General features: G+C 72.2%; 50 protein-coding genes, 2 tRNA genes and 1 pseudogene (1 of these 53 only partly in view). 30 read left to right on the top strand and 23 right to left on the bottom strand.

Features of this window, described 5'->3' with window-relative positions:
- Positions 1–322 carry the end of a YdcF family protein gene (locus tag ACZ56V_RS14640; protein ID WP_468942358.1) on the top strand. It extends 344 nt beyond the left edge of the window, so the window shows 322 of its 666 coding nt (coding positions 345–666); the start codon falls outside the window, past its left edge; it ends in the stop codon at positions 320–322.
- Positions 323–837: 515 nt separating this feature from the next.
- Here the strand turns inward: ACZ56V_RS14640 and ACZ56V_RS14635 are convergent.
- The 3 genes from ACZ56V_RS14635 to ACZ56V_RS14625 form a co-directional block, all read right to left on the bottom strand.
- Positions 838–1248, bottom strand: coding sequence for a carboxymuconolactone decarboxylase family protein (locus ACZ56V_RS14635; protein WP_003975062.1), 411 nt, complete (start codon positions 1246–1248; stop codon positions 838–840).
- Positions 1249–1680: 432 nt separating this feature from the next.
- The gene (locus tag ACZ56V_RS14630) at positions 1681–6054 is read right to left on the bottom strand and encodes an NACHT and WD repeat domain-containing protein (protein ID WP_468942355.1); all 4374 of its coding nucleotides are present in this window, start codon (positions 6052–6054) and stop codon (positions 1681–1683) included.
- A 363-nt stretch (positions 6055–6417) separates the two neighbouring features.
- A complete protein-coding gene (locus ACZ56V_RS14625) occupies positions 6418–6960 on the bottom strand; it encodes a hypothetical protein (RefSeq protein WP_468942352.1) in 543 nt (180 codons plus the stop codon).
- Between the two features lie 184 nt (positions 6961–7144).
- On the opposite strand from ACZ56V_RS14625, the gene ACZ56V_RS14620 reads away from it, so the two are divergent.
- Positions 7145–7351, top strand: a complete 207-nt coding sequence (locus ACZ56V_RS14620; protein ID WP_104633810.1) for a ferredoxin — start codon at positions 7145–7147, stop codon at positions 7349–7351.
- A gap of 68 nt (positions 7352–7419) precedes the next feature.
- Positions 7420–8292, top strand: a pseudogene (locus ACZ56V_RS14615) (FkbM family methyltransferase); the annotation flags it as partial.
- A 23-nt stretch (positions 8293–8315) separates the two neighbouring features.
- Here the strand turns inward: ACZ56V_RS14615 and ACZ56V_RS14610 are convergent.
- From ACZ56V_RS14610 to ACZ56V_RS14600, 3 genes are all read right to left on the bottom strand, one after another.
- Positions 8316–9134: a glycosyltransferase family 2 protein gene (locus ACZ56V_RS14610; protein WP_398911429.1), complete on the bottom strand. Its 819-nt coding sequence runs from the start codon at positions 9132–9134 to the stop codon at positions 8316–8318.
- Positions 9131–9919, bottom strand: coding sequence for a GntR family transcriptional regulator (locus ACZ56V_RS14605; protein WP_398911431.1), 789 nt, complete (start codon positions 9917–9919; stop codon positions 9131–9133). The genes ACZ56V_RS14610 and ACZ56V_RS14605 overlap by 4 nt, the downstream gene beginning before the upstream one ends.
- Positions 9920–10110: 191 nt before the next feature.
- On the bottom strand, positions 10111–10497 hold the full coding sequence (locus tag ACZ56V_RS14600; RefSeq protein ID WP_468942347.1) for a DUF6344 domain-containing protein: 387 nt from the start codon (positions 10495–10497) through the stop codon (positions 10111–10113).
- 337 nt (positions 10498–10834) lie between these two features.
- Here ACZ56V_RS14600 and ACZ56V_RS14595 point away from each other — a divergent pair, with 337 nt between their 5' ends.
- Both ACZ56V_RS14595 and ACZ56V_RS14590 read left to right on the top strand, forming a co-directional pair.
- The gene (locus ACZ56V_RS14595; protein ID WP_003999697.1) at positions 10835–10963 is read left to right on the top strand and encodes a DLW-39 family protein; all 129 of its coding nucleotides are present in this window, start codon (positions 10835–10837) and stop codon (positions 10961–10963) included.
- A 129-nt stretch (positions 10964–11092) separates the two neighbouring features.
- The gene (locus tag ACZ56V_RS14590) at positions 11093–12466 is read left to right on the top strand and encodes a hypothetical protein (RefSeq protein ID WP_468942344.1); all 1374 of its coding nucleotides are present in this window, start codon (positions 11093–11095) and stop codon (positions 12464–12466) included.
- A 208-nt stretch (positions 12467–12674) separates the two neighbouring features.
- Here ACZ56V_RS14590 and ACZ56V_RS14585 read toward each other — a convergent pair whose 3' ends face one another.
- Positions 12675–14420: a serine/threonine-protein kinase gene (locus ACZ56V_RS14585; RefSeq protein ID WP_468942342.1), complete on the bottom strand. Its 1746-nt coding sequence runs from the start codon at positions 14418–14420 to the stop codon at positions 12675–12677.
- Positions 14421–14506: 86 nt separating this feature from the next.
- Complete coding sequence (locus ACZ56V_RS14580; RefSeq protein WP_356369868.1) at positions 14507–15055, bottom strand: helix-turn-helix domain-containing protein; 549 nt, start codon at positions 15053–15055, stop codon at positions 14507–14509.
- A 180-nt stretch (positions 15056–15235) separates the two neighbouring features.
- Here ACZ56V_RS14580 and ACZ56V_RS14575 point away from each other — a divergent pair.
- Positions 15236–15308 (top strand) — tRNA-Ala (locus ACZ56V_RS14575).
- A gap of 397 nt (positions 15309–15705) precedes the next feature.
- On the top strand, positions 15706–16482 hold the full coding sequence (locus tag ACZ56V_RS14570) for an isoprenyl transferase (protein ID WP_398911441.1): 777 nt from the start codon (positions 15706–15708) through the stop codon (positions 16480–16482).
- A 101-nt stretch (positions 16483–16583) separates the two neighbouring features.
- Here ACZ56V_RS14570 and ACZ56V_RS14565 read toward each other — a convergent pair whose 3' ends face one another.
- On the bottom strand, positions 16584–17285 hold the full coding sequence (locus tag ACZ56V_RS14565) for a DUF5324 family protein (RefSeq protein ID WP_104636365.1): 702 nt from the start codon (positions 17283–17285) through the stop codon (positions 16584–16586).
- A gap of 319 nt (positions 17286–17604) precedes the next feature.
- Between ACZ56V_RS14565 and ACZ56V_RS14560 the strand changes: the two genes are divergently transcribed.
- Both ACZ56V_RS14560 and ACZ56V_RS14555 read left to right on the top strand, forming a co-directional pair.
- Entirely contained in the window at positions 17605–18138 is a 534-nt protein-coding gene (locus ACZ56V_RS14560) for a peptidylprolyl isomerase (RefSeq protein ID WP_398911443.1), read from the top strand.
- A 103-nt stretch (positions 18139–18241) separates the two neighbouring features.
- Complete coding sequence (locus ACZ56V_RS14555; RefSeq protein ID WP_468942337.1) at positions 18242–19135, top strand: rhomboid family intramembrane serine protease; 894 nt, start codon at positions 18242–18244, stop codon at positions 19133–19135.
- A gap of 264 nt (positions 19136–19399) precedes the next feature.
- Here the strand turns inward: ACZ56V_RS14555 and crgA are convergent, their stop codons facing one another.
- The gene (gene crgA, locus ACZ56V_RS14550) at positions 19400–19654 is read right to left on the bottom strand and encodes a cell division protein CrgA (RefSeq protein ID WP_052836723.1); all 255 of its coding nucleotides are present in this window, start codon (positions 19652–19654) and stop codon (positions 19400–19402) included.
- A gap of 152 nt (positions 19655–19806) precedes the next feature.
- On the opposite strand from crgA, the gene ACZ56V_RS14545 reads away from it, so the two are divergent.
- Genes ACZ56V_RS14545 through ACZ56V_RS14525 form a run of 5 tightly spaced genes read left to right on the top strand, consistent with a single transcriptional unit; the run spans position 19807 to position 23288 of the window.
- On the top strand, positions 19807–20586 hold the full coding sequence (locus ACZ56V_RS14545) for a DUF881 domain-containing protein (protein ID WP_398911447.1): 780 nt from the start codon (positions 19807–19809) through the stop codon (positions 20584–20586).
- A gap of 45 nt (positions 20587–20631) precedes the next feature.
- Positions 20632–20829, top strand: a complete 198-nt coding sequence (locus ACZ56V_RS14540; protein WP_174256084.1) for a hypothetical protein — start codon at positions 20632–20634, stop codon at positions 20827–20829.
- Complete coding sequence (locus tag ACZ56V_RS14535) at positions 20826–21464, top strand: aminodeoxychorismate/anthranilate synthase component II (RefSeq protein ID WP_398911449.1); 639 nt, start codon at positions 20826–20828, stop codon at positions 21462–21464. Before ACZ56V_RS14540 ends, ACZ56V_RS14535 begins: the two co-directional genes overlap by 4 nt.
- Positions 21461–22495, top strand: a complete 1035-nt coding sequence (locus ACZ56V_RS14530) for a class E sortase (protein ID WP_356369886.1) — start codon at positions 21461–21463, stop codon at positions 22493–22495. The genes ACZ56V_RS14535 and ACZ56V_RS14530 overlap by 4 nt, the downstream gene beginning before the upstream one ends.
- Positions 22496–22508: 13 nt before the next feature.
- The gene (locus tag ACZ56V_RS14525; protein WP_398911451.1) at positions 22509–23288 is read left to right on the top strand and encodes a class E sortase; all 780 of its coding nucleotides are present in this window, start codon (positions 22509–22511) and stop codon (positions 23286–23288) included.
- Positions 23289–23381: 93 nt separating this feature from the next.
- Here the strand turns inward: ACZ56V_RS14525 and ACZ56V_RS14520 are convergent, their stop codons facing one another.
- The 8 genes from ACZ56V_RS14520 to fhaA form a co-directional block, all read right to left on the bottom strand.
- Positions 23382–23720 carry a restriction endonuclease gene (locus ACZ56V_RS14520; RefSeq protein ID WP_468942330.1) on the bottom strand — a complete coding sequence of 113 codons (339 nt, stop codon included), beginning with the start codon at positions 23718–23720 and terminating at the stop codon, positions 23382–23384.
- Complete coding sequence (locus ACZ56V_RS14515) at positions 23626–24429, bottom strand: restriction endonuclease (RefSeq protein ID WP_468942327.1); 804 nt, start codon at positions 24427–24429, stop codon at positions 23626–23628. The genes ACZ56V_RS14520 and ACZ56V_RS14515 overlap by 95 nt, the downstream gene beginning before the upstream one ends.
- Positions 24430–24584: 155 nt before the next feature.
- Positions 24585–26606, bottom strand: coding sequence for a Stk1 family PASTA domain-containing Ser/Thr kinase (gene pknB, locus ACZ56V_RS14510; RefSeq protein ID WP_467378776.1), 2022 nt, complete (start codon positions 26604–26606; stop codon positions 24585–24587).
- Between the two features lie 190 nt (positions 26607–26796).
- Positions 26797–28269 carry a peptidoglycan D,D-transpeptidase FtsI family protein gene (locus ACZ56V_RS14505; protein ID WP_468942322.1) on the bottom strand — a complete coding sequence of 491 codons (1473 nt, stop codon included), beginning with the start codon at positions 28267–28269 and terminating at the stop codon, positions 26797–26799.
- Positions 28266–29702, bottom strand: a complete 1437-nt coding sequence (locus ACZ56V_RS14500; RefSeq protein WP_104636375.1) for an FtsW/RodA/SpoVE family cell cycle protein — start codon at positions 29700–29702, stop codon at positions 28266–28268. Before ACZ56V_RS14500 ends, ACZ56V_RS14505 begins: the two co-directional genes overlap by 4 nt.
- 27 nt (positions 29703–29729) lie before the next feature.
- The gene (locus ACZ56V_RS14495; protein ID WP_104636379.1) at positions 29730–31277 is read right to left on the bottom strand and encodes a Stp1/IreP family PP2C-type Ser/Thr phosphatase; all 1548 of its coding nucleotides are present in this window, start codon (positions 31275–31277) and stop codon (positions 29730–29732) included.
- 141 nt (positions 31278–31418) lie between these two features.
- Positions 31419–31937 carry an antibiotic biosynthesis regulator FhaB gene (fhaB, locus tag ACZ56V_RS14490; protein WP_003975090.1) on the bottom strand — a complete coding sequence of 173 codons (519 nt, stop codon included), beginning with the start codon at positions 31935–31937 and terminating at the stop codon, positions 31419–31421.
- A 10-nt stretch (positions 31938–31947) separates the two neighbouring features.
- On the bottom strand, positions 31948–32817 hold the full coding sequence (gene fhaA / locus ACZ56V_RS14485; RefSeq protein ID WP_398911459.1) for an antibiotic biosynthesis regulator FhaA: 870 nt from the start codon (positions 32815–32817) through the stop codon (positions 31948–31950).
- Positions 32818–33341: 524 nt separating this feature from the next.
- On the opposite strand from fhaA, the gene ACZ56V_RS14480 reads away from it, so the two are divergent.
- Positions 33342–33428 (top strand) — tRNA-Leu (locus ACZ56V_RS14480).
- An 86-nt stretch (positions 33429–33514) separates the two neighbouring features.
- On the opposite strand, the gene ACZ56V_RS14475 is transcribed toward ACZ56V_RS14480, so the two are convergent.
- Positions 33515–34405 carry a carbohydrate-binding protein gene (locus ACZ56V_RS14475; protein WP_467378778.1) on the bottom strand — a complete coding sequence of 297 codons (891 nt, stop codon included), beginning with the start codon at positions 34403–34405 and terminating at the stop codon, positions 33515–33517.
- 385 nt (positions 34406–34790) lie between these two features.
- On the opposite strand from ACZ56V_RS14475, the gene ACZ56V_RS14470 reads away from it, so the two are divergent.
- The 6 genes from ACZ56V_RS14470 (at position 34791) to ACZ56V_RS14445 (ending at position 40878) form a co-directional block, all read left to right on the top strand.
- Positions 34791–36305, top strand: coding sequence for a DUF2252 domain-containing protein (locus ACZ56V_RS14470; protein WP_398911462.1), 1515 nt, complete (start codon positions 34791–34793; stop codon positions 36303–36305).
- A 57-nt stretch (positions 36306–36362) separates the two neighbouring features.
- Positions 36363–37178: a hypothetical protein gene (locus ACZ56V_RS14465; protein WP_468942312.1), complete on the top strand. Its 816-nt coding sequence runs from the start codon at positions 36363–36365 to the stop codon at positions 37176–37178.
- 52 nt (positions 37179–37230) lie between these two features.
- Positions 37231–37560, top strand: coding sequence for a rhodanese-like domain-containing protein (locus ACZ56V_RS14460; RefSeq protein WP_468942671.1), 330 nt, complete (start codon positions 37231–37233; stop codon positions 37558–37560).
- A gap of 176 nt (positions 37561–37736) precedes the next feature.
- Complete coding sequence (locus ACZ56V_RS14455; protein WP_468942309.1) at positions 37737–38813, top strand: DUF5819 family protein; 1077 nt, start codon at positions 37737–37739, stop codon at positions 38811–38813.
- Positions 38810–40105, top strand: coding sequence for an HTTM domain-containing protein (locus ACZ56V_RS14450; protein WP_398911466.1), 1296 nt, complete (start codon positions 38810–38812; stop codon positions 40103–40105). The genes ACZ56V_RS14455 and ACZ56V_RS14450 overlap by 4 nt, the downstream gene beginning before the upstream one ends.
- Positions 40102–40878, top strand: coding sequence for a TrmH family RNA methyltransferase (locus ACZ56V_RS14445; RefSeq protein ID WP_398911468.1), 777 nt, complete (start codon positions 40102–40104; stop codon positions 40876–40878). The genes ACZ56V_RS14450 and ACZ56V_RS14445 overlap by 4 nt, the downstream gene beginning before the upstream one ends.
- 10 nt (positions 40879–40888) lie before the next feature.
- On the opposite strand, the gene paaN is transcribed toward ACZ56V_RS14445, so the two are convergent.
- A complete protein-coding gene (gene paaN / locus ACZ56V_RS14440; protein WP_398911470.1) occupies positions 40889–42580 on the bottom strand; it encodes a phenylacetic acid degradation protein PaaN in 1692 nt (563 codons plus the stop codon).
- Positions 42581–42753: 173 nt separating this feature from the next.
- On the opposite strand from paaN, the gene ACZ56V_RS14435 reads away from it, so the two are divergent.
- Entirely contained in the window at positions 42754–44268 is a 1515-nt protein-coding gene (locus ACZ56V_RS14435; RefSeq protein ID WP_467378785.1) for a 3-hydroxyacyl-CoA dehydrogenase, read from the top strand.
- Complete coding sequence (locus ACZ56V_RS14430) at positions 44265–44876, top strand: TetR/AcrR family transcriptional regulator (RefSeq protein WP_398911474.1); 612 nt, start codon at positions 44265–44267, stop codon at positions 44874–44876. Before ACZ56V_RS14435 ends, ACZ56V_RS14430 begins: the two co-directional genes overlap by 4 nt.
- Positions 44877–44924: 48 nt before the next feature.
- On the opposite strand, the gene ACZ56V_RS14425 is transcribed toward ACZ56V_RS14430, so the two are convergent.
- A complete protein-coding gene (locus tag ACZ56V_RS14425; protein ID WP_356372124.1) occupies positions 44925–45425 on the bottom strand; it encodes an Lrp/AsnC family transcriptional regulator in 501 nt (166 codons plus the stop codon).
- Positions 45426–45615: 190 nt separating this feature from the next.
- Between ACZ56V_RS14425 and pdhA the strand changes: the two genes are divergently transcribed.
- The 6 genes from pdhA to ACZ56V_RS14395 all read left to right on the top strand — a co-directional run bounded on the left by pdhA (position 45616) and on the right by ACZ56V_RS14395 (position 52740).
- Positions 45616–46776, top strand: coding sequence for a pyruvate dehydrogenase (acetyl-transferring) E1 component subunit alpha (gene pdhA, locus ACZ56V_RS14420; RefSeq protein ID WP_468942304.1), 1161 nt, complete (start codon positions 45616–45618; stop codon positions 46774–46776).
- Positions 46773–47777 (top strand): alpha-ketoacid dehydrogenase subunit beta, encoded by a 1005-nt coding sequence (locus tag ACZ56V_RS14415; RefSeq protein WP_356372126.1) that lies wholly within the window; start codon positions 46773–46775, stop codon positions 47775–47777. The genes pdhA and ACZ56V_RS14415 overlap by 4 nt, the downstream gene beginning before the upstream one ends.
- Positions 47777–49195 (top strand): dihydrolipoamide acetyltransferase family protein, encoded by a 1419-nt coding sequence (locus ACZ56V_RS14410; protein ID WP_398911481.1) that lies wholly within the window; start codon positions 47777–47779, stop codon positions 49193–49195. The genes ACZ56V_RS14415 and ACZ56V_RS14410 overlap by 1 nt, the downstream gene beginning before the upstream one ends.
- Positions 49196–49298: 103 nt before the next feature.
- Positions 49299–50285: an NTP transferase domain-containing protein gene (locus ACZ56V_RS14405; RefSeq protein WP_467378790.1), complete on the top strand. Its 987-nt coding sequence runs from the start codon at positions 49299–49301 to the stop codon at positions 50283–50285.
- On the top strand, positions 50285–51646 hold the full coding sequence (locus ACZ56V_RS14400) for a molybdopterin molybdotransferase MoeA (protein ID WP_468942299.1): 1362 nt from the start codon (positions 50285–50287) through the stop codon (positions 51644–51646). The genes ACZ56V_RS14405 and ACZ56V_RS14400 overlap by 1 nt, the downstream gene beginning before the upstream one ends.
- Positions 51643–52740: a potassium channel family protein gene (locus ACZ56V_RS14395; RefSeq protein ID WP_398911487.1), complete on the top strand. Its 1098-nt coding sequence runs from the start codon at positions 51643–51645 to the stop codon at positions 52738–52740. Before ACZ56V_RS14400 ends, ACZ56V_RS14395 begins: the two co-directional genes overlap by 4 nt.
- Before the next feature lie 15 nt (positions 52741–52755).
- Here the strand turns inward: ACZ56V_RS14395 and ACZ56V_RS14390 are convergent, their stop codons facing one another.
- Positions 52756–53604, bottom strand: coding sequence for an ABC transporter permease (locus ACZ56V_RS14390; RefSeq protein ID WP_398911489.1), 849 nt, complete (start codon positions 53602–53604; stop codon positions 52756–52758).
- On the bottom strand, positions 53601–54623 hold the full coding sequence (locus ACZ56V_RS14385) for an ATP-binding cassette domain-containing protein (protein WP_398911491.1): 1023 nt from the start codon (positions 54621–54623) through the stop codon (positions 53601–53603). Before ACZ56V_RS14385 ends, ACZ56V_RS14390 begins: the two co-directional genes overlap by 4 nt.
- Before the next feature lie 142 nt (positions 54624–54765).
- Between ACZ56V_RS14385 and ACZ56V_RS14380 the strand changes: the two genes are divergently transcribed.
- Positions 54766–55746 (top strand): NAD(P)H-quinone oxidoreductase, encoded by a 981-nt coding sequence (locus ACZ56V_RS14380; protein ID WP_468942293.1) that lies wholly within the window; start codon positions 54766–54768, stop codon positions 55744–55746.
- Positions 55747–55957 lie beyond the last annotated feature (211 nt).

Genomic DNA, 55957 nt, shown 5'->3' with positions numbered 1-55957 from the left:
CGTGGATGTGTCGTCGGTCTTGCTGATCAGCAAGCCGTACGAGGAGCGGCGGGCATACGCCACGGCCCGCAAGTTGTGGCCCGAGGTCGAGATCATCAGTGCCTCCAGCCCGATGACGCTGAACGAGTACGTCGACTCCGTCGGCGATGCCCGCATGGTGATCGACATGCTCGTGGGCGCGCTACAGCGTCTCCTGGTCTACCCGGAACAGGGCTACCTGATCAGCCAGCCCGTACCTGCCGACGTGGTCGAGGCGTACGAGCGCCTTTGTCGATCCGGGTTCACGAGCCGACTCCTGACCACCGAGGCACCTTCGGCCTGACCGGGCGACAGCGAGAGCTGTTACAGATTTCTCTACCTCATCGAGAGCTGTTACAGATTTCTCTACCTCATCAAGCCCCGGCTGCGCTCCGCTCCGCCGGGCGCGCTTCCCGGCTCCGCTCCGGGCGCCGCTCCTGCCTTCGGCCCGCTCCGCCCGCGCTGCGCCGACGCGCGCCCACAGGTGGATAGGGCCGGTAGCCATGAGTCGATCACCGCATAGAGCGGCCCGCGGTCAAGGCAATGCCTCCGGCGGGGGATCGGCCGGCACCGGGATGGAGGGGGCGCCGCCGCCGACTGCAGGTCCGCAGTGGCGTGCGCGGGGAGCTCCCATCCCGTCCACCGTCGACCCAGGCAGAGCCGAGCAGACGCGGCCCATGGCGTCCAGGTCGTTCGTACAGTGGCGCGCTCCACCTGGACGCCATGAACCACGCCTGCTCCACGGTGTGTGGGTCGACGGCGGACGGGATGGGAGCCGGGGAGGGTTGTGGTTCAGCGGACGCGGCTGACGTCGGCGCTTCAGTTCTCAGACGAGTCTGCTTCGGCGTGTTCGGCAAAGACCTCGCGTGCCACGGCGTAGCTGTCAAACGCGCGAGCGACACCCGCGTAGACGGCCATCTGGATGAAGGCTTCGACGATCTCCTCTTTGGTCACGCCATTGTGCAGAGCGATACGCAGCTGGCCCCGGAGCGGCTCGAGGATGCCCAGGCTCGCCGTAATGGTGACCGAGATGAGTGCGCGGGTGCGGAGGTCGAGATGCTCGCTGCGAGTCCATGCGTCATTGAAGGCGTGTTCGGTCGCGATCCGTGTGAAGTCGTAGGCGTTGTCAGGTTCCGTCGGCCTAGGATCGACATACGGCGCCAGGCTGAAACCAAGGATCTTCTCGGCGTTGTTCAGAGCGCGCGTGTAGTCAGCGTCGTGTTCCGTCATGGCGCCATTCTGCGTGCCGCCGACCCAAGGGCATTGGACCGGCATGACGCTCGAATTAGTCCACTATGTTGGGTTTGTCAAGAGCGCCCCTTTTCGCTGACACCAGTACCTGACACCAACAAGGCTGGACAGCAACAGACACCGCCGAACCTCGACGGACAGCTAGTCAAGGCGGGAGACGAGTTGGCCGACGTTCAGGGGCGCCATGATCGATCTGATAAGGATGAGGCCACAGGTTCAAATCCTGTTAGCCCCACCAGTCGCGTTTGCCGCGGTGGACCAGGAGAGTTCAAGAAAAGACCCGACCGCTGGCGACGGGGGATGCGCCAGCGGTCGGGCTGTGGCCAAGGCTAACAAGGCCGGGTGTCCAGTGGGTGCCGACTGGTCGGTCGGGTGCCGGGGATGTGACAGGGATCACGCATGTGGGTGGCTTCACCGGTCGCACGGCGGTTCGTAGTCCAGGCGCGGCAGGTACTCGTGCCACTTCTCCTCGGTCAGCACCCCCCGGGTGGCCGAGCAGATGCGGTCGATGGCGTCGTCCACGCCCAGGCTCCACAGCCGGACGGTGTCCGTGCCGCTGGAGACTCCGAGCATGTGGTGCTTGGGGCTGAAGGACAGGAAGTTGCCCGTCTTGGCGTTTGGGCTCATCGCCTGGCCGATGGGGGCGGCCTCGGCGGGGTCGGTGACGCCCCAGAGCCGGACCGTGTTGTCGTTGGCGCCGCTGGCCAGGGTGGAGCCGTCCCGGCTGAACGTCAGCGACACCACCGAGTCGGTGTGTCCGGCGAGCGTGCTCTCGGCGCCGGACGCCCCGCCCGGCCCGGTGACGTCCCAGAGCCGGACCGTGCCGTCGTCGCTGCCGCTGGCCAGGGTGCGGCCGTCGGGACTGTAGGCGAGGACGTTGACGGGCCCGAGGTGCCCGGTACGGGCCGCACCGAGGCGGGTGGTGTGCGCGGGGTCGGTGACGTCCCAGAGGCGTACGGCGTCGTCCGCGCCGCCGCTGGCGAGGGTGCGGCCGTCCGGGCTGAACGCGAGCGTGTTGACGTATCCCGTGTGACCCGCGAGCGGCTGGCCCAGACGGCGGGGGTGGGACGGGTCCTCGGTGTTCCACAACTGGATGGTGCGGTCGTCGTGGGCCGTGGCCAGGGTGCGGCCGTCGGGGCTGAACGCCAGCGTGTCGGGGCCCGCGTACCGGGTGCGCAGTGCCACCGGCGGTCCGTGGGCCTGGGGCCGGGCCGGGTCCGTGACGTCCCACAACTGCAGCGCGCGGCCCCCCACGAGCACCGCGAGCGTCCTGCCGTCCGGGGAGAACACCAGTGACCGTATGTCCCCCTCCCCGGGCTTGAAGGCGGCGCTCATCGACACGGGCCGGGCGGGGTCCGTGACGTCCCACAGCCGGACCCGGCCGTCGCGGGCCGCCGTGGCCAGTACCTGCCCGTCCGGACGGAAGGCTCCGATACGGCCGATCATGTCCGAGGTCGGCAGCGACCACAGGCGGACCTTGCTGTCCCCGCTGCCGGTGGCGAGGGTGTGGCCGTCGGGGCTGAAGCCGAGGGCGTACATCTCACCGCTGCCGCCGGCGAGGGGAACACCGACCTGCGAGGGGTAGGCCGGGTCGCTGACGTTCCACAGGCTCGCCGTACTGTCCGCGCTGCTCGTGGCGAGCGTGTCGCCGTCGGGGCTGAACGCCACCGCCCAGACGGGCCCGCTGTGACCGGTGAGCGGTGCGCCGACGGACTTCGCCCCGGCGGGATCGGTGACGTCCCACAGCCGTACGGTGTCGTCCGCGCTGCCGCTGGCCAGGGTGCGGCCGTCGGGGCTGAAGGCCACGGAGTGCACCAGGCCGCTGTGGCCGGCCAGCGGCGCGCCGACCGGCTCGGGGCGGCGCGGGTCGGCCACGTCCCACAGCCGGACCTTCTCGTCGTCGCCGCCGGCCGCGAGCGTGTGTCCGTCGGGGCTGAACGCCACCGAGCGCACCGCCGCGGTGGGGCCGCTCAGGGTGTCGAGCGCCTCGGGCCGGCGCGGGTCGGCGACGTTCCACAGGCGGACCGCGTGGTCGTCGTGGGCCGAGGCCAGGGTGTGGCCGTCCGGGCTGAAGGCGACCAGGTAGACGGTGCCGCCGTGGCCGGTCAGGGGGGCGCCGAGCGGGCGCGGACGGCTCGGGTCCCGCACGTCCCACAGCCGGATCGTGCCGTCGTCCGCGGCGCTGGCGAGGGTGCGGCCGTCCGGGCTGAAGACCGCGGTGCTCACCCAGCTGGTGTGTCCGGTCAGGGGCTTTCCCAGCTGCTTCGGACGGCCGGGGTCCGAGACGTCCCAGAGCCGGACGGTCCGGTCGTAGCTGGCCGTCGCCAGGGTCCGTCCGTCGGGGCTGAACGAGGTGAGGTAGACGGCGCCCGTGTGCCCGAGGAGCGGGGTGGCCAGGGGCGCGTTCACGATCGAGATCAGCCGGTTCCTGACGTCCTCGTCGTCCGGCCGCAGGCGGTGCGCCGCCAGGTCGAGCTGGGCCGACAGGGACGGGTCCGTGTCCTCGACCCGGTCCGCTTCGGCGACCACCTGCTCGAACACGGCGTCGTTGCGCTGCTGCCAGGCGAGCACCGCCGAACCGACGGCCACCAGGGCCAGGACGACCAGCGCGGACACCGCGGCACGCCTGATCATGACGGTGCGCCTGCGCAGCCGGACCGCGGCGGCCAGGAACTCCACCGCGCTGCGGGTCAGGAAGGTGTCGCCGGCCGACTTCGCCCAGCCGCCGGCCTGCGCCAGCCGGGAGCCCCGGTAGAGCAGCGCGCTGTCGCGGTCCGACTCCTCCCAGGCCAGGCCGTCCTCCTCCAGCCGCTGGCGCAGCAGGTTTCCGGCGCGGTCCTCGTCGATCCAGTCGCGCAGCCGGGGCCAGGCGTGCAGCAGCGCCTCGTGGGTGATCTCCACGGTGTCCGAGTCGAGCGTCACCAGCCGGGCCCGTACCAGCGCCTCCAGTGACTCCTCGGTCTTGTCGGGGTCCACCGACTCCTCGGCCAGCCGGCGCCGCGTGCTGCGCCTGCGGGTGGCCTGGGTGTCCTCGCTCAGCCGGACCAGCCTGAGCAGCAGCAGCCGCGCGGCCGTGCGGGCCGCCGGGTCCAGACCGGACCAGGCCCGCTCGGCGGTCGCGGCCACCGCGCCCTGGATGCCGCCGGCCGCGCGGTATCCGGCCAGGGTCAGCCGGCCCGCCTTGCGCCGCTGCCAGGTCGCGAGCAGGGCGTGGGAGAGGAGCGGCAGCACGCCCGCGTCGTGTGCTCCGCGCGGGCTGTCGGTGCTCACCTCGCGGATGATCAGCTCGGCGAGTCCAGGTTCGAGCTCCATGCCGACGGCCCTGGCGGGAGCGGTCACCGCCTCGCGCAGTTCCGCGGTGGTCAGCGGCCCGAGCACCATGTGCCGGTGCTGCAGCGCGTCGGCCAGCTCGGGGTACCGCAGGCAGCGGTCGTAGAAGTCGGCGCGTACGCCCAGGGTCACCAGCACCGGTGGCGGGTCCCCGTCGGCGCCGGGCGTGCAGGCGGCCTGGAGCAGCCGGATGAAGACGCGCCGGTCCGCCTCGTCGGCGCAGAGGGTGAAGAGCTCCTCGAACTGGTCCACGATGACGACCGGACGGGCACTTTCCGGGGCATCCGGGCGTGCCCGGGTGTCTCGGTTGTGCTGGTCGTTCCGGTTGCTCTGGTCGTCTCGGGCGTCTGGGACATCTCGGTTGTCCGGGTTTGTCGGGCTCGCCTGTCCCTCGGAGCCGTCCGCGCCGTTCCGACCGCCCGGATCTGCCGGGCCGACCGGGCCTGCCTCGCCTGTCCGGCCCCCCAGGTCTGCCCGGACGTCCTGGCCTCCCAGGCCCGCCTGGCCCGTCTGTCCTGCCGGGCTGCCCCGGCTGCCCCGGTTTCCTTCCGGCCCGCCCGTCCTGTCCGGCCCGTCCCTTCCCTCCCGCCCGGGAGGCCCTTCCGCGGTGGCCGCCCAGGCCGCGACGGCTGCCCTCGCCGCGTCCTCCGCCCGTGGGTCGCCCGTGGGGTGGGTCTCGGGGGAGCCCGGCTCCGGGGTCGCCGTCTCCTGGGCCGCCGCTTCCCTTATGGCGCCGACGACCGGCGCGAGCTGCGGTATCAGGCGGGTCAGCTCGCCGAGCGGGTCGGCCCCCGGCACGAGCTGGAGCACCCGCCTGGGCGGACCGTCGCAGGCGTCCGGCGTGCCGGTCCGCAGGGCGGGCACCAGACCGGCGTTGAGCAGCGAGGACTTCCCCGCTCCTGAGGCGCCCACGAGCATGACCAGGCCGCCGGTGTCCCGCGTCGCGTGGAGCTGGGCGACCAGAGCCCGCGTGCTCCGCTCCCGCCCGAAGAACCAGTCGGCGTCCTGCCTGCGGTAGGCGGCCAGTCCCCGGTAGGGACAGATCCCGCCGGGGGCCGTCGGAGCCTCGGCCGGGGGCTGCTCCGCGGCCGCGGCCGGCGCGGGGCGTTCACCGGTCGGGTCGGCCACCGCCCGCTCCCACAGGCGTTGCCACTGGGCCAGGTCGTACAGGCCGGCGGAGACCGGTACCGGCCGGGTGCGCCGCGCCTGCGGTATGAGGACGTGCAGGACGGCCGCCAGGGCGGGGAACTGGGCGGGCACGTTCTTGGCCCGCCGCCAGTCACTGATCCGCTGGGCGGAGACCCGCACGGGCCGCCCCCGTTCGTCGACCCGCTGGAGCCGGACGACGGCCTCGGACACACGTTTGAGGGGAGGGTTGCCCGCCTCCCTGTACAGCAGTGCGAGGCGTTCTGCGAAGGCCGTGCGTGCCCCTGAGTCGAAACTCAAGGTCTCCACTCCTTACTTCCCCCGCACCTGGACGTCCGGACCGGAAAACTCACTCTATACGGCTGACCTGCGGCTACAGCGGTCCGATGGCTCCGGAACCTCCTCTGCGGCGACCACGGGTGGCAGGATCGCGTCGCAGTGGCGAGGCGGCCCCGCGGCACCCGGACAGGTCAGCGGCTCAGCACTCGGAGAGCCACCCCGTGAGGCCGCATGTTCTCGGTCAGCTTTCGGTGGCCCGTCCCCCGACCCGGCCGGTACCACCCGCGAGAAAACGGCGCCGGCATGGTCTGGCACCGGTCCCCACGAGGGGAGGGACCGGAGCCAAACCATGCCGACGCGCACCGGTGGACGATGCGGCCGCCGCCGTCGCCGTCAGTCCTCGGCGGCCGGCCGGCGTGCGGGCGGGACCAGCAGATCGCGCTCCGGGTGCTTCTCGCCGGTGACCCTGCCCCGGATGCCCAGATCGGCCCTGGCGTCCTCGTGGAAGGCGTTGATGGCGCGGAACGCCGCCCGGTGCCGCTCCCGCCACTCCTCCAGACTGCCGTCGATCCGGCCGGTCGCCTGCCAGTCGATCTCGGCGAGCACCACGTTCAGCTCGTGCCCGGACTCGATGGCCTCGTCCCCGCCGAGCAGCATGACCCGCTCGAAGGCCGACCCCCAGCGCCGGCTCGCCTCCGCCAGGTCGTCGCGCAGTTCCTCCTCGCTCCGGTGGCTCTCGCGCAGCCCCTCCCGCGCCTCGTACAGCGGCACGGACGCGGCGATCCGCATCTTGGCGGCGTCCACGTACTCCCCGTAGGCGTCGACCTTCTTGTCGTCCCACCGCGTGAGCAGCTGGTGGCGGTTTCTGCTCCGCTCCATCAGGTAGTTCGTGACGTGTGTGGTCAGCGCGCCGAGCAGTACGGCCGCGATCGTCACGAGTTGCTCGCCGGTCCCCACACCGTCCCCCAGTCACCACTCCGCACTGCGTGCGAGTGTCGGATGATCTTATGAGGACCGGCGTGAGTCGGCCAACAGGCGGGCGGTCGGGGCGGATTCAGCGTGCCGGTCCGTGGGCAGGCAGGTCGTGAAGGCCCCGCAACCGACCGCCGCTGGAGTGCGCATGAGGATCTCCGTCGACCCCGAGCAGTGCTACGGCTCCGGAGACTGCGTCCACCGGGCCCCTGCCGTCTTCACCCGGGTGGACGGCCTCGGTGCTGTCATACCCGGCCGGGAACACGACGTCGACGCCCCCCGGGTTCGGGAGGCGGCCGAGGGATGTCCGTCCGCGGCGATCACCATCACGCGCACGGAAACGGAAGGGGTCTGACGCTGAGTACCCGGGGCGGGCCGGGTGCCGCCGTCACCGAGGCACTGGTGGGCCTTGCCGCCCGGTACGTGCGAAACGGCCCGGGCACCGTCGGGAAGGCGGCCCTCGCCACGCGCTGGCTGAACCCGCGGCTGCGCGAGCATCCCCGCCGGGCCGTCGTCGAAACGCGCGGCGGCGAGCTGTTCGCCGTGGACACGCAGGACCTCATCCAGCGGTACCTGTACCTGTTCGGCGCCTGGGAGCCGCATCTGACGGCCTGGTTGCGGCACCGGCTGCGGCCGGGGGACGGCTTCGTCGACGTGGGGGCCAACATCGGCGCCTTCAGCGTCCTGGCGGCCCGGCTCGTCGGTGACGGGGGCCGGGTCGTCGCGATCGAGGCGTCGCCGGATCTCCACCGCCGCCTGGTACGGAACGTCCGGCTCAACGCCCTCGGCAACGTCCGTGCGCTCAACGCCGCCGTCTCGGACCGCGCCAGGACGCTGACCTTCGCACTCGCCAGCTCACGGAACACGGGGGCGAACAGCATCGTTCCGTACGACGGCCCGGTGGAGTCCAGCTTCCGGGCACGGGCCCGGCCGCTGCCGGAGCTCCTCGACGCGGCGGAGATCGCGACCGCCCGGGTGATCAAGATCGACGTCGAGGGTGCCGAGGGGAGCGTCGTGCGCGGTCTCGCGCCGGTGCTGGGGGCCCTGCGGCCCGACGCGGAGATCACGGTCGAGGTGTCGCCCGAGCGCATGGCCCGGCTCGGGGACCGTGCCGAGGACCTGCTGGCGGTGATGCGGGACGCCGGGTTCCACGTCTACCGGCTGGCCAACGACTACGCGCCCGGGAGCTACCCCGCGGCGCTGAGCGGTGCCCCCCGGGCGCCGGTCCGCCTGCGCGGGCCGGTGACCGAGGAGAGCGACCTGGTCTTCTCGCGGGTCGACGCGGAACGGCTGCCCTACCGGGCGCGCCCGCGTCCGTTTCAGGTGCGCCCGCGCGATCCCCCGGAGCCGTCGGAGTCATCGGCGCCTTCCGGCAGGCGCCACCCGAAGGACGTCAGGGCGCGCGCCCGGGCCTCCACCACCGCCATCCGGGCTTCGCGTTCGACGGGGTCGGCATGGGCCGCCTGGCCGGTCTCCTGGCCCTCCCACTTGCGGTAGAGGAGGCCGACGTCCGCCGAGAACCAGCCCCGGCTCACGCCGTTCAGCGCCAGCAGCAGGCCGGTGTCCTCGGACGCGGGCAGGGCCATCCAGCCGCCGAGGGCGAGCAGCAGGTCGCGCCGGACGAGGAGGGTCGCCGGGTGGACCTGGGCGCGGAAGCCGTTCGCCTTCCAGAAGTCGAGCACCGCCCCGCGCTCGATCGGCCCGTGCGCCGGGTCGCCGGGGAAGCCGGCCGTCGAACCGTCGGGCAGCAGGTCCAGGACCCGCGAGGTCGCCCACCCGAGCGACGGGTCGGCCTCCAGGGCGGCCAGGTCGCGGGCCAGGGCGCCCGGGGTGAGCCGGTCGTCGGCGTCCAGGATCTTCACGTACCCGCCGTCGGCGTGGGCCAGGGCCATCGTGCGCGCCACCCCGGGCCCGCCCTGCCGGCCGGGGCGCCCCTGGTGGAAGACGACCCGCGGGTCGTCGGGCACGTGGGGCCGGACGTCCCGGGTGCGGCCGTCCTCCTGGATCACCCAGCGCCACTCCCAGCCGGCGGGCATCTCCTGGGCGCACAGCGAGGCGTAGGCCTCGGGCAGGAAGGGGGCGGAGGGGCCGTGGACGGCCGTGACGACGGTGACGTGCTGGTTCACGGCGGCACTCACCACCTTTCCAGACGGGTCGTGAAGAGCAGTTCGGTGCGGTCGCCGGGCAGTGTGACGTCGGAGACGTCGACCACCCGGCCGTCGGTGTCGTACGAGGTCTTGCGGAGCAGGATCACCGACGTGCCCGGCGGCAGGTCCAGGGCCGCGGCCTCCTCCGGTGTCGGCGGGCGGGCGGTCAGGCGCTCCTCCACGCGGTCCAGTTCTATGCCCACGGTGCGGAGCTGGTGCTGGGTGCCGCCCGGCCAGGGCTCGTTGGCCTCGTCCAGGAGGTCGGGGTTGGCCGCGATCATGTCGCGGACGAGGTAGGAGGTCACCAGGTTGAACGGGGCGGGCTCGGCCGAGTACCGCGTCCGGTAGACGCGTCGCAGGAGCACGGTGCCCTCCGGGACGCCGAAGGCCTCGGCCAGTTCCGCGGACGCCTCCCGCTCGCGGTACTCCGCGTGGAAGACGAGGTCGTCGGCCCGCAGACCGGTGTCGCGCTCCGTGGCGCCCGTCTCGGCCCGCGTGGCCAGCGGGTGCCGGGCCCGGTCCTTCTCCCACTGGTGCCGGCGGTTGTCCCGCACCGCCGGGGTGCGGGGCCGGCGGACGAAGGTGCCGAGGCCGTGGCGCTTGTCGATCAGGCCCTCGTCGCTCAGCAGCCGGAGCGCGTTCTGCACGGTCGGCACGCTGCGCCGGTAGTGGTGGGCGAGGTCGGCCTCCGAGGGCAGCCGGTCGCCGGGGCGCCGCTCACCCGCGCGGATGGAGCGGCGCAGATCGTCCGCGATCACTTCGTACGCCTTGGGCATGGCCGCAGGCTACAACTCCTCAAGAGGACTTGAAGAGTTGGGGGCGAGAAGTGGACGGGATTGACCGGGTATCAACCTCTTTCCGCACACACGACGGCGGCCCGGCTGCTCTGTCGAGCTGCCGGGCCGTTTCTCGCGTGTGGTGCGTACGCAGATCGCCGTTACGTCGGGGTCGGGGCGGTGCGGGCCGCTCAGCGCTGGAGCGGGATGGTGTGCTGGGCCGGGGGCTCGGCGGCGGTGTCGTCGCAGCGAAGGCCGGTGGCCGTGGCGGTGGTGGCGGCCGCGGCGGTGGCTAGGGCGCCGGCGAGCGGGCGGTGGCGGCAACTGGGTGCCGTGCCGTGGGCCTCGGCGCGGATGCGCTGCTTCATCGTGGGGGGCAGGGAACCGGTTCGGGACCAGGACCAGGGAACCGCGGCCGCGGGAGCCGCCTCGGGGGAGGCGCTCTCGGTGTTGCTGTGCGTTCCGGTCTGCGGTACGGCCGCGGCGGCCGTCGTCGTGATGAGTCCGAGCGCCGTGCACAGCGCGAGGAAGGCGGTGACGATGGTGGTCCAGAGCGTCAGGACCTTGTTCCGGGCCATGGCCCCTCACTTTCGGGTTGGGCGATTTGCGTACTTTCCTCATGATGTGTATGAGCGCCGCGAAGTGGTGGACCGACGCCCGTGGCGCGTCGATGTTCAGATGAACACCACTCGGATGGCCGCAAAGGGCCGGAAAAGGTGCCCAGACCGGAGAGATGCGGGCAAAGTCACCGCACGTGAGGGTGTGATCACCCTCCGATCAGAATGGGTTCGTCCGCTTCTAAAGGGTTCCGGCGACGGGCAGTTGACCGCCGACGCAGGTCACCGATCGGTATCGGCCGGTGTGTATAGTCGGGCGCCAGAGGTCCCCTACGTCAAGGAAAGACGAGGTCGCGCGGTGAAGAAGCTTCTCCTGGTCGCACTGGCCGCCATCGGCGGGCTCCTCGTGTACCGCCAGATCCAGGCGGATCGCGCCGAGCAGGATCTGTGGACGGAGGCGACTGACTCCGTGCCCACGGGTTCGTGAGAACGACCGACATCCGGTCCTGAGCAGACCCCGGCCGTCATACGGTCGGGGTTTTGTGTTGCCCCGAGGGGGCACGGTCCGCTGGGGGCGGGCGGCGACGGAGCCGGTGAGCGCGAGGGGTGGCGGGTCATGGGACGCTGGTGTACGGCTCGGCGGCGCGCCGGAACGGGGCGGGCGCGGCCGTCGGTGACCGCGCGACCGGCGGTGTCCGGGCGGGTGGCCGTGGTGGCCGCCGTACTCGTACTGGCCACGACCGCCGCCCTGCCCGGAGCCGCCGCCCTCGCGGCCGGTGGGCCCGGCTCCGCCCGTGGGACCGGCTCGGCCGGTGCGACCGACGGGTACGACTTCGCCGGCGACGCCGTGCGCATAGCGGGCGCGCCTGCCACCGCGGGCGCCGAACCGCTGGAGGCCGGCTCCACGTACCGCAGCACCCTGCCGCGGAACGGTGTCCTCTATTACCGCCTCGAACTCGACGACGCCTCCGACGCCTACGTCTCCGTCACCGCCGTACCCGGCGCCGACGGCGAGGTCACCGCCGTCGACGGCATCCGGGTCTCCGTGCAGGACGCCGACGGCGGCTCGTGCTCCGTGCAGAGCGCGACCTTCGGCGCCGCCCGCAGCCCCCGCCCGGTCACCGCCTGGGGCATGCGCGAGATCGACCCCGGCGCCAACCGGTGCCAGGACCCCGGCACCTACTACGTCGGCGTCGAGCGGACCCGGCCCCAGGACTCCCCGCAGGACGACTGGGACCTGGAGCTCACCGCCGCCACCGAACCCCGCCCGCGCCAGACCGGTGCCACCGGGGCACCCGAGACCTGGGACTCCGCCTCGCCCCAGCCGCTCCCCGGCGAGCCGGAACACCGGCCGGGCGGCAACGGCTTCGCCGACGCCACCCTCGTCGGGCAGGGCGTCTGGCGCGACGACATCCGGCCCGGGGAGACCCTCTACTACAAGGTGCCGGTCGACTGGGGCCGCCAGGTGTACGCCACCGCGGAACTCGCCGGTTCCGGGGACGCCTCCGGCTATGCCACCGGGGCCCTGCGACTGGCCCTGCACAACCCCGTGCGCGGCGAGGTCGACGACGCCGCCAAGGGCTACACCGGGCGCCGGACCACCGTCGGCCTCGCCCCCCTGCCGCCCGTCGCGTACCCCAACCGGTACGCCACCGCCGGACAGGTCGGCGCACTGCGGTTCGCCGGTGACTACTACGTCGTGATCCACCTCGCGGCCCAGGTGGCCGACGACTTCGGCCAGGGCCCGTTCGGCGTGACGCTGCGCCTGCGGCTCGGGGGAACGGCGGGCACCGGACCCGACTACGTGGGGGAGTCCCGGCCGAAGGGCCTCTTCGAGGTCTCCGCGCGGGACCGGGCGGCCGCGCCCGTGAGCGCCGCCGCGGACGACGATCTCGCCATGAAGGCGGTCGCCGTCGGCGGGATCGGCACCGGCAGCCTGCTGCTCCTCGGCCTGGCCGTGTGGACGGCGACGGCCCGGCGCCGGGCCTAGGGGGTGTCGTTTGGATCTTGCCGGGGTCGCGGGGTCTGGCACGCACATCTGCGGCGTTGTCGTCGGTTGCCAACGCTCCGCGTTGTCGCCCTCCTCCGCCTTGCAGCTGCACGCACCAGACCCCGCTCGGGTCGGCCACAAGGCACCGTCGCCCGGAGCCGGCCTGATCCAAACGACACCCCCTAGGCCCCCTTCCGGCGCGCCCGACTCAGATCCGGGTCAGCGCCCAGAAACCCACGGCGTAGCAGGCCAGCGCGAGCAGCAGCAGCGGCAGGGCAACCCGGGCCGGGGGACCGGGACGGCGGCGCCGCCGTGCCCCACGGTGCTGGGCGGGCGAGGCGGACCGCGGGTTCCGGGCGGTGTACGCGGCGGTGGGGACGTCGGCGCGCTGCGGCGGGGACGGCGCGAGGGCCTGGGCGGGCAGCGGCGGCCCGTGCGGCGCCCGGTACTGCGTCCGGTCCGGCGGCTGGTGCCGCGGTGCGCCCGTGAACGCCGGGTGCTGCGCGGGCGGTTGCGCCCTGCCGGCCGTCGAAGCCGACGCCGAGGTGCCGGTCGGCAGCGGGGGCGGCAGGTGGAAGCTGCCGGTGTCCGACATGGCATCCGCCCGCGGTGTTCCGTCCGAGGCCGGCAGCGCTGGACCGGACGCCGACGGTGGCGCCGTGGGGACGGCGGCCGTCCAGCCCTGGCCGCAGGAGACGCCGGCCGGGCCGGTCGGCGTGCCGTCGGAGGCGGGTGGCGCACCGGCAGGGCCCGGGTCCGTGCCCGGCGGGGGCGTGCCGGCGGTGGCGGGCGGCCGGCCGTGGGCGGAGGGCGTCCCCGTCGCCGTCGACGGTGCGCCGGGTGGTGCGGACGCCGGTGGCGGGTCCGTGCCCGGAACGGCGGGCGACGGCCGGTCCTGGTCGGGCGGCGGCACGACCGGCGGCGAGGGCGGGGTGGGCGGTGTCCGGTCCGGGGACGGGAAGGGCGGGGGCGTGGTCGGCCACGGGGGCGTCGGCGGCGTGGCGTGCGGGGACGGGGTCGCGCCCGGAGGGCGTCGCGGGTCCGTCGCTACGTCCTCCACACCGGAGGCCCGCTTGAGCGGACCCTCGGGGCCGAACCCCGGCGGCAGCGGGCCTACCTGGTCGAAGATCTCGATCAGCTCGTCGTCGGGCCCGGGCTCCGGCAGCAGTTCCACCGCCGCGGCCAGCGCCTTGCGCGCCCCCGTCGCGGTACGGAACCTCGCCGCCGGATCCGGTTGCAGCAGCGTCGCCACGACCTGCCACAAAGGCTCGGCGATCCCCCGCGGCGCGGGCGGCGTACCGTGCTCGGCGAAGTGCTGCACGAGTGCCTTGGCGTCCGGCTTGGCCCCCTCCAGCAGATACAGGGCGACCAGACCCACCGCGAACAGGTCCGCCGGGAAGCCCGGCTCCGCACCCATCATCTGCTCCGGCGCCAGATAACCCGGCGTCCCCACCACGAGGTTGGTCTCCGTCAGCCGGGGCTCGCCCAGCCGCATCGCGATGCCGAAGTCGGACAGCCTGAGGCGCGGACGGCCCGTCCCCGTCGCCTCGAGGAGCAGGTTGGCGGGCTTGATGTCACGGTGCACCACGCCCTCCCCGTGCACCGCCGCCAGCCCCGACAGGAGCTGGTCGAGCAGCGTGCACACGAAGTCGGGCGGCAGGGGCCCGTAGTCCCCGACCAGATGGACCAGCGAACCCCCCGTGACCAGGTCCATCGTGAACAGGACCTGGTCGTCGTCGGCGGCCCAGCTCGCGGGCGCCAGCACATGGGGATGGTCGATCCGCAGCGCCTGCTCACGGACGAACCGCAGCAGCGAGTGCGCGTCCCGCTGCTGAAGCACCTTCGCGGCCACATAACGCCTGCGACGGTGGTCCCAGGCACGCCAGACGGCACCCACCCCGCCCCGGCCGATCGGGTCGACCAGCTCGTACCGGCCCGCGAAGACCTCACCCATGGCTGTGCGCCGCTCCTCCCCTGGGACCTGTCGCGCCACTCCCGCGGGCCCGGCCGCCGACCCCCTCGGCGACCGGACCCACGGGGTCAGTTCTGGTGGGACTGGTAGTGCGCGACCGCGTCCGAGGTGCGGCCCGCGCCGTACACCCGCAGGAACTCCGCCAGTTCCGGGTGCGAGGCGGACAGGGAGTCCGCGGCATCGATGATGTCCCCGGCAGCCGCCACCGAGCGCAGCAGCGACTGGATCTCCCGGACCACCCGCTTGACCGTGGGCGCACCCGAACTACTGGTCGTCGTCGTGGTGTTGCTGAGCACCGAGCCCCCCTGCGACTTCTTGATCTCGTCCATGCGCTCCGTGGCCTCGGCCGCGCTCACACTGCCGTCGGCGACCTGCCCCGCCAGGTCCTGCAGCAGCTGCACCCGCTGGACCACCGCGGGATTGCCGATCTTCGCCCGCTGGCCGCTCATCAGCTGCGACAGCATCGGTGCGGACAGCCCCAGCACCCCCGCGAGACGAGCCTGGTTGAGACCGAGATCGTCGATAAGCCTGCGGAAGAGCGCCCCCAGCGGCTCCCCGTACCAGTTCCGCTGCAGTTCCCGCGCTCTTGCGGTGGCTTCCTGCTGTGCGGCGTCCATTGCGTCTCCCCATCGCTTCCCCAAAAACCGCAGTTCGCTCCAGCGAACCACGCCGAGCATCTTACGGAGCGTGGTCGTTCCCCGGGACCCCCAATCATTTGTGAGATACGGGGGGCGACCCGGTACTCTTGTCCGCGGCACCCGACGGTCCGCGACACCAGGACCGGCGAGGCCGCCCGAGGGGCCTTAGCTCAGTTGGTAGAGCGCTGTCTTTGCATGGCAGATGTCAGGGGTTCGACTCCCCTAGGCTCCACCGTCAAGAACGCCTCCGACCTGCGGAAACATGGGTCGGAGGCGCTCTGTTCTCTCCAGGCGGGCCGCAGCGGCCCGGCCGTCCGGGCCCCGGCGGGCGGAGACGTTCCTCACCGTCGTCACCCTCACACCGCGCCCGACACCGCCCGCACCGACCGGGTGATCCACAACGACCGGAGGGAAAGGGCCAGTTGACCACGTGGAACAACGCTCCGGCGCCCGCGTCGGCACCGGAAAGGGCTCACGGCCGGGCCGCTCTCGGCGCCCGGGCGGTGCTGTCTGCTCTTGATATCGTCACCCCACAAGGCATCAGCGCCACACCCCCGCGGGGCGGTGCCACGTGGCTCATCGCCGTCGGAGCCGTCCGTTCGCTACCGACGAGGTGGAAGGGGTAGACCATGCGGGCCAAGGTACGAGCCGCTCTGGACGCGCTCTACATGAAGCGGCTGGCCAAGGAGCTGGAGGGACGCCCACGCCCCCAGCACATCGGCATCATGCTGGACGGCAACCGCCGGTGGGCCAAGATGTCGGGCATCGACGACCCCCGCGAGGGCTACCGGGCCGGTGGCGCGAAGGTGCTGGACTTCCTGCGCTGGTGCGACTCCGCGCAGATCGAGCACGTCACCCTGTTCATGCTCTCCGACGACAACCTGCACCGGCCCGAAGAGCAGCTGAACCCCCTCATCGACATCATCGCCGAGGTCGTCGAGCAGCTGGCCGCGCCGGGCAACCCCTGGCCCGTCGAAGCCGTCGGCGCCCTGGACCTGCTGCCCGCCGAGTCCGCGAGCCGCCTCAAGACCGCCACCGCCGCCACCCAGGGCCGCAAGGGCGGCACCAAGGTCGACGTCGCCGTGGGCTACGGAGGCAGGCGCGAGATCGTCGATGCCGTGCGGTCCGCCCTGATGGAGCACAGCTCCCAGGGCGGCGACATCGACGAGTTCATCGACACCTTCACCATGGAGCACATCTCCAAGCACCTGTACTCCAAGACACGGTCCGAGTCCGATCTCATCATCCGCACCTCCGGCGAACAGCGGCTCTCCGGATTCCTGCTCTGGCAGTCCGCCTACGCCGAGGTCCACTTCTGCGAGACCTACTGGCCGGACTTCCGCGAGATCGACTTCCTGCGGGCCCTGCGCTCCTACTCCCTCCGGGAACGCCGCTACGGCCGCTGAGCGCGGTTTCACGTGAAACGTCGCTGCGGGGCGGGAGACTCAGGGTCTCCCGCCCCGCAGCGGTAAGAAGCAGCAGCCGACGCCGGTACGGCGAGCGAGGATCAGCGGGGCTCGTCGCCCTCCGCCGCCTCCTCCTGGGCCTGCTTGGCCTGCACCTCGGGATCGAGGATCGCCTCGCCGGTACCGTCCACCGACGTCAGCCGGCCCGACTCGGGAACCTCCGTCGCCTCCGGCGGCTCCACCAGCCAGTCCGGGTTGGCCTGCTTGTCCCACCACTTCCACGCGGCGAAGGCGCCGCCCGCGACGATGCCGGCCACCGCGAGGACCTTGGCGATCCGACCGGCCCTGGCACGTCGCTGGTGCTTGCGCGTCAGCCGCTGGATCTCCTTCGCCGTGACCTGACCACGCAGCGCGGCCAGCGCGGCCGCACCACGCGCCGTGGCCTCGTCGCGCACCGGACCGGCCGCGGCCACCGCCTGCTCAATCCTCGGTCGTGAATAGTCGGCCGCCTGCCGGGCGGCCAGACGCGCACGGATCGCTGCCTCCTGCGCGGCCGCGTCCATCTTCGGCGGCACATGCGTACGGGCCTGCTCCAGTCGCGGCGCGACTCGCGCGTCGTACTGAAGGCGGGCCTGGTCTGCGGCCTGCGACACCTTGGGCGCCAGCCGTACGCGCGCCTCCTGTGCGTAGTGAGCGGCCCTGTCCTTGGCCGTGTCGGCGTAGGGCGCCACCACTTCCGCGGCGTGCAGCACGCTGTCCTTCGCCGAACCGGTCGCGGCGCGCACGCTGTCGATGCGGGTCACGGGTTCCTCCTCCTCGGTGGCGTACGGTAATTCGACTTTCCACCCTTTTACGGATCATGCCTGCGGACGCACCGCCAGGCATGTGAGGGCGGGCATCCGGGTCACGGACGAGGCCGCCGCGCCCTCTGGGACAAGTGGTGATGAAGTTGCGGACAAGAGCTGATCGACATCAATAACGGACGAATACCGGGCAACACGCGGCTGTCCACGACCATGCCACGGATCGGCGCCCCACGCTCGTGACCCAGCGGGATGAGCGCCGAACGTGCCCCGACCGTGCGAGGATCGGTGCGCACAACAGGACGAGGGAAGGCACGTCGTGGCCGAGCAGCTCTACGCCACCCTGAAGACCGACCAAGGTGACATCGAGGTACGGCTGCTGCCGAACCACGCGCCCAGGACCGTCAGGAACTTCGTCGAACTCGCCCGCGGCGAGCGGGAGTGGACCCACCCCGCCACCGGCGAGAAATCCATGGCCAAGCTCTACGACGGCACCGTCTTCCACCGGGTCCTCAGCGGCTTCATGATCCAGGGCGGCGATCCGCTGGGCAACGGCACCGGCGACCCCGGCTACCAGTTCCCGGACGAGTTCCACCCCGACCTCGCCTTCGACAAGCCCTACCTGATGGCCATGGCCAACGCCGGTCCCGGCACCAACGGCTCGCAGTTCTTCATCACCGTCTCCCCGACGACCTGGCTGAACCGCAAGCACACGATCTTCGGCGAAGTGACCGACCCGGCCAGCCGGAAGGTCGTCGACGCCATCGCCGCCACCCCGACCAACCCCCGCACCGAGCGCCCCCTCACCGACATCGTCATCGAGTCGGTCGTCATCGAAACGCGGAACGCCTGACTCCCCGCACAACGGGCAGGAACCAAACGCCCCGTCCATCCGTAGAGAAGGACGGGGCGGTGCATCTGCACACACCGCCCGCAGGGACGACCGAGGGGATGCCATGGACCACGCGGCCGCAGGCCGACCGGATGCCCAGAGCCTGCCCGGTTGCTATCGCCATCCCGACCGCGAGACCGGTATCCGCTGCACCCGCTGCGAGCGCCCCATCTGCACGGACTGCATGGTCAACGCCTCAGTCGGCTTCCACTGCCCCGACTGCGCCGCCGGCCGCACACCGGGGGGCAGCGGACCGGCCCCGAGTGCCTCCCGGCCCCGCACCCTCGCGGGCGGTACGGTCGCGGCCGACCCGCACCTCGTCACCAAGATCCTGATCGGGATCAACGTGGCGGTGTTCATCGCCGTCCGGGCGCTGCCCGACTCCTTCCTCGCCGACATGGTGCTCATCGGGCGCTGGCCCCCGGCCCCCTTCGTCCCGACCGAGGGCGTCGCGGAGGGCGAGTGGTACCGCCTGGTGACCACGATGTTCACCCACCAGGAGATCTGGCACATCGGCTTCAACATGATCACCCTCTGGTTCCTGGGCGGCCCCCTGGAAGCAGCCCTCGGTAGAGCCCGCTACCTCGCGCTCTACCTAGTCTCGGGCCTCGCCGGCAGCGTCTTCGCCTACCTGCTCGAGTCACCCACCACGGCCACCCTCGGTGCCTCCGGTGCGATCTTCGGTCTTTTCGGCGCCACCGCCGCGCTCATGCGCCGGCGCAACGCCGACATGCGGCCGGTCGTCATCCTGCTGGTGATCAGCCTGATCTTCACCTTCACCCGGAGCAACATCTCCTGGCAGGCCCACGTCGGCGGCCTCGTCGCGGGTGCCGTGATCGGCTATGCCATGCTCCACGCCCCGCGCGGGCGGCGCACGCTCGTCCAGTACGGCACCTGCGCGCTGGTCCTGCTGGTCGTCGTCGGACTGACCCTGTTGAGGACGGCCCAGCTCACCTGAGCACTCGTTGTCCACAGTAGGTGGCGGATCTTGTGCACAGTGTGCGGGAACACATGTGCCCCCTGTCACTGACCAGTGTTTTCGCAGGTCAGGCAGGGGGCGAACATGTTTTCGGAACCTGAAGGCAGCCGGTACTTCCGTCACACTGGCGTCAATGCCCGGCGGGTTATCCACAGATCGTCTTTCTTTTCCCCATGTGGATAACGCCTGTGGATAACTCCCTGAACAGCCCTGGGCAGAGCTACTGCGGAGCCGCCGCCGGGGTTACTTCCACTGCGTCGAGACGCCGAAGCCCGCCGCGATGAAACCGAAGCCCACCACGATGTTCCAGTTGCCCAGGGAGTCGATGGGCAGGGAACCGTCGGTGACGTAGAAGACGACGATCCAGGCCAGGCCGATGACGAACATGGCCAGCATGACCGGAGCCACCCAGCCGCGGTTGGTCAGCTTGATGCTGGTCGCCTGCTTCGAGGGCGGCGGCGTGTAATCGGCCTTCTTGCGGATACGTGACTTCGGCACGAGGGTCTCTCCTGTCGATGCGCTGCGTGGCCGCGCAGGGAACGGGGCTCGGTCTCGGAATGCGGCGTACATGGGGACAAGGGGACTCTGAGCGCTCCCCCGGGCGTCCGTTAGCGTAGTCCTTCCGTGGCGCCGAAGGAGATAAGGGTACGTTGAGCAATTCTGCCGACTCCCCCGGGACGGGATCCAGCCCTGTCCGCCCGCGCCGTTTCCGGCCCGTGCGGATCCTCACGGCGGCCGTCTTCGCCCTCGCGGGACTTATTTTCTTCACCAGCTTCAATACCGCGAAGGGCACCAATATCCGTACGGACGCCTCTTTGCTCAAGTTGTCCGATCTCATCCATGAGCGCAGCCGGGGCAACGGCGATCTGGAGGAGTCCAACGGGGCCCTGCGCGAGGACGTCGAATCCCTCGCCGAGCGCGACGACGGCCGTACGAAGTCGGAGGACGACGAACTCGCGGCGCTGGAGGAGAAGGCGGGCACGCAGAAGCTGAAGGGCGAGGCGATCAGCGTCACGCTCGACGACGCCCCGCCGGACGCCACCGCGAAGCTCCCCGGCTACCCGGAACCGCAGCCCGACTACCTGGTGATCCACCAGCAGGATCTCCAGGCCGTGGTGAACGCCCTGTGGCAGGGCGGCGCGGAGGGCATCAAGGTCATGGACCAGCGGCTGATCTCCACCAGCGCGGTGCGCTGCGTGGGCAACACCCTGATCCTCCAGGGCCGCGTCTACTCACCGCCGTACAAGATCCAGGCGGTCGGCGACCCGGAGCGGCTGAAGAAGGCGCTGGCGAAGTCGCCGGCGATCCAGAACTACATGGTGTACGTCAACGTGTACGGGCTCGGCTGGAAGGTCGAGGAGGACGGGCGGGTGACGCTGCCGGGCTACTCGGGCACGGCGGACCTGCACTATGCCCAGCCTGTGGATTAGGGCCGTTCCCGAGGGCCGCGCGCCGCTAGTCTGGTGCGGTACGGCGTGAGTCTGGCGCCGTGGTGCGACGGAAGGGACGGCATGTACGGCTGGATCTGGCGGCATCTGCCGGGGAACGCGTGGGTGAAGGCGCTGCTCTCGCTGATGCTGGCGATGATCGTGGTCTACGTCCTCTTCCAGTACGTCTTTCCGTGGGCGGAACCGCTGCTCCCCTTCAACGATGTGACGGTGGACAACCAGTGAGCGCGCGCATCCTCGTCGTCGACAACTACGACAGCTTCGTCTTCAACCTGGTCCAGTACCTGTACCAACTCGGCGCCGAGTGCGAGGTGCTGCGCAACGACGAGGTGTCGACGGCCCACGCCCAGGACGGCTTCGACGGCGTACTGCTCTCGCCCGGCCCGGGTACGCCGGAGCAGGCCGGGGTGTGCGTCGAGATGGTGCGGCACTGCGCGGCGACCGGGGTGCCGGTCTTCGGCGTCTGTCTGGGTATGCAGTCGATGCAGGTGGCGTACGGCGGTGTGGTGGACCGGGCGCCGGAGCTGCTGCACGGCAAGACCTCGCCGGTCGAGCACACGGGCAAGGGCGTCTTCGCGGGCCTGCCCTCGCCGTTCACGGCGACGCGGTACCACTCGCTGGCGGCCGAGCCGGCCACGGTGCCGGCGGAGCTGGAGGTGACGGCCCGTACGCCCGACGGGATCGTGATGGGCCTGCGTCACCGGGAACTGCTCGTCGAGGGCGTGCAGTTCCACCCGGAGTCGGTGCTGACCGAGCACGGGCACCGGATGCTGGCCAACTGGCTGGTGGAGTGCGGTGACCGGGACGCGGTGGCGAGGTCGGCGGGGCTCGCCCCGGTGGTGGGCAGGGCCACGGCGTGACCGCGCTGCGCCCCGAGCGTGACTCCGGCACGGCCGGTGACCAGGGATCCTCGTACGGGCAGCCGTACGGGGATTCCGGTGCGTTCGGGGAGCAGTACCGGCCGCCGCTCCTCGACGACGAGACGGTGGCGTTGCGGGTTCCGGAGCCCCCGGTGCGCCGGACGGAGAGCGGCTCCGCCGCCGCCCCTGCCGGGGACGGCCCCGTTGGTGGGGGACGCGCGGCCCGCAGGAAGGCCGCGAAACGGCGTCACGGGCGCCGTGGGGCGCCCAGGGGCCAGTCTCCGGAGGAGGAGGCCGACCAGACGCCGAAGGCGCCCCTGTCGCGCGTGGAGGCCCGTCGGCAGGCGCGGGCGCGCAAGCCCGGCGCCGCGGTGATCGCCAGCCGGGCGATCGGTGAGATCTTCATCACGACCGGTGTGCTGATGCTGCTGTTCGTCACCTACCAGCTGTGGTGGACGAACGTGCGGGCGCACGCGCAGGCGGACCGGGCCGCGAGCAACCTCCAGGACGACTGGGCGAACGGCAAGCGCAATCCGGGGTCGTTCGAACCGGGCCAGGGGTTCGCGCTGCTGCACATTCCCAAGCTGGACGTGGTGGTGCCGATCGCGGAGGGCATCAGCAGCAAGAAGGTGCTGGACCGGGGCATGGTCGGGCACTACGCGGAGGACGGTCTGAAGACGGCGATGCCGGACGCGAAGACGGGCAACTTCGGGCTCGCGGGGCACCGCAACACGCACGGCGAGCCGTTCCGGTACATCAACAAGCTGGAGCCGGGCGACCCGATCGTGGTGGAGACGCAGGACAAGTACTTCGTGTACAAGATGGCGTCCATCCTGCCGGTGACGTCGCCCAGCAACGTCAGCGTGCTGGACCCGGTCCCGAAGCAGTCGGGCTTCAAGGGACCCGGCCGCTACATCACCCTCACCACCTGCACGCCGGAGTTCACCAGCAAGTACCGCATGATCGTGTGGGGCAAGATGGTCGAGGAACGGCCGCGCAGCAAGGGCAAGCCGGATGCGCTCGTCAGTTAAGGGCGGATGACCAGTGGCAGCGACCACCGACACGGAGCACCAGGAGCACGCCGGCGAGGACGGCCCACCGGAGCCCGGGGCACGCCGCCGGCGCGGCCCCCGGCGGATCGTCGCGCGGGCGGTGAGCGTCTTCGGCGAGCTGCTCATCACCGCGGGCCTGGTGATGGGCCTGTTCGTCGTCTACTCGCTGTGGTGGACGAACGTGGTCGCCGACCGCGCGGCGGACAAGCAGGCCGAGAAGGTCCGTGACAACTGGGCCCAGGACCGGGTGGGCGGGGACGGCGCGGGCGGTCCGGGCGCCCTGGACACCAAGGCGGGCATCGGCTTCCTGCACGTCCCGGCGATGGGGGAGGGCGACATCCTGGTCGAGAAGGGCACGTCGATGAAGATCCTCAACGACGGCGTGGCCGGCTACTACACCGACCCGGTCAAGGCGACGCTGCCCACCTCGGACAAGAAGGGCAACTTCGCGCTCGCCGCCCACCGGGACGGGCACGGCGCCAAGTTCCACAAGATCGACAAGATCGAGAAGGGCGACCCGATCGTCTTCGAGACGAAGGACACCTGGTACGTCTACAAGGCGTACGCCGTCCTCCCCGAGACCTCGAAGTTCAACGTCGACGTCCTCGACGCGGTCCCCGGCGAGTCCGGCAAGAAGAAGGCCGGCCACTACATCACCCTGACGACCTGCACCCCGGTCTACACGAGCCGCTACCGCTACGTGGTGTGGGGCGAGCTGGTCCGCACGGAGAAGGTGGACGGAGAGCGGACCCCGCCGAAGGAACTGCGCTGAGGGGACTGAGTTCCTCGAGGCAACTCAGTCCCCTAACATGACGGAGGCCCGAAGCCGCAACTTCCTCTTGCGGCTTCGGGCCTCTTCGTTCGCCTACTGCAAGACGTTCAGTGGTGCACCGGCGCTCCACGCTTCCAGGAGTCCGCGATGCACGGTGGTGATGCCACTCTCGACGGCGATGTTCTGAGCGTCACGTGTGAAGGGGCAGGTAGCCACGAACAGGGCGACTTCGGACCTGTGCAGGACTTTGGCCGCCCCGATGAACTTCTGGATCTCGGGACTGGTGATGGTGAGGTGAGGTGCGAACCTCTTGCACTGGACGACGATCGTTCGTCCGTCAGCGGTGAGCGCGGTGATGTCGATGCCCCGGTCCCTGCTGCCACCGCGTACGAGGACGTGGGCACCCGTCGCGGCGGAGCAGCGTGGCGACATGCTCCTCGAACTCGCGGCCGTTCATGGCGTCCATGGAGGCCATGACACCGGCAAGCGGACGGTCCTCTCGCGGGCCTTCCAGCCGTTGCAGCCGGGCGTTGTGTTGCCGGAGCCGCTTCTCGATGCGCTGGACTCCTGTCCGGAGAGCGATGAGCTCTCGTCGGTGATCGCTCGATGTTTCAATCAGTGCGTTGAACATCGGCACGACTGTCCTGCCGAGGATGTGGGTGATGCGTTGGTCGATGCGGGCGTCGAGCGCGGAGGTGTCTGTCGGGGACGGGTTCTCCACAGGCTGTGTGCGGACCAGGTATTCCATGTCCAGGAGGTAGGTGCGTACCTGGCGGGCGACGTCGCTGTCGCGCAGGAGCATGGCGATGTTGAGTACGGCTCGCCTGGAGTAGATGGTGAGGCTTCGGCGGGCCTGTGGATAACTGGCCAGCGAGAGTGACATGTTGTCACTCTCGAATTGCCGCAGGTCAGCGCCTCGGAGCACGGACATCCCGTTGGCTGCCAGTTCCGCACGGTGGCGTTTGGCCAGCTGTCGGACGGCTTCGGCGGTGACCTGGAAGTACGTCGCCACCATCGCCGTCGTCACGTGCATGCCATCCGGCAGCAAGGACAGTGCCTTGACGCGGTCGAGTACGTCCGTGCGTTCGAGGACGCTGCTGCGCAGGGCCGGTGATTCCAGTAGGGCGGTCTCGCTGATCATGGGTCGGTCCCCCGGTCGGGTTGTGTGGTCACCCTTTGTCAACGAGTCATGACATACGAAGACACGATCGATTCATGGTGGTGCGTACGACGGAGCCCCGGTCCCTCCGCTGAGCTGAGGGGCCGGGGCTCCGGTCGGTCGGTAGGGCAGGCGGGTCAGCCGCCGAAGCCGGGGAGGCCGCCGATGGCGCCGCCGTTGTCGTTGCCCCGGTTGTTGCCGCCGTTTCCGCCGTTGCCGCCCACCGTGGTGAGGGTGATCTGCGTGCCGGCCGGGTCGTCTACCTCGCTGTTGGCCGGCGGGTTCTGCCCTATGACGACCGCGTTGCCGTCGTTCGGACCGTTGACCTGGATGTTGGTGAAGCCGGCCTGCTGCAGGGTCTGCTGGGCCTGGGACAGGGGCGTACCGAGCTTGATCTCGGGCACCTTCTTCTTCTCCACGGCCTTGCCGACCACGATCGTGACCTTCGAGCCCGGGTCGACCTGCTGGTTCGCGGAGGGCGTGGTGGAGATGACCTTGTCCACCTGGTTCGGGTCGTTGGTGGGCTGGTCCGTGCAGGTGGCCTCGAGGCCGTTGTTCTCCATCTGGGACTTGGCCTCGTCACAGCTGCGGCCGACGACGTCCGGGACCGTGGCCTTCTCCTCGGCCTTGGCGACCTCCAGGGTCACCGTGGAGCCCTTCTGCAGCTCCTTGCCCGGGTCGGGGTCCTGGCTGAGGACGGTGCCCTCGTCCTGGGAGGACTCGGTCTGCTTGGTCTCGACCACGAAGCCCTTGTCCTCGAGCTGCTTGGTGGCCTCGTCGACGTTCTTGTCGATCACGTTCGGGACGGCGACCTTCGGTGCGCCGGTCGAGACCACCAGGTTGACGGTGGACTTCTTCTCGACGTCGGTGCCCTGCTCGGGGTCCTGTGCGCAGACCTTGCCCTTGGGCTGGTCCTCGCACTCCTGCTGCTTGAACGTGAGCACCAGGTCGATGTTGTCCGCCTGTTGCTGGGCGTCGTCCTTGCTCAGTCCGATGAACGCCGGCACCGGGACCTTGTCGTTGCCCGCCCCCCCGCCCCCGCTGAAGGCGTACTTGCCGATCAGGATGGCGCCGACGAGGACGAGGATGCCGGCCAGGACCAGGAAGATCGTGGAGGTGTTCTTCTTGCGGGACTGCTGGCGGCGCCGGTCGGGGCGCTCGTCGTAGCCGTAGCCGCCGTCGTCCGGGTTCATGGGCGGCAGCATGGTGGTGGCGCCGCCGCCTCCGTCCGAGCGCAGGGCGGTGGTCGGCTGGTCGTCGGGGTAGGCGCCGTAGCCGCCGGCGGCCATGGCGCCCATCGCGGCGGTGGCGCCGACGGGCTGGCCGTCGAGGCAGGCCTCGATGTCGGCGCGCATCTCGTCGGCCGACTGGTAGCGGTAGTCCGGGTCCTTGACCAGGGCCTTCAGCACGATCGCGTCCATCTCGGGCGTGATCTCGGGGTCGAAGACGCTCGGCGCCTGCGGTTCCTCGCGCACGTGCTGGTAGGCGACGGCCACCGGGGAGTCGCCGACGAACGGCGGACGCACCGTGAGCAGCTCGTAGAGCAGGCAGCCCGTGGAGTACAGGTCGGAACGGGCGTCGACCTGCTCGCCCTTGGCCTGCTCCGGGGAGAGGTACTGGGCGGTGCCGATCACGGCGGCGGTCTGGGTCATCGTCATGCCGGAGTCGCCCATGGCGCGGGCGATGCCGAAGTCCATGACCTTGACCTGGCCGTTGCGGGTGAGCATGACGTTGGCCGGCTTGATGTCGCGGTGGACGATGCCGGCCCGGTGCGAGTACTCCAGGGCCTGGAGGATGCCGATGGTCATCTCCAGCGTCCGCTCCGGCAGCAGTTTGCGGCCGGAGTGGAGCAGCTCACGGAGCGTGGAGCCGTCGACGTACTCCATGACGATGTACGGGATCGACACGTTGTCGATGTAGTCCTCGCCCGTGTCGTAGACCGCCACGATCGCGGGGTGGTTGAGCGAGGCGGCCGACTGGGCCTCTCGGCGGAACCGGGCTTGGAAGGACGGGTCGCGCGCGAGGTCCGCGCGCAGCGTCTTCACCGCCACCTGGCGCCCGAGCCTGGTGTCATGCGCGTGGTAAACCTCCGCCATGCCACCACGGCCGAGCACCGGGCCCAGCTCGTACCGGCCGCCGAGGCGACGCGGCTCTTCCATGGTTACCTACCAGCCCTCTCCGTCGGTCCCGACCGGCATGCTTGTACGGTCGGAGGCTGCCGTCCGGCCTACCGTACCCGGCTCGCTCCTGGCCCCTTGGCCGAGCCGGGCAGCCGATACAGGACCGGTATCGCAACGTGCGCCGATGTGAAGGGGACGTGACCGGAGTCACGTCCCGTTCATGGCGCGGTCACTTCTTGCTGTCGATGACGGCCTCCATGACGTTCTTCGCGATCGGTGCCGCGAGGCCGCCGCCGGAGATGTCGTCGCGGCTGGCCCTCTCGTCCTCGATCACCACGGCCACGGCGACGGGCGAGCTGCCGTCGTCGGCCTTGGCGTACGAGATGAACCAGGCGTAGGGGTTCTCGCTGTTGTCGACACCGTGCTGCGCGGTACCGGTCTTGCCGCCCACCTTGACGCCGTCGATCTCGGCGTTGGTTCCCGTGCCGTCCTCGACGACGGTCTCCATCATGGACTGGAGGATCTGGGCGTTGTCCGCGGACAGCGGCTTGCTCATCTCCTCGGGGTCCGTCTTCTCGATGGTGTCGAGGTTCGGGGCCTGGAGCTCGTCGACCATGTACGGCTTCATCAGGGTGCCGTTGTTGGCGATGGCCGAGGTGACCATGGCCATCTGCAGCGGGGTGGCGGCGGTGTTGAACTGGCCGATGGAGGAGAGCGCGACCTGCGAGTCGTTCATGTCGTCGGAGAAGACGGAGGCGCTGGAACGGACCGGGACGAACTGCTCCTCGGTGAAGCCGAACTTCTTGGCCGTCTCGAGCATCTTGTCGTTGCCGAGGTCGTAGCCGATCTTGCCGAAGACGGTGTTGCAGGAGACGCGCAGGGCCTCGCGGAGGGTGGCGTTCTTGCAGGGGAGGTCGCCCTCGTTCGGCAGGGGCGTGGTGGTGCCGGGCATGGTCCACGGCAGCGGGGAGTCGGTCTTCTCGTCGGCGGAGTCGTACAGCCCGTGCTCCAGGGCCGCCGCCGCGGTGAGGACCTTGAAGGTCGAACCGGGCGGGTAGACCTCGCGCAGGGCGCGGTTGAGCATCGGGTCGTCGGGGTTGTTCTTCTTCTGGAGCTTGTTCCAGGCCTCGCCGGCCGCGTCGTTGCTGCCCGCGATGGAGGTGGGGTCGTACGAGGGGTACGAGGCCATTGAGAGGATCTTGCCGGTGGCCGGCTCGATCGCGACGACGGCTCCCTTGGCGCCCTGCTTCTTCAGACCGTCGTAGGCGGCCTTCTGGGCGGCGCTGTTGAGGGTGGTGACGACGTTGCCGCCCTCGCGCTTCTTGCCCGTGATCATGTCGAGGGTGTTGCGGAAGAAGAGCCGGTCGTCGTTGCCGGTGAGGATGCCGTCGTCGATGGACTCGAGCTGGGTGGCGCCGAAGGCCTGGGAGACGTAGCCGGTGACGGGTGCCCACATGGCGCCGTCCTTGTAGGTGCGCTTGTACTTGAAGTCGCCCTCGGTGGTGGCGTGTCCGGTGATGGCCTTGCCGTCGACGATGATGTCGCCGCGGGGGCTGGCGTACCGCTCGATGGCGACCCGGCGGTTGTGCTCGTCCTCCTTGAGCTCGTCCGCCTGGACGTACTGGAGCCAGTTGTCCCGGATGAGGAGGGTGAGGACGAGGAGGCCGCAGAAGATCGCGATTCGGCGCAGTGGCTTGTTCACGGTCGGACCACCTGGGTCATCTCGGCGTCGGGGCTGGCGGGCGCGGCGGGTGCCGGTCTGCGCGCGGTGTCGCTGATGCGCAGCAGAATGCCGATCAACGCCCAGTTGGCGATGACGGAGGAGCCGCCGTAGGCCAGGAAGGGCATGGTCATACCGGTGAGCGGGATGAGGCCCATGACACCGCCGGCGACGACGAAGACCTGGAGGGCGAAGGCGCCGGAGAGGCCGATGGCGAGGAGCTTGCCGAAGGGGTCGCGGGCGGCGAGGGCGGTGCGCACGCCGCGTTCCACGATCAAGGCGTAGAGCAGGAGCAGGGCCATCAGGCCGGCGAGGCCGAGCTCCTCGCCGAAGGTGGCGAGGATGAAGTCGGAGTTGGCGGCGAAGCGGATCAGTTCGGAGTGGCCCTGGCCCCAGCCGGTGCCGAGGGTGCCGCCGGAGCCGAAGGCCCACAGGGCCTGCATGGCCTGCTCGGAGTGGCCGACCTGGTTGGCGCGGGAGAGCGCGAACTCGCGCATCGGGTCGAGCCAGGCGTCGACGCGCTGCTGGATGTGCGGCTCGAAGCTGGCCACGCCGACGGCGCCGACCGCGGACATCAGCAGACCGAAGACGATCCAGCTGGTCCGCTCGGTGGCGACGTACAGCATGATCACGAACATGCCGAAGAACAGCAGCGAGGTGCCGAGGTCGGTCTCGAAGACGAGGATGAGGATCGAGACGATCCAGACCACCAGGATGGGGCCGAGGTCGCGGCCGCGCGGCAGGTAGAGGCCCATGAAGCGGCGGCTGGCCAGGGCGAGCGCGTCGCGCTTCACCATCAGGTAGCCGGCGAAGAAGATCGCCAGGACGATCTTGGCGAACTCACCGGGCTGGATGGAGAAGGAGCCGACCTGGATCCAGATCTTGGCGCCGTAGATGTTCTTGCCGAGGCCCGGGACGAGCGGGAGCAGCAGCAGGAACAGGGCGCCGACCATGGAGATGTAGGTGTAGCGCTGCAGGACGCGGTGGTCCTTGAGGAAGACCAGCACGGCGACGAACAGCGCGATGCCCATCGCGGTGTAGATCAGCTGGCGGGGTGCCGCGGTGCCGGCCTGGTCGATGCTCTGGAGCAGTTCGGACTGGTCCAGGCGCCAGATGGCGACCAGTCCGAGGCCGTTGAGCAGGGTGGCCAGCGGCAGCAGCAGCGGGTCCGCGTACGGCGCGAACTTGCGCACGACGAGATGGCCGACGCCGGCCAGCAGGCCGAGGCCGAAGCCGTAGCTCAGCAGCCCCGCGGGCACCTCGTCGTTGATGGCGAGGCCCACGTTGGCGTAGGCGAAGACCGGGATGAGGACGGCGAACACGAGCAGAGCCAGCTCGGTGTTGCGCCGGCTCGGGGCGCCGATGGCGCCGATCGTGGACGTGTGGTGCGTCGACGGGTTGGTAGTACTGCTCATCGTGTGACAGGGCCTCTCACGGCTTGCCTACTGCTTACCGCACAGCGAGACGACCTTCTGCTCTTCCTCCGAGAGGGTCGGTCCTGAGCCTGGAGTGGGTGCGGTCGTGGACGGGGACTCGGACGATTCGGGTGTCTCGGGCGATCCCGACGGGTTCGGGCTCGGTGAGGCCTTGGACGTGAAGGAGGCGGGAGTGGTTCCCGTGGTGCCCCCGGCCTCGCCCTCGCCCGTCTTCGCGTTCTTCTCGGTCTCCGCGGTGCGCCGGTCGGCCTGCTTCTTGCAGGCGGAGGCCTGTACCGCCAGTTCCTCGATCTTGGCCCGGGCGTCGTTGAGGTCGCCCTCGGGGATGGTGGCCTCGACCAGCTTCTGCTGGTAGGGCGGCAGGTACTTGAGTTCGATCTCGGGGTGGTCCTTCTGGACCTTGGAGAGCGAGACCCAGGCGAGGTCCTGGCTGATGCCCCGGTACAGCGCGAGGTGGTCGTCGTTGGTGCCGACGTAGTACTGGGTCTGGGTCCAGCGCCAGCCGCCGTAGGTGCCGCCGCCGATCACGGCGAGGGCGAGGACGGTGTAGAGGGACCGCTTGAGCCACTTGCGGTTCTTGCGGGGTTTGACGAAGTCGTCGGGGCCGTAGTCGTCGAAGCCGCCGGTGGGGATGAAGCCGGTGGTGTCGCCGCTGCCGGGCGGGCCGAACTCGCCGCCCCCGCCGCGCTGTCCGCCCGGCCGGCCGAGGCCCGCGGCGCGTCCGGCCGGGGTCTGCATGATGCCGTTGTCGCCCATCTGGGCCTGGTTCTCGGCGACGGCGCCGACGACCACGGGGGTGTCGGAGAGCTGCCCGGCGAGGGTGTCGCCGGTGTCGAGGTCGAGGACGTCGGCGACGATGACCGTGATGTTGTCGGGGCCGCCGCCGCGCAGGGCGAGCTGGATCAGCTCCTGGACGGTCTCCTGGGGGCCCTGGTAGCTGGCGAGGGTGTCCTCCATCGTCTGGTGGGAGACGACGCCGGAGAGTCCGTCGGAGCAGATCAGGTAGCGGTCGCCGGCCCGCACCTCGCGGATGGACAGGTCGGGCTCGACGTGGTCGCCGCTGCCGAGGGCGCGCATCAGCAGGGAGCGCTGCGGGTGGGTGCCCGCCTCCTCCTCGGTGATCCGTCCCTCGTCGACGAGGCGCTGCACCCAGGTGTGGTCCTGGGTGATCTGGGTGAGGACGCCGTCGCGCAGCAGGTAGGCGCGGGAGTCGCCGACGTGGACCATGCCCAGGCGCTGGCCGGTCCACAGCAGGGCGGTGAGCGTGGTGCCCATGCCCTCCAGGGCGGGGTCCTCCTCGACCATCTGCCGCAGCTGGTCGTTGGCGCGCTGGACGGCGGCGCCGAGGGAGGTGAGGACGTCGGAGCCGGGCACGTCGTCGTCGAGGGCGACGATGGTGGAGATCACCTCGGAGGAGGCGACCTCACCGGCGGCCTGGCCGCCCATGCCGTCGGCGATGGCGAGCAGACGCGGACCGGCGTACCCGGAGTCCTCGTTGCCCTCCCGGATCATGCCCTTGTGGGAACCGGCGGCGAAGCGCAGTGACAGACTCATGCGCACCTCGCCCGTCGGCTCCGACTGCAGCCGGTCGTGTCGAGCCACACTGCCCACCCTCCGGTCGGGAGCGCGCCGGGGCCCGGGGTGCCGGCCGCCGCTGCGTGCTCGCTCCGCTCGCGCTCATTCATTGGTGTAGCACTACTTCCGCAGCTCGATGACGGTCTTGCCGATGCGGATCGGCGCCCCGGGGCCAATCGGCGTGGGGGTCGTCAGCCGGGCCCGGTCCAGGTAGGTGCCGTTGGTGGAGCCCAGGTCCTCGACGATCCACTGGCCGTTCTGGTCCGGGTAGATCCTGGCATGGCGGCTGGAGGCGTAGTCGTCGTCCAGCACGATCGTCGAGTCGTGTGCCCGGCCGAGCGTGATGGTCTGGCCCTGGAGGGCAACGGTGGTGCCGGTGAGGGTGCCCTCCGTCACGACCAGTTTGGTGGGCGCGCCGCGGCGGCCGCGGCCACCGCCGGACTGCTGGCGCTGAGGTGGAGGCGCCTGGCCCTGGCGCGTGGCGGTCTGCTGCGGTCGGGCGGCGTCGCGCCGCGCGCCGCGCTGGGTGACCCGCGTACCGAAGAGGTCGCTGCGGATGACCTGCACGGCCACGATCACGAACAGCCACAGTACGGCGAGAAAACCCAGCCGCATGACCGTGAGGGTCAGCTCTGACATTGCCCCCGGATCACCCTTCGGCTTGCCTGTAGATAACGGTGGTGCTGCCCACGACGATCCGTGAGCCGTCACGGAGCGTAGCGCGGGTGGTGTGCTGCCCGTCCACCACGATGCCGTTGGTGGACCCGAGATCCTGGATCGTCGAGGGCGTTCCGGTCCGGATCTCGCAGTGCCGGCGGGAGACGCCGGGGTCGTCGATCCGCACGTCGGCCTCGGTGCTGCGGCCCAGCACGAGCGTCGCGCGGGAGATCTGGTGGCGGGTGCCGTTGATCTCGATCCAGTGGCGGGTGCGTCCGCCGGGCGCGGGTGGGGCCGGGGGCTGCTGGCCGCCGGCGGGCTGCGGGTAGCCGTAGCCGCCGGGACGGCCGGGTGGCGGCGCGGACGGCATGGGCGGGGCGCTCGCGGGGGCGGCGGCCGGCGGGTAGCCGTACCCGCCGCCCGGGGCGCTGGGCCGGGCGGGCGGGGCCGGGGGTGCCGCGGGGCCCGGTCCGCCCTGGTGGCTGGTGGAGGAGGCGAGCGTACGGCTGCGCACCCGGTACAGGCCGGTGTCGAGGTCGTCCGCCTTCTCCAGGTGGACCTTGATCGGCCCCATGAAGGTGTAGCGCTGCTGCTTGGCGTAGTCGCGGACCATGCCGGCCAGCTCGTCGCCGAGCTGCCCGGAGTAGGGGCTGAGCCGCTCGAAGTCGGGCGTGCTCAGTTCCACGATGAAGTCGTTGGGCACGACGGTGCGGTCGCGGTTCCAGATGGTCGCGTTGTTGTCGCATTCGCGCTGGAGCGCTCCCGCGATCTCCACGGGCTGCACCTCGGACTTGAAGACCTTCGCGAAGGTGCCGTTGACCAGACCTTCGAGACGCTGCTCGAACTTCTTCAGGACTCCCATGGGGCACCTCCTCCGTCGCTGCCGTCCTGTCCACTGCCTTGCGTACTGCTGTCCTGCGCCGTGCTGTGTCGCGTCGTGCCGTCTCGCGCAGTGCCGTGCGGTCCCGCACTGCCCACCTGGTACTGCTTACTGATCGTATCCACGCGCCGGTCGATCGGCTGGTTCCCCCTGTCGGCCCGGTCGACGGGTGTCGACGCCTCTCGGAGTTCCCGCCGGAGCTCCCCTTCGAACTCCCGCGGACCTTCGGGATGCGCTCCCGCAGGTACTCATGCCCAGGATCGTAGAGGCGGCCGCAGACCAGTGTCCCGCACCTGACCGCGGTCCCCCACCGGCTCCTGGGGAGACGGGCCGGACCGGTACGAGGTTGATACGTGAACGGCCAAGGACCGGGACGAGTGCCCGAAGAGGGCGGGCGCCCCGGTCCGCGGGGGGAAAGGGATGTGAATCGACCTCTTCCAGCGTGCTAATGTTCTCGTGTCGGAAGGCGCCGGACCGCAAGGAAAAGCCCGGAAGACACACCCAATGCGCGGGTGGCGGAATAGGCAGACGCGCTGGATTCAGGTTCCAGTGCCCGCAAGGGCGTGGGGGTTCAACTCCCCCCTCGCGCACCAGCCGGAAGCCCCCCAGGTCTCAGACCTGGGGGGCTTCCGCGTGTCCGGGCGCGGTGGCCCGCGATGCCTGCGCTGTGAGGAAGGTCTCAGGACTCCGGTCGCCACAGGGCCGGCACGTTCGGCGGCTCCCAGCCCGTCATCGAGGTGTGCGCCTGGAGGCAGCGGTAGGACCGGCCGCCGTACGTCACCCGGTCGCCGGCGGTGTAGGCGTGGCCGCTCGCCCAGGTGCCGCCCGGCGGGTCGGTGGGCGGGTCGGTGGGCGGATCCGTGGGGCCGGTGTCGCCGTCCACGTTCAGGACGAAGTCGAAGGTGCCCTCCTTGCCGCCGCCGGCGCCGCGGACGTTCATCAGCAGGGCCGGGTCGAAGATCGTGTCCGTGCTGTTGCGGGGCTCGCCGGGGAAGTAGAGCTGGGTGGTGAGCACGGGCTCGCCGGGGGCCTGCACCTTGACGTGGATGTGCCGGGTGCGGCCGGGATAGAGGCCGGGGACGATCGTCCGCAGCGCGAAGGCGCCGGTGGCGTCGCTGAACTGGTGGCCGCGGAAGGTGTACCCGGCCATGTCGTAGTCGCCGTTGTCGTCGGCCTGCCAGAAGTCGAGGAGCACGCCGGACAGCGGGGCGCAGTTCCGGCCGAAGACGTAGCCGCTGACGGTCAGCGGGGTGCCCGGGGTGCCGGGGGTGACCAGATTGGTGCGCAGCGGGGAGTTCGGCTTGAAGTACGGGCCCTCCATCTGGTCGGGCGTGGGGTCGTCGCCGTCGTCGCAGTACGGGGTCGGCGTCAGGGCACGGCCGGTGGAGGAGCGGGCGGCGTCCCGGGCCAGCGCGATACCGCCGGTGGCGAGCAGCGGGACGGTGGCGCCGGCGGCGACGGCCGCCCTGAGCAGCGTCTTGCGGCTGATCCCGCGGTCGGCGCCGGAACCCGGGCCGGGCCGGGGCCCCGGTGTGGGCTCTTCGGGGGCGGTGGGGGTGTCGGAGGTCATGGCGGTTCCTCGGTCTCCTCGGTGGGTGGTCCCTGGGGAAGGTGTGCGGGACGTGCGGCATCCGGGACGTCGGGGACAGGGAGCGCGCCCGCCGGCGCGGGGCAGGCTGCTGTGGATGCTTCGGCGGGCGCGCTCCGTGGTGATCACTGGCCACCGTAGGCGCGCCGGGCGGGGCGGCGGCACCTCCCGTTTCGCCCCCTGCCCGGCGTTATGAGGGCCGCGGACAGGGGTCCGTGTACGGGCGGTGCGGCCGGGGGTACGGTCGTGGCGCGCCGGCGCGGCGCGGCGCCGACGGGTCCGCCGCGCGGGTACGGCGAGGCACGGCACGACGCGGTACGCCGCACGGGTGCGGACGGGTACGACGAGCAGGGGGAGGGCGGCCGGGATGACCGGGTCGACGGCGGGGGCGGGCACGGAGACGGCGACCGGAGGGGCGGCCGGGGCGGTGCCCACGGCGCGTGCGGACGCGGAGGGGACGCGGGGAGCGGGGTACGGGACGGGAGGGGCGGCGCCGGGCGGGCGGCTGCCGGACGTCCCCGGGTTCGCGCGGTGGCCCGTGGCCGGGTCGCCGAAGGCGGAGGGCAAGGCGCTGCGCACGCGCGTCCCGCGCTCCGCGCACGCCGCGCTCGACCTGGACGCCGCCCGGCCGGACGCGGTGAGCGCGGTCGAGGAGTCCCATCGCGGACGGATACCGGGGCTCACCCCGATCCGCGCCGGGCGGATGGCGGCCACGCCGTTCGCGTTCCTGCGCGGGTCGGCGGGCCTGATGGCGTACGACCTGGCGCGCACGCCGGTGACCGGGATCGGCGCCCAGATCTGCGGGGACGCGCACGCCGCCAACTTCGGTCTCTACGGCGACGCCCGCGGCGGCCTGGTCATCGACCTGAACGACTTCGACGAGACGGTCCACGGCCCCTGGGAGTGGGACCTCAAGCGGCTCGCCGCCTCCCTCGTCCTGGCGGGCCGGGAGGCGGGCGCCGACGAGGACACCTGCCGCGAGGCCGCCCACGGCGCGGCGGGCGCCTACCGGCGGACCATGCGGCTGCTGGCGAAGCTCCCCGCGCTGGACGCCTGGAACGCCATCGCGGACGAGGAACTGGTCTCCCACACCGACGCCCACGACCTGCTCGGCACGCTGGAGCGGGTGTCCGAGAAGGCGCGGGCCAACACCAGCGGGCGCTTCGCGGCGAAGTCCACCGAGTCCACCGAGGACGGCGGGCGGCGCTTCGTGGACGCGGCGCCGGTGCTGCGCCGGGTGACGGACGCCGAGGCGGCGGCGGTCGCGGGCGCCCTGGAGGGGTACCTGGCCACCCTCTCCGAGGACCGGCTGCCGCTGCTGGCCCGGTACGCGGTGCACGACGTGGCCTTCCGGGTCGTCGGCACCGGCAGCGTGGGCACGCGGTCGTACGTCGTGCTGCTCCTGGACCACCGGGGCGAACCGCTCGTGCTCCAGGTCAAGGAGGCCCGGCCCTCCGCGCTGCTGCCCCACCTGGCCGCCGCCGGGTTCGAGGCCCCCGAGACCGCGCACGAGGGCCGCCGGGTCGTCATGGGGCAGAAGCGCATGCAGGTGGTCAGCGACATCCTGCTCGGCTGGACCTCGGTCGACGGACGGCCCTTCCAGGTACGGCAGTTCCGCAACCGCAAGGGCAGCGTCGACCCCGCGGCCCTGGCCGCCGACCAGCTGGACGACTACGGCCGGATGACCGGCGCCCTGCTGGCCCGGGCCCACGCGCACAGCGCCGACCCGCGGCTGATCGCGGGCTACTGCGGCAAGAACGGCGAGCTGGACGAGGCGGTCGCCGCCTTCGCCGTCGCCTACGCCGACCGCACCGAGGCGGACCACGCGGAACTGGTGGCCGCGGTGCGCACGGGGCGGGTCGCGGCGGAACTGGGGGTGTGAGAGGGGACGGGGACCGCGCGGGCGGCTCCCCGGGTCCGCAGGCCCTAGGCTGGTCGGGTGACGACGCCGGAAGCTGAGCCCGAGCAGGGGGGTGCGCCGCGTCCCGAGGAACGGCTGGAACAGGCCGTACGGGCCGCCGAGCAGGCACTCATCGAGTACGAGATCGCGCTGGAGACCTTCCGCGTGGAGGTCGAGAACTTCTCGCGGCTGCACGAGCAGCGGCTCGGCCCGGTGTACGCCCGGCTCGAGGAGCTGGAGGCGCAGATCCTGGAGGCCAGGGCGGCCCGTACGGGCGACGCGGACGACCTGCGCCGGGCCGACGAGGCGCGGGCCCGCCTGATGCCGATCCCCGGGGTCGAGGAGCTGCTGCACGGCTGGATGGACGGGGACGGGCTGTTCCCGGAGGCCACGGCGATGCTCACGGACCAGGCGGTGCGCCCCCCGCAGCGGGTCAGGCCCGGCGAGGGGGCCCGCAGGCTCTACCGCGAGCTGGCCCGCAAGGCCCACCCCGACCTGGCGCAGGAGGAGGCCGAGCGGATCCGGCGCGAGGAGTTCATCACCCGCGTCAACGCCGCCTACGCGCGCGGCGACGAGGCGGAGCTGCGCGAGCTGGCCGAGGAGTGGGCCGCCGGGCCGGTGCCCGAGCGGCGCCCGAGCCACGGCGAGGAGCTGTACGCCCGCCTCGAATGGCTCGACCGGCGCAAGGAGCTGCTGACCCTGCTCGCCAAGGAGCTGGAGGAGAGCGCGATCGGCGCCATGCTCAGGCTCGCCCCGGACGACCCCGACCGGCTGCTCGACGAGATCGCCGAGCAGCTGGCGACGCAGGTGCGCGAGCGGGAGGCGGAGCTGGCCGGGGTGCTCGGGCAGGAATGAGCCGCCGGGGGGCGGCTCGGGTAGCGTCTGGGGCATGAGTTTCGGAGCTGGTGTGCCCACGGTCGGGATCGAGGACCTCAAGGACGGCGACTTCCTGCTGGACGTCCGGGAGGACGACGAGTGGCAGGCGGGTCATGCCGCCGGGGCGCTGCACATTCCCCTCAGCGAGTTCGTGGCCCGGTACGGTGAGCTGGCCGAGGCCGCGCCGCAGGACGGCCGGGTGCACGTGCTCTGCCGTGTCGGGGGCCGTTCGGCGCAGGTCACCATGTACCTGGTCCAGCAGGGCGTCGACGCGGTGAACGTCGACGGGGGCATGCAGGAGTGGGCCGCGGCCGGGCGTCCCCTGGTGGACGACAAGGGGCAGCCGGGGCACGTGCTCTAGGCCGTCCCCGCCGGATGTGGCGACGGCCACGGTGCGGCCGGTCCGCCGGGGGGCTGTGCGGGCGGCCGGTCCTGAGTACCGTTCCCGTTCGAACGTCGCCGAGCAGCCGCACGGGTGCGCGTGAGCGCCCCGTGGCGGGGCGGGCGGATGGATGGATCGGGACCGAACGGGGCGGAATGGACGCGTACGACAAGGGCTCGGGCGCCCGGCAGGGGCAGGACGGGCCGGCCGGGCCGGACGGCGAAGCGGACTCGCCGGAAACCGGCGGGTCGGCCGAGTCCGCCGGGGCCGCCGGGGCCATCGAGGCCACCGAGTCCGCCGGGGCCGCCGGGGCCATCGAGGACACCGAGCCCGCCGGGGCCGCCGAGTCCGCCGGGGCCGTCGAGGACACCGAGTCCACCGGGCGTCCCGCCGCTGCCGAGGGGGCCGCGGGGGCTTCCGCAGCGGCCGGGACGGCCGAGGGTGCCGTGACCACCGCCCCGGACGAGGCCGGTGCCCCGGAGGACGCCGCTGTCCCCGTCTCCGAGGAGACCGGTGCCGTACGTCCCGCGCAGGACCCTCCGCAGCCTCCCGCCCCCCGTACCGGGGTCGCCGCGCTCTCCCCGCGCTACCAGGCCGGTGCCGTGGTCGCCCTCGCGGTGGTCGCGGTCGCCGTCTGCGCCCACATAGGCCTGGTGTTCCTGCACGTGGCCCCGTCCAACACCCTCACCAAGCAGCACGGTTCCGTGGTGGACGAGTGGGTCTTCCCGGAGTTCGAGCAGAACTGGAAGCTCTTCGCGCCCAACCCCCTCCAGCAGAACGTCTCCGTCCAGGTCCGCGCGGAGGTCAGCACGGCGGGCGGTGAGATACGGACGACCGGCTGGTACGACCTGTCCGCCGAGGACGGCCGGGCCATCGACGGCAATCCGGTGCCGAGCCACACCCAGCAGAACGAACTGCGCCGGGCCTGGGACTTCTTCGTCGCCAGCCACGACTCCGACAACCGCCCGGTGGGCCTGCGGGGCACCCTCGCCGAGACGTATCTGCGGCGCATCGCGCTGCTGCGCCTGGACCGCGAGGGCGCCGCCGGACCCGGCGGTGTCGTCGAGCGCGTGCAGTACCGTTCCCGGACCACGAACGTGGAGCCGCCCCCGTGGAGCGGTGAGAAGGTCTCCGACCGGCCGGCCGTCCGCGAACTGCCCTGGTGGTCCGTGGCCGCGGAGACCCGGGGCGCCGGAGCCGGACAGGCCGAGCGGGAAGGGAGCGCCGCGTGAACGCCGCCGCCCTCTCGGTCTCCCGCGGCATCGCCCGCGTCACGGGCGCCGCGCTCGGCCCGTACCAGACCGCCGTGATCCGCATCGGCTTCAGCGCCACCTGGCTGCTCTTCCTGCTGCGCGAACTGCCCCACCGGGGCGAGCTGTACGGGCCGGACGGGCCCTGGAGCCACGACCTCGCCGAGCAGCTGATCGCGGACAACGGCGCCTTCACGGCGCTGATGTGGTCGGACGGGCGGACCTGGTTCGAGATCGTCTACGCGCTGGCCGTCCTGAGCAGCGTGCTGCTCCTGCTGGGCTGGCGCACCCGGACCATGTCCGTGCTGTTCATGGTCGGGGTGCTCTCGCTGCAGAACCGCAGCGTCTTCATGGGGGACGGCGGCGACAACGTCATCCACCTGATGAGCATCTACCTGGTCCTCACCCGGTGCGGCCAGGTGTGGTCGCTGGACGCGCGCCGCGCCCGGCGGGCGGCCGCGGCACGCGCGCGGGGTGAGCGGGTGACGGACCGGGTCGGTCCCGTGCTGTGGTGCGCCTCCGGGTTCCTGCTGCTCACGGTGACGCTGGCGGGTGGGCTCGGCGGCGACTGGTTCGTGCCGGCGCTGCTGTGGGCGGTGTGGGTCGCGCTGGGACTGTGGTGGGTCGTGCGGCGGGGCGCGGAGGGCAGCCAGCCGCGGATCCTGCTGGACGTGGTCACCAACATCGTGCACAACGGCGCACTGGTCGTGATCATGGCTGAGGCGTGTCTGATCTACGCGACGGCCGGCTGGTACAAGATCCAGGGTTCGCGCTGGCAGGACGGCACGGCCGTCTACTATCCGCTGCACCTGGACTACTTCTCGCCGTGGCCCGCGCTCTCCGACGCGCTGGCCGCCAACGGCACGATGGTCATGCTCATCACCTACGGCACGGTGGCCGTGCAGGTCGCCTTCCCGTTCACGCTGTTCAACCGGCGGGTCAAGAACGTGCTGCTCGCCGCGATGATGACCGAGCACGCGGTGATCGCCGTGACGCTCGGGCTGCCGTTCTTCTCGCTGGCGATGATCGCCGCCGACGCGGTCTTCCTGCCGACCTCGTTCCTGCGCCGGCTGGGCGGCTGGGTGACCCGCGCGCGTGGCCGGGTGTCCGGCCGGGCGCCCGCGGGGGCTCCTGCCGGTGCGCCGGACGGGCCCGGGGAGGGCGGTACGGCGACGGTGCCCGGGCCCAGGGCCCGTGGGGCCGGGACGACGGCCGGAGCGGGTGCGGCGGAGGGGAAGGACCCGGAGCACACACACGTAGGCTTCCGGGCATGACCTCCCCCGGCCCCGCCTCCGGCCCGCCGGCCGCCTGGCACCTGCACGCCGGCCGGTGCGTGCTCCTGGACGGCTTCCACGCCCTCAAGCACGCGCTGCGCTTCGGTGCCGAGGTGCCGGTGGCGGTCACCGGCGACCGCGCGGGCGCCCTGGCCCTCGCCGACGAGCTGGCGCCGGACGTGCGCGAGGCGCTGGCGGGGCTGCTGACCGAGGTGTCGCACGAGGCGTACGCGTCGCTCGTCGCGCGGCCGCACCCCACCGCGGTGGCCGCCCTGGCCGTACGGCCCTCCCGGGCGGCGGGCCTGGAGACGCTGGGGCACACGCCGCGCCGCGCCCCCGTCGTGGTCCTCGACCAGCCGCGCAACCTCGGCAACGCCGGGGCGGTGATCCGGCTGGCCGCCGGTTTCGGCGCGACCGGCGTGGTCACCACCGGCACGCTCGACCCCTGGCACCCCACGGTGGTGCGCGGCGGGGCGGGGCTGCACTTCGCGACCGTCGTGGAGCGGCTGGAGGTCGCCGGGCTGCCGCCGGGGCCGGTGTTCGCGCTGGACCCGGAGGGCGAGGACATCCGGGGGCTGAAGCTGCCGGACGAGGCGCTGCTCGCGTTCGGCTCCGAGCGCAGCGGGCTCTCGCGCGAGCTGCGCGCGCGGGCCGACCATCTGGTGGCGCTGCCGATGCGCCCCCAGGTCTCCAGCTACAACCTCGCGACCAGTGTGGCCATGACGCTGTACCACTGGAGCGCCGGTGGGGGCGCACCGCAGGTCCTGCCCTAGAGCACCCGGCTCAGGCCGGGCGGCGGACCTCCACCACCCGGAAGCGGTTCGCGACGAACGCGCCGTCGCACAGGGCCGCGTTGGCCGCCGGGTTGCCGCCGGAGCCGTGGAAGTCGGAGAAGGCGGCCGTCTGGTTGACGTACACCCCGCCGGTGAGGTTCAGGGAGAGCTGGGCCGCCTCCTCCAGGCAGACCTCCCGCACGGCCTCCTCGACCTCCGGGTCGGTCGTGTACGCGCCCACCGTCATCGCGCCCTTCTCGCGGACGCTGCGGCGCAGCAGCTCCAGGGCGTGGCCGGCGGAGTCGACGGCGACGGCGAAGGAGACCGGGCCGAAGCACTCGCTGGTGTAGGCGGCCTCGTCCTCGGGCTTGGCGCCGTCCAGCTTGACGATCACCGGGGTGCGCACCACCGCGTCCGGGAACTCCGGGTTGGTCACCTCGCGGGAGGCCAGGGCCACTTCGCCGAGACCGGCGGCGGCCTCCAGGCGGGCCTTGACGTCCGGGTTGACGATCGCGCCGAGCAGGGCGTTGGCACGGGCGTCGTCGCCGAGGAGGCCGTCGACGGCGCGGGCCAGGTCGGCGGTGACCTCGTCGTAGGTCTTGGCGCCCTGGTCGGTGCGGATGCCGTCGCGGGGGATCAGCAGGTTCTGCGGGGTGGTGCACATCTGGCCGCTGTAGAGGGAGAGCGAGAAGGCCAGGTTGGCGAGCATGCCCTGGTAGTCGTCGGTCGACTCCACGAGCACCGTGTTGACGCCGGCCTTCTCCGTGTACACCTGGGCCTGGCGGGCGTTGGCCTCCAGCCAGTCGCCGAAGGCGGTGGAGCCGGTGTAGTCGATGATCCGGATCTCGGGGCGGGTCGCGAGGGTCTTGGCGATGCCCTCGCCGGGACGCTCGGCGGCCAGCGCGACCAGGTTCGGGTCGAAGCCGGCCTCGGTGAGGACGTCGCGGGCGACCTGGACGGTGAGCGCGAGCGGCAGCACCGCGCGGGGGTGGGGCTTGACCAGGACCGCGTTGCCGGTGGCGAGGGAGGCGAACAGGCCGGGGTAGCCGTTCCACGTGGGGAAGGTGTTGCAGCCGATGACCAGGCCGATGCCGCGCGGGACCGGGGTGAACCGCTTGGTGAGCGCGAGCGGGTCGCGCTTGCCCTGCGGCTTGGTCCACTCCGCCGTGTCGGGTGTGCGGGACTGCTCCACGTACGCGTAGGCCACGGCCTCCATGCCGCGGTCCTGGGCGTGCGGGCCGCCCGCCTGGAAGGCCATCATGAACGCCTGCCCCGAGGTGTGCATGACCGCCTGGGCGAACTCCATCGTCCGGTCGGCGATCCGCCTCAGGATCTCCAGGCAGACCATCGCGCGCAGCTCCGCGCCCGCGTCCCGCCACGCCTTCTGGCCGGCCCGCATGGCGGGCAGCAGCACGTCCAGGTCCGCGTGCGGATACTCCACGCCCAGCTCGATCCCGTACGGGGAGACCTCGCCGCCCACCCAGCCGTCGGTGCCGGGCTGGCCGAGGTCGAGGCGGGTGCCGGACAGGGCGTCGAAGGCGGCCTTGCCCGCGGCCGCGTCCAGGCTGCCGTTCTCCCCGTAGGCCTTGGGGTGCTCGGGGTGGGGGGACCAGTACGCGCGCGTCCGGATCGTCTCCAGCGCCAGGTCCAGGGTCGGCCGGTGCTGGGCGATCAGCTGGTGTGCGGTGAGTTCGGCGGCCATGCGGGACCAACTCCTCGTCTCCCACGAACTCGCCGTCGACTCGTCGTCGAGTCCGTGGACCTGGGGGAAACCTGGGCAGAAACAGGCGGACACGGCTAGAGTAACCGAACGATCGGTCGGGACAAGGGGGACCGCCGCATCTGTGGAAAACGCCGTGCGGGAGGATCGCGCACATGACAGCACTCGACCTCAGCAGCCCCGTGGCCGTCGTCGGCACCGGCACCATGGGCCAGGGCATCGCCCAGGTGGCGCTGGTCGCGGGCCATCCCGTGCGGCTGTACGACGCCGCCCCGGGCCGGGCCCGGGAAGCGGCCGACGCGATCGGCGCCCGGCTCGACCGGCTCGTCGAGAAGGACCGCCTCACCGGCGCCGAACGGGACGCCGCCCGAGCCCGGCTCACGCCCGCCGAGACCCTCGACGGGCTCGCCGGCTGCGCGCTCGTCGTCGAGGCGGTCGTGGAGCGGCTGGACGTCAAGCAGGAGCTGTTCCGGGCGCTGGAGGACGTCGTCGGCGACGACTGCCTGCTCGCCACCAACACCTCCTCGCTGTCGGTCACCGCCGTCGGGGGCGCGCTGCGCGTGCCCGGTCGCTTCGTCGGCCTGCACTTCTTCAACCCCGCGCCGCTGCTGCCCCTGGTGGAGGTGGTCGCCGGGTTCGCCACCGACCCCGCGTCGGCCACGCGCGCGTACGAGACGGCCCGCGCCTGGGGCAAGACCCCGGTCGCCTGCGCCGACACCCCCGGCTTCGTCGTCAACCGCATCGCCCGGCCCTTCTACGCCGAGGCCCTCGCCGTCCACGAGGGCCGGGGCGCGGACCCGGCCACCATCGACGCCGTGCTGCGCGAGTCGGGCGGCTTCCGGATGGGCGCCTTCGAGCTGACCGACCTCATCGGGCAGGACGTCAACGAGTCCGTCACGCACTCCGTGTGGCAGGGGTTCTTCCAGGACGCGCGCTTCACCCCGTCGCTGGCCCAGCGCCGTCTGGTCGAGTCCGGCCGGCTCGGCCGCAAGAGCGGACAGGGCTGGTACGACTACCGCGACGGCGCCGAGCGCCCCGAGCCGCACACCGCCCAACCGGCCGAGGCGCCCGCGTACGTCGTCGTCGAGGGGGACCTGGGCCCGGCGGCCGAGCTGGTCGCGCTGATGCGCGAGGCGGGCATCGAGGTGCGCCCGGAGGACGGGTACGGCGCGGGGAGGCTCGTCCTGCCCGGCGGCGGCACGCTGTGCCTCACCGACGGGGAGCTGCCCGTGTCGACGGACCTCGTCCACTTCGACCTCGCGCTCGACTACCGCGCGGCCGCCCGGATCGCCCTGTCCGCGTCCGACGGCGTCCGCCCGAGCCTCCTGTCCGAGGCCACCGGCCTGTTCCAGGCGCTCGGCAAGAAGGTCAGCGTCATCGGCGACGTCCCCGGGATGATCGTGGCCCGGACCGTCGCCCGGATCATCGACCTGGCGTTCGACGCCGTGGCCAAGGGGGTGGCCGCCCCCGAGGACGTCGACACGGCGATGCGCCTGGGTGTGAACTACCCACTCGGCCCCTTCGAATGGAGCCGTCGGCTCGGTGACACCTGGGCCTGCCACCTGCTGGCCAACGTGCACGAGTGGGAACCGTCCGGGCGTTGCGCGCCGTCCCTGGCACTCCACCGCCACGCCGAGGCCGCCGAGGACCGGGAGGGCACCCCCTCATGACCACCGCCAAGCGCGACACGTACACGCCCGAGACGCTGCTGTCCGTCGCCGTGCAGGTCTTCATCGAGCGCGGCTACGACGGCACCTCCATGGAGCACCTGTCCAAGGCGGCGGGGATCTCCAAGTCGTCGATATACCACCACGTCACGGGCAAGGAGGAGCTGCTGCGCCGGGCCGTGAGCCGGGCCCTGGACGAGCTCTTCGGCATCCTCGACGAGGAGCACGCGCGCGCGGGGACGGCCGCCGAGCGACTCGAGTACGTCGTGCGGCGCATGGTCGAGGTGCTCATGGCCGAGCTGCCCTACGTGACGCTGCTGCTGCGGGTGCGCGGCAACACCGGCACCGAGCGGTGGGCGCTGGAGCGGCGGCGCGAGTTCGACCACCGGGTCGCCGCCCTGCTGAAGGACGCGGCGGCCGAGGGGGACGTGCGTGCGGACGTGGAGGTGCGGCTCGCGACCCGCCTCGTCTTCGGCATGATCAACTCGATCGTCGAGTGGTACCGGCCCGAGGGTCCCGACGGCCGGGGCGGCGCGAGCGGCACCGGCGAGCGCGAGGTGGTCGAGGCGGTGGCGCGGCTGGTGTTCGGGGGGCTGCGCAAGGCGTCCTGAGCCGTACGGAGCCGGGCCGGGCGGCACCGGGCCGGGCGGCCCCGCCGGTCAGCTCTGCGGTTCGAGGTCCTCGGTCTCGAAGACCAGCAGGGTGCGGGTGCTGAGCACCTCCGGGATGGCCTGGAGGCGGCTGAGCACCAGCTCGCGCAGGGCCCGGTTGTCCGGGGTGTGCACCAGGAGCAGGACGTCGAAGTCGCCGCCCACCAGGGCGATGTGCGAGGCCCCGGGCAGCTGCCGCAGCTGGGCGCGGACCGTCCGCCAGGAATTCTGGACGATCTTCAGGGTGATGTAGGCCGAAGTGCCGTGCCCGGCGCGTTCGTGGTCGACGCGGGCGCCGAAACCGCGGATGACGCCGTCCTCGACGAGCCGGTTGATGCGGGCGTAGGCGTTCGCGCGCGAGACGTGCACCCGCTCCGCGACCGACCGTATGGAGGCCCGGCCGTCCGCCTGGAGCATGCGCAGGATGTCCTGGTCGATGGCGTCCAGCGGGCGCGGGGGCGGGGCGCCGGACTCGTCCGTGCCGCCGCCCTCCCCGGGGCGATCGGCCATTTGTTCAGATGCCACGTGCCCCCGCCTTCCCCTCATGGACGTACTGCGTCCATCTCAGGCTGTGGAGAACCGTTTGTCCACAGCCTGGGGCCGCATGTAGCCAAAATGTGCCGACGACCGAACAATCGGTAGGTGAGGCCCGTCACACCCGTGGCGAGCCCGGAGCCGTCTCCCACGAGGAGGTGCCGTCATGACGGTCATGGAGCAGCGGGGCGCGTACCGGCCCACACCGCCGCCCGCCTGGCAGCCCCGAACCGACCCCGCGCCGCTGCTGCCCGACACGGAGCCCTACCGAGTCCTCGGCACCAAGGCCGCGGACCGCGCCGACACCGAGCTGCTGCGCATGCTGTACGCCCGGCTGGTGCGCGGCCGGCGCTACAACGCGCAGGCCACGGCGCTGACCAAGCAGGGCCGGCTGGCCGTCTACCCCTCCAGCACCGGCCAGGAGGCGTGCGAGGTCGCCGCCGCGCTGGCCCTTCAGGAGCGGGACTGGCTCTTCCCCAGCTACCGCGACACCCTCGCGGTCGTCTCGCGCGGCGTCGACCCCGTCGAGGCCCTCACCCTGCTGCGCGGCGACTGGCACACCGGCTACGACCCCTACGAGCACCGGGTCGCCCCGCTGTCCACGCCGCTGGCCACCCAGCTGCCGCACGCCGTGGGCCTCGCCCACGCCGCCCGCCTCAAGGGCGACGACGTGGTCGCGCTCGCCATGGTCGGCGACGGCGGCACCAGCGAGGGCGACTTCCACGAGGCGCTGAACTTCGCCGCCGTCTGGCGGGCCCCGGTCGTCTTCCTCGTGCAGAACAACGGCTTCGCGATCTCCGTCCCGCTCGACAAGCAGACCGCCGCCCCGTCGCTGGCCCACAAGGCCGTCGGCTACGGGATGCCCGGCCGCCTGGTCGACGGCAACGACGCCGCCGCGGTGCACGAGGTCCTGTCCGAGGCCGTGCGGCACGCCCGCGCGGGCGGCGGCCCCACCCTGGTGGAGGCGGTGACGTACCGCGTCGAGGCGCACACCAACGCCGACGACGCCACGCGCTACCGGGGCGACGCCGAGGTGGAGACCTGGCGCCGGCACGACCCGGTCGAGCTGCTGGAGCGGGAGCTGACCGAGCGCGGGCTGCTCGACGAGGACGGCATCCGTGCCGCCCGCGAGGACGCCGAGACCATGGCCGCCGACCTGCGCGCCCGCATGAACCGGGACCCGGAGCTGGACCCGCTGGACCTGTTCGCCCACGTCTACGCCGAGCCCACACCGCAACTGCGCGAGCAGCGGGACCAACTGCGCGCCGAGCTGGCGGCGGAGGCCGAGACGGACGCCGCGTCCGCACCGCAGGGGGGACACCGATGACCACCGTCGCCGCCAAGCCGGCCACCATGGCGCAGGCCCTCACGCGCGCGCTGCGCGACGCCATGGCCGCCGACCCGGCGGTGCACGTCCTCGGCGAGGACGTGGGCACCCTCGGCGGGGTCTTCCGGATCACCGACGGGCTCGCCGCGGAGTTCGGCGAGGACCGCTGCACGGACACCCCGCTCGCCGAGGCCGGCATCCTCGGCACCGCCGTCGGCATGGCGATGTACGGGCTGCGCCCGGTCGTCGAGATGCAGTTCGACGCCTTCGCCTACCCGGCGTTCGAGCAGGTCGTCAGCCACGTCACCAAGATGCGCAACCGCACGCGCGGGGCCATGCCCCTGCCGCTGACCATCCGCGTCCCCTACGGCGGCGGCATCGGCGGCGTCGAGCACCACAGCGACTCGTCCGAGGCGTACTACATGGCGACTCCGGGGCTCCATGTCGTCACGCCCGCGACGGTCGCCGACGCCTACGGGCTGCTGCGCGCGTCCATCGCCTCCGACGACCCGGTGGTCTTCCTCGAACCGAAGCGGCTGTACTGGTCGAAGGACACGTGGAACCCCGAGGAGCCGACGTCCGTTGAACCGGTGGGCCGCGCGGTGGTGCGGCGCTCCGGCCGGAGTGCCACGCTCATCACGTACGGGCCGTCGCTGGCCGTCTGCATGGAGGCGGCCGAGGCGGCCCGGGCCGAGGGCTGGGACCTCGAAGTCGTCGATCTGCGCTCCCTGGTGCCGTTCGACGACGAGACGGTGTGCGCTTCGGTGCGGCGGACGGGACGCGCGGTCGTCGTCCACGAGTCGGGCTCCTTCGGGGGCCCGGGCGGGGAGATCGCGGCCCGGGTCACGGAGCGCTGCTTCCACCACCTGGAGGCGCCGGTGCTGCGGGTGGCCGGATTCGACATCCCGTATCCTCCGCCGATGCTGGAGCGTCACCACCTGCCTGGTGTGGACCGGATCCTGGACGCCGTGGGGCGCCTGCAGTGGGAGGCCGAAAGCTGATGGCACACGCTTCTGACGGGCGCAGCCTGGAGTTCAAGCTGCCCGACCTCGGTGAGGGGCTCACCGAGGCGGAGATCGTGCGCTGGCTGGTCGAGGTCGGCGACGTGGTCGCCGTGGACCAGCCGGTCGTCGAGGTCGAGACGGCCAAGGCGATGGTCGAGGTGCCCTGCCCCTACGGGGGTGTGGTCACCGCCCGCTTCGGCGAGGAGGGCACGGAGCTGCCCGTCGGGGCGCCGCTGGTGACCGTGGCGGTGGGGGAGGGCGACGCGGCGCCCGACGCCCCGGTGCGCGGAGCCGGCACGGACACCGCTGCCGGTGCCGCCGAGGCACCCGCCGCGGAGCGGAAGGCGGAGGGCTCCGGCAACGTCCTGGTCGGCTACGGCACCTCCGAGGCACCCGCGCGGCGGCGCAGGGTGCGCGCCGACCGGCAGACCGCCACCGGTGCGTCCGGCCGGGCGAACGGCCGGGTCCGCGGAGCCGAGCCGGTGGACGGTCCGGTCCCGGTCATCTCCCCGCTGGTGCGCAGGCTGGCCCGGCAGCACGACCTGGACCTGCGCGAGCTGACCGGTTCGGGACCGGAGGGGCTGATCCTGCGGGCGGACGTGGAGTACGCGCTGCGTGCCGCCGCCGCACAGGGCGGCCGTGCGGCGGCCCAGGAGGCCGGGACGGACCGGGCGCCGGATGCCGCGTCCGCCGCTTCCTCCCCCGCGCCCGCCGCCTCGCGCCCCGACGGCACCCGGGTCCCCCTCAAGGGCGTGCGCGGCGCCGTCGCCGACAAGCTCTCCCGCAGCCGCCGCGAGATTCCGGACGCGACCTGCTGGGTGGACGCCGACGCGACCGAGCTGATGCGGGCGCGCACCGCGATGAACGCGTCCGGCGGGCCCAAGATCTCCCTGGTCGCCCTGCTGGCCCGGATCTGCACGGCCGCCCTGGCCCGGTTCCCGGAGCTGAACTCGACGGTCGACACGGAGGCCCGGGAGATCGTCCGGCTCGAACAGGTCCACCTGGGCTTCGCCGCCCAGACGGACCGGGGGCTGGTCGTGCCGGTCGTCCGGGACGCGCACGCGCGGGACGCCGAGTCGCTCACCGCGGAGTTCGCCCGGCTGACCGAGGCGGCCCGCGCGGGCCGGCTGACACCGGCCGAACTGACCGGCGGCACCTTCACGCTGAACAACTACGGCGTCTTCGGCGTCGACGGCTCCACGCCGATCATCAACCACCCCGAGGCGGCCATGCTCGGCGTCGGCCGCATCGTCCCCAAGCCCTGGGTGCACGAGGGCGAGCTGGCGGTGCGTCAGGTCGTCCAGCTCTCGCTCACCTTCGACCACCGGGTGTGCGACGGCGGCACGGCGGGCGGCTTCCTGCGGTACGTGGCGGACTGCGTGGAACAGCCGGCGGTGCTGCTGCGCACCCTGTGACCGGGGCGGTGACGCCCGCCGGGTGACGGTGGGGCCGCACACTCCGCGATCGCGCGGGCTCCCCTGCGTTCCCTGTGATCGCCCAGGGCCCCATACTCGGGGGGTGACCGCGTACGAGCCCCCCGGCGACCCAGGCGCCGGCACCGACCCCGCGCCGGCTTCCGGCCGCGTCGGGTACGACGCCGTCGTGCTCGCCGGCGGGGCCGCCCGGCGGCTCGGGGGCGCGGACAAGCCCGGTCTGCTGGTGGGCGCACGCGCGCTCCTCGACCGGGTGCTCGCCGCCTGCGCCGGAGCGCGGACCACCGTCGTCGTCGCCGATCCCCGGCCCACCCCGCGCCCGGTGACCTGGGCGCGCGAGGACCCGCCCGGCGGGGGACCGCTCGCCGCCCTCGCCGCCGGACTGCGGCACACCACCGCGGAGCACGTCGTGGTGCTCTCCGCCGACCTGCCGTTCCTCGCCCGGCCGACCGTCGGGCGGCTGCTGTCGGCCCTCGCCGCGGGCGACGCCGACGGGGCGCTGCTCACCGACGCCGACGGCCGCGACCAGCCCCTCGTCGCCGCCTACCGCGCGCCCGCGCTGCGCCGCGAACTGGCCGCGCTCGCCCGCGACCGGGAAGAGCGGGCCGGCCGGCCGGACCTCACCGGGCTGCCGCTGCGCCGCCTGACCGGCGCTCTGCGCCTCACTCGCGTCCCGGACGCCGTCGCCTCCTTCGACTGCGACACCTGGGACGACCTCGCCACCGCAAGGGCACGCATCAGGGAGCATGGTCACGTGTTGGATGAATGGATTTCCGCAGCCAAGGACGAGTTGGGCATCGACCTGGACGTCGACACCGGGATCCTGCTCGATCTCGCGCGCGACGCCGCCCACGGGGTGGCCAGGCCGGCCGCCCCGCTGACCACCTTCCTCGTCGGGTACGCGGCCGGGCGGGCCGGGGGAGGCCCCGAGGCCGTCGCCGAGACCGCCCGCAAGGCCGCGGCCCTCGCCCTGCGCTGGGCCGAGGAAGCCGCCGACACCGGGGCCGCCCCCGCGAAGGGCACGCCCGACGCGGCTCCCGACGCCACCCCCGACACCCGCCCGGACGCCTGATGACCTCCCCCGGCACGCGGGCCGACACGGAGGCCGAGGACCTCGACGTCGAGGAGGCGCTCGCCCTCGTGAACGAGAACCCCGGCCCCGCTCCCCGCGGCCGCGCCGGTCACGGCACGCCCGCCCCGCACCACCCGGCGGACACCCGGCACCGCGCGACCCCCTGGCCCGAGGCCCGGGCGACCGCCGAGCGCGCCGCCCGCGCCGCGGCCCGTGCCGCCCGCCGCACCCCGGTCCCCGTACCCCTCGACGCGGCCCTCGGACTCACCCTGGCCGCACCGCTGACCGCCCTCACCGACCTGCCCTCCTTCGACACCTCCGCGATGGACGGCTGGGCCCTCGCCGGACCGGGTCCCTGGGCGCTGCGCGACGAGGGCGTCCTGGCCGGACACGCGGAGCCCGCGCCCCTCACCGACGGCGAGGCCGTCCGCATCGCCACCGGCGCACGCATCCCCCCGGACACCACCGCCGTACTGCGCACCGAGCACGGCCGCACCGACGAGCGCGGACGTCTGCACCCCACCCGCGAGGTCGTCCACGGCCAGGACATCCGTCCGCGCGGTCAGGAGTGCCGCAGCGGCGACCAGTTGCTGCCTGTCGGCACCCTCGCGACCCCGGCGGTCCTGGGCCTCGCGGCCGCCGCCGGATACGACACGCTCACCGCGGTCCCCCGCCCCCGCGTCGACGTCCTGGTCCTCGGCGACGAACTGCTCACCCAGGGCCTCCCGCACGACGGCCTCATCCGGGACGCGCTCGGCCCGATGCTGCCGCCCTGGCTGCGCGCGCTGGGCGCCGAGGTCCGCGCCGTGCGCCGGATCGGCGACGACGCCAAGGCGCTGCACCGCGCCGTCACGTCCTCCGACGCCGACCTGATCGTCACGACCGGCGGCACCGCCGCGGGCCCCGTCGACCACGTCCACCCGACCCTGCGCCGGATCGGCGCCGAACTCCTCGTGGACGGCGTCCGGGCACGCCCCGGCCACCCCATGCTGCTGGCCCGCCTCAAGGACGACCAGCACCTCGTCGGACTGCCCGGCAACCCCCTCGCCGCCGTCTCCGGACTGCTCACTCTCGCCGAGCCGCTGCTGCGCACCCTCGCTGCCCGCCCGGCGCCGGAGCCGTACACCCTGCCACTGCGGGACGCGGTGCACGGGCACCCGCACGACACCCGGCTCGTGCCCGTTCTGCTGCGTGACGAGGGTGCCGTGCCGCTGCGCTACAACGGCCCGGCGATGCTGCGCGGCATCGCGGCCGCCGACGCCCTGGCCGTCGTACCGCCGGGCGGTGCACGGCCGGGGCAGGAGGCCGAGCTGCTCGACCTGCCCTGGGCGACCGGCGGGGTCGGGGTGTGTTTCACGTGAAACTTCCGGGCCAGGACGCGATCGCACGCCAGGCGGACGAGCACTTCGTGACCCACAAGGTGAAGCTCCCCAGGAAACTGGTGGAGCACCCGTTCCGTCAGGTCGCCAAACGGCTGTCCATCGCCCTGGTGGTCCTCGTGGTGACGGCCTTCATCGTGTACGCGGACCACGACGGCTACACCGACAACTCGGACGGTTCCGTCGACCTCCTCGACTCCTTCTACTACGCCACCGTCACCCTCTCCACCACCGGATACGGTGACATCACGCCCGTCAGCGACGCCGCCCGGCTGACCAACATCTTCGTCATCACGCCGCTGCGCGTGCTCTTCCTGATCATCCTGGTCGGCACCACGCTGGAAGCCCTCACCGAGCGCACTCGGGAGGAGTGGCGCCTGAACCGCTGGAGGTCCGCCTTGCGCGATCACACCGTCGTCGTCGGCTTCGGAACCAAGGGGCGGTCGGCGATCCAGACCGTCTGCGCGACCGGGCTGCGCAAGGACCAGGTGGTCGTGGTCGACCCCAGCGGCAAGGCCATCGAGGCCGCGACGGCCCACGGCTACGCGGGCGTGGTCGGTGACGCGACCCGCAGCGATGTGCTCAACCGGGCCGAGGCGTACCGGGCGAAGCAGATCATCATCGCCACGCAGCGCGACGACACGGCCGTGCTGGTCACGCTGACGGCCCGGCAGCTCAACCGCGGCGCGAAGATCGTGGTCGCGGTCCGCGAGGAGGAGAACGCGCCGCTGCTGAAGCAGTCCGGCGCCGACGCCGTGATCACCAGCGCCAGCGCCGCCGGCCGGTTGCTCGGGCTCTCCGTGCTCAGCCCTGCCGCCGGCATGGTGATGGAGGACCTGATCAGCCAGGGCAGCGGACTCGACCTCATCGAACGGCCCGTCATAAAGGCCGAGGCGGGCAAGTACCCGCGGGAGGTGGACGACCTGGTGGTGAGCGTGATCCGCGGCCACCGGGTCCTGGGCTACGACGATCCGGCGGTCGGCGGGCTGGAGTTGACGGACCGCCTGATCACGATCGTACGGGCGACGCCGGGCACTCATGTGACGCCCGACGCCCGCCCGTTCCCCCGCGACTGAGCCGCCGCTCCCCTGCTACTTGCGGTTGTAGAGCCGCATCGTGACCGGGCCGAAGACCAGCAGGAACAGGCCCGCCCAGCCCAGCGTCCAGGCGATCTCGACACCGGGCCAGCCGCCCGCCATCAGACCGCGCACCGCGGACGCCAGGTGGGTGATCGGGCTGTTGTTGACGAAGGCCTGAAGCCAGCCCGGCATGGTCTTCGGGTCGACGAAGACGTTGGACAGGAAGGTGAGCGGGAAGATCACCATCATGCTGACGCTCATCACCGACTTCTCGGTGCGCAGCATCAGCCCGAACATCGTCCAGATCCACGAGAAGGCGAACGAGAAGAGCAGCAGCAGCGCGATCCCGGCGACCACGCCGACGAACCCGCCGTCGGGCCGGTAGCCGAGCAGCAGTCCGACGGAGAGCATGACGACGGACGCGATGGTGTAGCGCAGCGCGTCGCCGAGGAGATAGCCGACCATCGCCGAGGGCCGCCAGATCGGCAGCGAGCGGATGCGGTCGAAGACGCCCTTCTCGATGTCGACGTTCACCGAGACCCCGGTGTACATCGTGATCATCACGACCGACATCACGAGGATGCCCGGCAGCACGAACTGGATGTAGTCACCGGGCGAACCCGCCAGCGCACCGCCGAAGAGGTACGTGAACATCAGCAGGTTCATGATCGGGAAGGCGGTGACGTCGAAGAGCTGCTCCGGCACGTGCTTGATCTTGAGGATCGCGCGCCAGCCGAAGGTCAGGGACGTGGACAGGGCGCCGGGCCGCGGCGGCCGCTCCCTGGTCACCAGCAGGGCCGCCAGCGACTCGGTGCTGACCGGGGTGAGTTCCTTGTCCGGAGTGCTCGTGGCCGTGCTCATGCCGCCACCTCGTCCTTCGTGTCGGTGCCGGAGTCGCCGTCGGTGCGCCGGCCGGTGTCGTGCCCGGTCAGCGCCAGGAAGACCTCGTCGAGGCTGGGCTGTCCCAGGGAGAAGCTGTCGACGGTGATGCCGGCCCGGGCCAGCTCGCCGAGCGCCTTGGCGGCCTGGTCGGCGGCGGTGTCGCCGGCCGCCACCCCGAGGCGCGCGGTCAGCGACACCGGGTCGGGCTCCAGCTGCACCTCGGCCACCAGCAGGTTCCGCAACAGGCGCTCGGCCTCGGGCCGCTCCTCCGCGTCCCGCAGCCGCAGATGGACGGAGCCGGCGCCGACGGAGGACTTCAGCTCGCCCTTGGTGCCCTCGGCGATCACCCGCCCCTTGTCGATGACGGCGATCCGGGACGCCAGCTGGTCGGCCTCGTCCAGGTACTGCGTGGTCAGCAGCACGGTCGTGCCCTGGGCGACGACCGCGCGGACGATGTCCCACACCTGGTTGCGGCTGCGCGGATCGAGACCGGTGGTGGGCTCGTCCAGGAAGAGCAGGTCGGGGGTGTTGAGGATGGAGGCGGCGATGTCGATGCGCCGCCGCATACCGCCGGAGTAGTGCTTGACCTGCTTCGCCGCGGCGTCCGTCAGGCCGAAGGCCGCCAGCAACTGCTCGCCGCGCTCCCGGGCGGCCGTCTTGCCGTGCCCGAGCAGCCGGCCCAGCAGCACCAGGTTCTCGGTGCCGGTGAGGTCCTCGTCCACGGACGCGTACTGCCCGGTGAGGCTCACCCGGCCGCGCACCTCGTCCGCCTCGCGCACCACGTCGTGACCGAAGACGCGGGCCCGGCCGCCGTCCGGCCGCAGCAGGGTGGCGAGCATCTTCACCGTGGTGGTCTTGCCGGCGCCGTTCGGGCCGAGGACGCCGTAGACCGTGCCGGCCGGCACCGCGAGGTCCACCCCGTCCACGGCCCGGGTCTCACCGAACGTCTTCACCAGGCCCTCGGTCTCGATGGCGAGTCCGGACGTGTGCGTGCTCATGCTGTGGGTCCTTCCGCGTTCATGGTGTACGCGTTCTTGGGCTACGCATGGGAAGACCTTTACCGTCGCGCAAACTCATCGGCGGCGCACGGGGATTTTCCGGCCGGGGAGGACGGGGGGACACAGGAGTAGCGTCGGCCCCATGCATGCGATCACGATTCCCGAACCCGGAGGCCCCGAGGCGCTGGTGTGGGCCGAGGTCCCCGACCCGCAGCCCGGCGAGGGCGAGGTGCTGGTCGAGGTGACGGCCAGCGCCGTCAACCGCGCCGACATCATGCAGCGCCAGGGCTTCTACGACCCCCCGCCCGGCGCCTCCCCCTACCCGGGCCTGGAGTGCTCCGGACGCGTGGCCGCGCTCGGCCCCGGCGTGTCCGGCTGGGCCGTCGGCGACGAGGTGTGCGCGCTGCTCGCTGGCGGCGGCTACGCCGAGAAGGTCGTCGTCCCGGCCGGACAGCTGCTGCCGGTGCCGCAGGGTGTCGGCCTGAAGGGGGCGGCGGCGCTGCCCGAGGTGGTCTGCACCGTCTGGTCGAACGTCTTCATGGTCGCCCACCTGCGTCCCGGCGAGACCCTGCTGGTGCACGGCGGCTCCAGCGGCATCGGCACCATGGCGATCCAGCTCGCCAAGGCGGTCGGCGCGAAGGTCGCGGTGACGGCGGGCACCAAGGAGAAGCTGGAGCGCTGCGCCGAGCTGGGCGCGGACGTCCTGATCAACTACCGGGAGCAGGACTTCGTCACCGAGGTGAAGGACACCACGGGCGGCGCGGGCGCCGACGTCATCCTCGACAACATGGGCGCGAAGTACCTGGACCGCAACGTCCAGGCCCTCGCCGTGAACGGCCGGCTCGCGATCATCGGCATGCAGGGCGGCCGGAAGGGCGAGCTGAACATCGGCACGCTCCTCGCCAAGCGCGCCGCCGTCAGCGCCACCTCGCTGCGGGCGCGGCCCCTGGAGGAGAAGGCGGCGATCGTGGCGGCCGTGCGGGAGCACGTCTGGCCGCTGTTCGGCGGGGGCCACGTCCGTCCGGTCGTCGACCGCGAGATGCCGATGAGCGAGGCCGCCGAGGGCCACCGGGTGGTGGAGGAGAGCGGCCACATCGGCAAGGTGCTGCTGGTCGCCCCGTAGACGGCGCACGACCGGTGCACGGCCTACGCCCGGCGCAGGCGCGGTCCCGCGAGGCCCAGGGCGAGGCCGGGGCCGATGAGTACCAGGCCGCTGCCCAGGGGGGAGGACGTGCGGGAGGGGTTCGGCGGTGGCCCGGGTGGGTGTGCGGCTCTGTGACGGGGGCCGGGGCGGGGTGGCCGGGGGCGCTTCGGCCGCCTTGGTCCGGCCGGGG

This window comes from Streptomyces sp. NPDC034099 (genome assembly GCF_055575415.1).
This window is presented reverse-complemented; position numbering and strand designations above follow the sequence as displayed.

Coding starts and splice junctions, on each gene's coding strand:
- ACZ56V_RS14635 (WP_003975062.1), bottom strand. CDS start 1,248: ATGACGGAACACGACGCTGACTACACGCGCGCTCTGAACAACGCCGAG.
- ACZ56V_RS14620 (WP_104633810.1), top strand. CDS start 7,145: ATGAGGATCTCCGTCGACCCCGAGCAGTGCTACGGCTCCGGAGACTGC.
- ACZ56V_RS14605 (WP_398911431.1), bottom strand. CDS start 9,919: ATGCCCAAGGCGTACGAAGTGATCGCGGACGATCTGCGCCGCTCCATC.
- ACZ56V_RS14600 (WP_468942347.1), bottom strand. CDS start 10,497: ATGGCCCGGAACAAGGTCCTGACGCTCTGGACCACCATCGTCACCGCC.
- ACZ56V_RS14590 (WP_468942344.1), top strand. CDS start 11,093: ATGGGACGCTGGTGTACGGCTCGGCGGCGCGCCGGAACGGGGCGGGCG.
- ACZ56V_RS14585 (WP_468942342.1), bottom strand. CDS start 14,420: ATGGGTGAGGTCTTCGCGGGCCGGTACGAGCTGGTCGACCCGATCGGC.
- ACZ56V_RS14580 (WP_356369868.1), bottom strand. CDS start 15,055: ATGGACGCCGCACAGCAGGAAGCCACCGCAAGAGCGCGGGAACTGCAG.
- ACZ56V_RS14570 (WP_398911441.1), top strand. CDS start 15,706: ATGCGGGCCAAGGTACGAGCCGCTCTGGACGCGCTCTACATGAAGCGG.
- ACZ56V_RS14555 (WP_468942337.1), top strand. CDS start 18,242: ATGGACCACGCGGCCGCAGGCCGACCGGATGCCCAGAGCCTGCCCGGT.
- ACZ56V_RS14520 (WP_468942330.1), bottom strand. CDS start 23,720: ATGTCGCCACGCTGCTCCGCCGCGACGGGTGCCCACGTCCTCGTACGC.
- ACZ56V_RS14515 (WP_468942327.1), bottom strand. CDS start 24,429: ATGATCAGCGAGACCGCCCTACTGGAATCACCGGCCCTGCGCAGCAGC.
- pknB (WP_467378776.1), bottom strand. CDS start 26,606: ATGGAAGAGCCGCGTCGCCTCGGCGGCCGGTACGAGCTGGGCCCGGTG.
- ACZ56V_RS14500 (WP_104636375.1), bottom strand. CDS start 29,702: ATGAGCAGTACTACCAACCCGTCGACGCACCACACGTCCACGATCGGC.
- ACZ56V_RS14495 (WP_104636379.1), bottom strand. CDS start 31,277: ATGAGTCTGTCACTGCGCTTCGCCGCCGGTTCCCACAAGGGCATGATC.
- fhaB (WP_003975090.1), bottom strand. CDS start 31,937: ATGTCAGAGCTGACCCTCACGGTCATGCGGCTGGGTTTTCTCGCCGTA.
- fhaA (WP_398911459.1), bottom strand. CDS start 32,817: ATGGGAGTCCTGAAGAAGTTCGAGCAGCGTCTCGAAGGTCTGGTCAAC.
- ACZ56V_RS14475 (WP_467378778.1), bottom strand. CDS start 34,405: ATGACCTCCGACACCCCCACCGCCCCCGAAGAGCCCACACCGGGGCCC.
- ACZ56V_RS14470 (WP_398911462.1), top strand. CDS start 34,791: ATGACCGGGTCGACGGCGGGGGCGGGCACGGAGACGGCGACCGGAGGG.
- ACZ56V_RS14455 (WP_468942309.1), top strand. CDS start 37,737: ATGGACGCGTACGACAAGGGCTCGGGCGCCCGGCAGGGGCAGGACGGG.
- ACZ56V_RS14445 (WP_398911468.1), top strand. CDS start 40,102: ATGACCTCCCCCGGCCCCGCCTCCGGCCCGCCGGCCGCCTGGCACCTG.
- paaN (WP_398911470.1), bottom strand. CDS start 42,580: ATGGCCGCCGAACTCACCGCACACCAGCTGATCGCCCAGCACCGGCCG.
- ACZ56V_RS14435 (WP_467378785.1), top strand. CDS start 42,754: ATGACAGCACTCGACCTCAGCAGCCCCGTGGCCGTCGTCGGCACCGGC.
- ACZ56V_RS14430 (WP_398911474.1), top strand. CDS start 44,265: ATGACCACCGCCAAGCGCGACACGTACACGCCCGAGACGCTGCTGTCC.
- ACZ56V_RS14425 (WP_356372124.1), bottom strand. CDS start 45,425: ATGGCCGATCGCCCCGGGGAGGGCGGCGGCACGGACGAGTCCGGCGCC.
- pdhA (WP_468942304.1), top strand. CDS start 45,616: ATGACGGTCATGGAGCAGCGGGGCGCGTACCGGCCCACACCGCCGCCC.
- ACZ56V_RS14415 (WP_356372126.1), top strand. CDS start 46,773: ATGACCACCGTCGCCGCCAAGCCGGCCACCATGGCGCAGGCCCTCACG.
- ACZ56V_RS14410 (WP_398911481.1), top strand. CDS start 47,777: ATGGCACACGCTTCTGACGGGCGCAGCCTGGAGTTCAAGCTGCCCGAC.
- ACZ56V_RS14400 (WP_468942299.1), top strand. CDS start 50,285: ATGACCTCCCCCGGCACGCGGGCCGACACGGAGGCCGAGGACCTCGAC.
- ACZ56V_RS14390 (WP_398911489.1), bottom strand. CDS start 53,604: ATGAGCACGGCCACGAGCACTCCGGACAAGGAACTCACCCCGGTCAGC.
- ACZ56V_RS14385 (WP_398911491.1), bottom strand. CDS start 54,623: ATGAGCACGCACACGTCCGGACTCGCCATCGAGACCGAGGGCCTGGTG.
- ACZ56V_RS14380 (WP_468942293.1), top strand. CDS start 54,766: ATGCATGCGATCACGATTCCCGAACCCGGAGGCCCCGAGGCGCTGGTG.